The organism is Roseateles sp. (genome assembly GCF_036404855.1).
Taxonomy (GTDB): domain Bacteria; phylum Pseudomonadota; class Gammaproteobacteria; order Burkholderiales; family Burkholderiaceae_C; genus Pelomonas.
Genome location: NZ_DASWYS010000287.1, coordinates 1 through 44,552 on the forward strand (window position 1 = coordinate 1; position 44,552 = coordinate 44,552).

44 protein-coding genes and 1 pseudogene are annotated in these 44,552 nt (G+C 70.1%); 15 read left to right on the top strand and 30 right to left on the bottom strand.

Features of this window, described 5'->3' with window-relative positions; genetic code table 11:
* The coding region (locus tag VGF12_RS18875) for an ABC transporter ATP-binding protein (protein WP_331177591.1) at nt 1–671 on the top strand (671 nt) is incomplete at its 5' end.
* On the opposite strand, the gene VGF12_RS18880 is transcribed toward VGF12_RS18875, so the two are convergent.
* Nucleotides 668–1,111: an OsmC family protein gene (locus VGF12_RS18880; RefSeq protein ID WP_331177592.1), complete on the bottom strand. Its 444-nt coding sequence runs from the start codon at nt 1,109–1,111 to the stop codon at nt 668–670. The two genes, VGF12_RS18875 and VGF12_RS18880, sit on opposite strands and share 4 nt — an antisense overlap.
* Nucleotides 1,112–1,187: 76 nt before the next feature.
* On the opposite strand from VGF12_RS18880, the gene VGF12_RS18885 reads away from it, so the two are divergent.
* Together VGF12_RS18885 and VGF12_RS18890 are read left to right on the top strand one after the other, a co-directional pair.
* Entirely contained in the window at nt 1,188–1,745 is a 558-nt protein-coding gene (locus tag VGF12_RS18885; protein ID WP_331177593.1) for a DUF2242 domain-containing protein, read from the top strand.
* Between the two features lie 34 nt (nt 1,746–1,779).
* Complete coding sequence (locus VGF12_RS18890) at nt 1,780–2,451, top strand: hypothetical protein (RefSeq protein ID WP_331177594.1); 672 nt, start codon at nt 1,780–1,782, stop codon at nt 2,449–2,451.
* 24 nt (nt 2,452–2,475) lie between these two features.
* Here VGF12_RS18890 and VGF12_RS18895 read toward each other — a convergent pair whose 3' ends face one another.
* The 9 genes from VGF12_RS18895 to VGF12_RS18935 form a co-directional block, all read right to left on the bottom strand.
* Complete coding sequence (locus VGF12_RS18895) at nt 2,476–2,862, bottom strand: SgcJ/EcaC family oxidoreductase (RefSeq protein ID WP_331177595.1); 387 nt, start codon at nt 2,860–2,862, stop codon at nt 2,476–2,478.
* A 25-nt stretch (nt 2,863–2,887) separates the two neighbouring features.
* Nucleotides 2,888–4,147 (bottom strand): RNA polymerase sigma factor, encoded by a 1,260-nt coding sequence (locus VGF12_RS18900; RefSeq protein ID WP_331177596.1) that lies wholly within the window; start codon nt 4,145–4,147, stop codon nt 2,888–2,890.
* A gap of 4 nt (nt 4,148–4,151) precedes the next feature.
* Complete coding sequence (locus tag VGF12_RS18905; RefSeq protein ID WP_331177597.1) at nt 4,152–4,637, bottom strand: VOC family protein; 486 nt, start codon at nt 4,635–4,637, stop codon at nt 4,152–4,154.
* Nucleotides 4,634–5,047 carry a VOC family protein gene (locus VGF12_RS18910; protein WP_331177598.1) on the bottom strand — a complete coding sequence of 138 codons (414 nt, stop codon included), beginning with the start codon at nt 5,045–5,047 and terminating at the stop codon, nt 4,634–4,636. The genes VGF12_RS18905 and VGF12_RS18910 overlap by 4 nt, the downstream gene beginning before the upstream one ends.
* A 9-nt stretch (nt 5,048–5,056) precedes the next feature.
* Nucleotides 5,057–5,446 (bottom strand): VOC family protein, encoded by a 390-nt coding sequence (locus VGF12_RS18915; RefSeq protein ID WP_331177599.1) that lies wholly within the window; start codon nt 5,444–5,446, stop codon nt 5,057–5,059.
* An 11-nt stretch (nt 5,447–5,457) separates the two neighbouring features.
* Nucleotides 5,458–5,901, bottom strand: coding sequence for an SRPBCC domain-containing protein (locus VGF12_RS18920; RefSeq protein WP_331177600.1), 444 nt, complete (start codon nt 5,899–5,901; stop codon nt 5,458–5,460).
* The gene (locus tag VGF12_RS18925; protein ID WP_331177601.1) at nt 5,898–6,437 is read right to left on the bottom strand and encodes an SRPBCC family protein; all 540 of its coding nucleotides are present in this window, start codon (nt 6,435–6,437) and stop codon (nt 5,898–5,900) included. Before VGF12_RS18925 ends, VGF12_RS18920 begins: the two co-directional genes overlap by 4 nt.
* A 12-nt stretch (nt 6,438–6,449) precedes the next feature.
* The gene (locus VGF12_RS18930; RefSeq protein ID WP_331177602.1) at nt 6,450–6,851 is read right to left on the bottom strand and encodes a YciI family protein; all 402 of its coding nucleotides are present in this window, start codon (nt 6,849–6,851) and stop codon (nt 6,450–6,452) included.
* Nucleotides 6,852–6,978: 127 nt separating this feature from the next.
* Nucleotides 6,979–7,326 carry a YciI family protein gene (locus VGF12_RS18935; RefSeq protein WP_331177603.1) on the bottom strand — a complete coding sequence of 116 codons (348 nt, stop codon included), beginning with the start codon at nt 7,324–7,326 and terminating at the stop codon, nt 6,979–6,981.
* A 137-nt stretch (nt 7,327–7,463) separates the two neighbouring features.
* On the opposite strand from VGF12_RS18935, the gene VGF12_RS18940 reads away from it, so the two are divergent.
* On the top strand, nt 7,464–9,173 hold the full coding sequence (locus tag VGF12_RS18940) for a GAF domain-containing sensor histidine kinase (protein WP_331177604.1): 1,710 nt from the start codon (nt 7,464–7,466) through the stop codon (nt 9,171–9,173).
* 67 nt (nt 9,174–9,240) lie between these two features.
* Here VGF12_RS18940 and VGF12_RS18945 read toward each other — a convergent pair whose 3' ends face one another.
* Entirely contained in the window at nt 9,241–10,716 is a 1,476-nt protein-coding gene (locus VGF12_RS18945; RefSeq protein ID WP_331177605.1) for a hypothetical protein, read from the bottom strand.
* Nucleotides 10,717–10,719: 3 nt separating this feature from the next.
* Nucleotides 10,720–12,015, bottom strand: coding sequence for an SPFH domain-containing protein (locus tag VGF12_RS18950; RefSeq protein WP_331177606.1), 1,296 nt, complete (start codon nt 12,013–12,015; stop codon nt 10,720–10,722).
* A 418-nt stretch (nt 12,016–12,433) separates the two neighbouring features.
* Here VGF12_RS18950 and sodC point away from each other — a divergent pair, with 418 nt between their 5' ends.
* The 4 genes from sodC to VGF12_RS18970 all read left to right on the top strand — a co-directional run bounded on the left by sodC (nt 12,434) and on the right by VGF12_RS18970 (nt 16,090).
* Nucleotides 12,434–12,955, top strand: coding sequence for a superoxide dismutase [Cu-Zn] SodC (sodC, locus tag VGF12_RS18955; protein ID WP_331177607.1), 522 nt, complete (start codon nt 12,434–12,436; stop codon nt 12,953–12,955).
* A gap of 57 nt (nt 12,956–13,012) precedes the next feature.
* Entirely contained in the window at nt 13,013–13,714 is a 702-nt protein-coding gene (locus VGF12_RS18960) for a response regulator transcription factor (RefSeq protein WP_331177608.1), read from the top strand.
* 63 nt (nt 13,715–13,777) lie between these two features.
* Nucleotides 13,778–13,975: a hypothetical protein gene (locus VGF12_RS18965; RefSeq protein ID WP_331177609.1), complete on the top strand. Its 198-nt coding sequence runs from the start codon at nt 13,778–13,780 to the stop codon at nt 13,973–13,975.
* Between the two features lie 48 nt (nt 13,976–14,023).
* On the top strand, nt 14,024–16,090 hold the full coding sequence (locus tag VGF12_RS18970; protein ID WP_331177610.1) for a HAMP domain-containing sensor histidine kinase: 2,067 nt from the start codon (nt 14,024–14,026) through the stop codon (nt 16,088–16,090).
* Here the strand turns inward: VGF12_RS18970 and VGF12_RS18975 are convergent.
* Nucleotides 16,087–16,410 (bottom strand): hypothetical protein, encoded by a 324-nt coding sequence (locus VGF12_RS18975; protein WP_331177611.1) that lies wholly within the window; start codon nt 16,408–16,410, stop codon nt 16,087–16,089. The two genes, VGF12_RS18970 and VGF12_RS18975, sit on opposite strands and share 4 nt — an antisense overlap.
* A gap of 272 nt (nt 16,411–16,682) precedes the next feature.
* Here VGF12_RS18975 and VGF12_RS18980 point away from each other — a divergent pair, with 272 nt between their 5' ends.
* Nucleotides 16,683–17,822, top strand: coding sequence for an MBL fold metallo-hydrolase (locus tag VGF12_RS18980; protein WP_331177612.1), 1,140 nt, complete (start codon nt 16,683–16,685; stop codon nt 17,820–17,822).
* 6 nt (nt 17,823–17,828) lie between these two features.
* On the opposite strand, the gene VGF12_RS18985 is transcribed toward VGF12_RS18980, so the two are convergent.
* The 5 genes and pseudogenes from VGF12_RS18985 to VGF12_RS19005 all read right to left on the bottom strand — a co-directional run bounded on the left by VGF12_RS18985 (nt 17,829) and on the right by VGF12_RS19005 (nt 19,931).
* Nucleotides 17,829–18,380 (bottom strand): dihydrofolate reductase family protein, encoded by a 552-nt coding sequence (locus VGF12_RS18985; protein WP_331177634.1) that lies wholly within the window; start codon nt 18,378–18,380, stop codon nt 17,829–17,831.
* A pseudogene (gene arsC, locus VGF12_RS18990) lies at nt 18,357–18,773 on the bottom strand (arsenate reductase (glutaredoxin)); the annotation flags it as partial. The pseudogene arsC and the gene VGF12_RS18985, both read right to left, overlap by 24 nt.
* On the bottom strand, nt 18,770–19,042 hold the full coding sequence (locus VGF12_RS18995; RefSeq protein WP_331177613.1) for a hypothetical protein: 273 nt from the start codon (nt 19,040–19,042) through the stop codon (nt 18,770–18,772). The gene VGF12_RS18995 and the pseudogene arsC, both read right to left, overlap by 4 nt.
* A gap of 88 nt (nt 19,043–19,130) precedes the next feature.
* A complete protein-coding gene (locus tag VGF12_RS19000) occupies nt 19,131–19,601 on the bottom strand; it encodes an ArsI/CadI family heavy metal resistance metalloenzyme (RefSeq protein ID WP_331177614.1) in 471 nt (156 codons plus the stop codon).
* Nucleotides 19,602–19,613: 12 nt separating this feature from the next.
* Nucleotides 19,614–19,931, bottom strand: coding sequence for a helix-turn-helix domain-containing protein (locus VGF12_RS19005; RefSeq protein ID WP_331177615.1), 318 nt, complete (start codon nt 19,929–19,931; stop codon nt 19,614–19,616).
* Nucleotides 19,932–20,058: 127 nt separating this feature from the next.
* On the opposite strand from VGF12_RS19005, the gene VGF12_RS19010 reads away from it, so the two are divergent.
* Together VGF12_RS19010 and VGF12_RS19015 are read left to right on the top strand one after the other, a co-directional pair.
* Nucleotides 20,059–22,281, top strand: coding sequence for a helicase-related protein (locus VGF12_RS19010; RefSeq protein WP_331177616.1), 2,223 nt, complete (start codon nt 20,059–20,061; stop codon nt 22,279–22,281).
* Nucleotides 22,278–22,901 (top strand): hypothetical protein, encoded by a 624-nt coding sequence (locus VGF12_RS19015; protein ID WP_331177617.1) that lies wholly within the window; start codon nt 22,278–22,280, stop codon nt 22,899–22,901. Before VGF12_RS19010 ends, VGF12_RS19015 begins: the two co-directional genes overlap by 4 nt.
* Nucleotides 22,902–22,918: 17 nt before the next feature.
* Here the strand turns inward: VGF12_RS19015 and VGF12_RS19020 are convergent, their stop codons facing one another.
* Nucleotides 22,919–23,953, bottom strand: a complete 1,035-nt coding sequence (locus VGF12_RS19020) for an NAD-dependent epimerase/dehydratase family protein (RefSeq protein WP_331177618.1) — start codon at nt 23,951–23,953, stop codon at nt 22,919–22,921.
* A gap of 117 nt (nt 23,954–24,070) precedes the next feature.
* Complete coding sequence (locus tag VGF12_RS19025; RefSeq protein WP_331177619.1) at nt 24,071–25,171, bottom strand: serine hydrolase domain-containing protein; 1,101 nt, start codon at nt 25,169–25,171, stop codon at nt 24,071–24,073.
* 142 nt (nt 25,172–25,313) lie between these two features.
* On the opposite strand from VGF12_RS19025, the gene VGF12_RS19030 reads away from it, so the two are divergent.
* Together VGF12_RS19030 and VGF12_RS19035 are read left to right on the top strand one after the other, a co-directional pair.
* Nucleotides 25,314–26,732, top strand: a complete 1,419-nt coding sequence (locus VGF12_RS19030) for a peptide MFS transporter (protein WP_331177620.1) — start codon at nt 25,314–25,316, stop codon at nt 26,730–26,732.
* The gene (locus tag VGF12_RS19035) at nt 26,729–27,397 is read left to right on the top strand and encodes a glutathione S-transferase (RefSeq protein WP_331177621.1); all 669 of its coding nucleotides are present in this window, start codon (nt 26,729–26,731) and stop codon (nt 27,395–27,397) included. The genes VGF12_RS19030 and VGF12_RS19035 overlap by 4 nt, the downstream gene beginning before the upstream one ends.
* Nucleotides 27,398–27,489: 92 nt before the next feature.
* Here VGF12_RS19035 and VGF12_RS19040 read toward each other — a convergent pair whose 3' ends face one another.
* From VGF12_RS19040 to VGF12_RS19085, 10 genes are read right to left on the bottom strand one after another with little or no spacing between them, the layout of a single operon-like run.
* A complete protein-coding gene (locus VGF12_RS19040; protein ID WP_331177622.1) occupies nt 27,490–28,095 on the bottom strand; it encodes a cold shock domain-containing protein in 606 nt (201 codons plus the stop codon).
* A 17-nt stretch (nt 28,096–28,112) separates the two neighbouring features.
* Nucleotides 28,113–29,117, bottom strand: a complete 1,005-nt coding sequence (locus VGF12_RS19045; protein ID WP_331177623.1) for a hypothetical protein — start codon at nt 29,115–29,117, stop codon at nt 28,113–28,115.
* The gene (locus VGF12_RS19050; protein ID WP_331177624.1) at nt 29,114–29,638 is read right to left on the bottom strand and encodes a (2Fe-2S)-binding protein; all 525 of its coding nucleotides are present in this window, start codon (nt 29,636–29,638) and stop codon (nt 29,114–29,116) included. The genes VGF12_RS19045 and VGF12_RS19050 overlap by 4 nt, the downstream gene beginning before the upstream one ends.
* The gene (locus VGF12_RS19055) at nt 29,635–32,454 is read right to left on the bottom strand and encodes a xanthine dehydrogenase family protein molybdopterin-binding subunit (RefSeq protein ID WP_331177625.1); all 2,820 of its coding nucleotides are present in this window, start codon (nt 32,452–32,454) and stop codon (nt 29,635–29,637) included. Before VGF12_RS19055 ends, VGF12_RS19050 begins: the two co-directional genes overlap by 4 nt.
* 51 nt (nt 32,455–32,505) lie before the next feature.
* Nucleotides 32,506–34,512, bottom strand: a complete 2,007-nt coding sequence (locus tag VGF12_RS19060) for a U32 family peptidase (protein ID WP_331177626.1) — start codon at nt 34,510–34,512, stop codon at nt 32,506–32,508.
* A gap of 34 nt (nt 34,513–34,546) precedes the next feature.
* On the bottom strand, nt 34,547–37,630 hold the full coding sequence (locus VGF12_RS19065; RefSeq protein WP_331177627.1) for a ligand-binding sensor domain-containing diguanylate cyclase: 3,084 nt from the start codon (nt 37,628–37,630) through the stop codon (nt 34,547–34,549).
* A gap of 60 nt (nt 37,631–37,690) precedes the next feature.
* Nucleotides 37,691–38,437, bottom strand: a complete 747-nt coding sequence (locus VGF12_RS19070) for an AAA family ATPase (protein ID WP_331177628.1) — start codon at nt 38,435–38,437, stop codon at nt 37,691–37,693.
* A gap of 29 nt (nt 38,438–38,466) precedes the next feature.
* A complete protein-coding gene (locus tag VGF12_RS19075) occupies nt 38,467–39,150 on the bottom strand; it encodes an ABC transporter ATP-binding protein (RefSeq protein ID WP_331177629.1) in 684 nt (227 codons plus the stop codon).
* 3 nt (nt 39,151–39,153) lie between these two features.
* Nucleotides 39,154–40,416, bottom strand: coding sequence for an efflux RND transporter periplasmic adaptor subunit (locus VGF12_RS19080; protein WP_331177630.1), 1,263 nt, complete (start codon nt 40,414–40,416; stop codon nt 39,154–39,156).
* Nucleotides 40,416–42,890: an FtsX-like permease family protein gene (locus VGF12_RS19085; protein ID WP_331177631.1), complete on the bottom strand. Its 2,475-nt coding sequence runs from the start codon at nt 42,888–42,890 to the stop codon at nt 40,416–40,418. Before VGF12_RS19085 ends, VGF12_RS19080 begins: the two co-directional genes overlap by 1 nt.
* Before the next feature lie 154 nt (nt 42,891–43,044).
* On the opposite strand from VGF12_RS19085, the gene VGF12_RS19090 reads away from it, so the two are divergent.
* Nucleotides 43,045–44,361, top strand: coding sequence for a sigma-54 dependent transcriptional regulator (locus VGF12_RS19090; RefSeq protein WP_331177632.1), 1,317 nt, complete (start codon nt 43,045–43,047; stop codon nt 44,359–44,361).
* A partial coding sequence (locus VGF12_RS19095; protein ID WP_331177633.1) for a hypothetical protein occupies nt 44,351–44,552 on the top strand: 202 nt, incomplete at its 3' end. The genes VGF12_RS19090 and VGF12_RS19095, both read left to right, overlap by 11 nt.

Below are 44,552 nucleotides of genomic sequence, written 5' to 3' on the forward strand. Positions count from 1 at the left end.
ACTTCGACGTGGCCGAGGGCGAGTTCGTCGCCATCGTCGGCCCCTCGGGCTGCGGCAAGTCCACGCTGATGAACATCCTCGCCGGCTTCGAGCAGCCCGGTGCCGGCAGCGTGCGCATCGACGGCCGGCCACACCCCGGCCCGAGCCCGCAAGGCATCGTCATCTCGCAATACGGTTCGGTATTCCCGTGGCTGACCGTCCAGCAGAACCTGATGTTCGGCCTCGGCGAACAGCACGGTGCCGACCAGACCGGGCTGGCCGACCACTATGCGGCCATGGTGGGGCTCAAGGGTTTCGAGAACGCCTACCCCCACGAGCTGTCGGGCGGCATGCTCAAGCGCGTCGAGCTGGCGCGGGCCTTCATCGTCAAGCCCGAGATCCTCTACCTCGACGAACCCTTCTCGGCGCTGGACGCGCTGATGAACCTGCGCATGCGCAACGAGCTGCTCCGCATCCTGGCCGAGGAACGCCACACGGTGCTGCTGATCACCCACGACGTCGACGAAGCCCTCTACATGGCCGACCGCATCCTGGTGCTGTCGCCCCGGCCCGCGTGCATCCAGGCCCGCTTCGAGCTGGACATGCCACATCCAAGGCGGCTCATCAGCCCGGAGATGGACGCCTTGCGCGAGACGATCCTCAAGGAGCTGGGGCTGGAGATGCCAGCCTAGCCCTTCAGCACCGCCCCGGTGCTGTCCAGCACCCGCAGCGTGACGGGGATGGCTGGCGCCACGCTCTGCGTGACGGTGCAGAAGTCCTCGAAGGTGTCCAGCACCCGCTGGATGTGGCCCAGCTCGGCGGCCGGCTTGCCCAGGTGCAGCTCCACGGCCAGGCCCTGCACGCGGTTGCGTCCCCGCTCGTTGCGGCCCACCGTCGCCTTCACCTCGGTACGCAGCGGCGAGGGGTCGTCCCTGTACTTCTGACTGGCGAACCACAGCGAGGCACTCAGGCAGTTGCCAACGGCCGAGGCCAGCAGCTCGACCGGGTCCGGTCCCTGGCCGGTGCCCGCCGGCGGCGGCTCGTCGGACAGCAGCACCGGCAGGCCCGGTGCGTAGTGGTGTTCGAACTGGTAGCCCTGACGCTGGATCAGGGTAACGCTGGGGGTGTCCATGCGGGCCTCTCGAAGTTGTGCAGGGGATTCTCGTCACTTGACGCGAATCGGGACCCGACAGCGGAATAATCCCGACATGCATTGCCCCCGCTTCCTGCTTCTGACCCCGCTGATCGGCGTGCTGCTGGCTGGCTGCGGTGCCCTGCCCTCGCTGCCGGACAGGCCCAGGAAGGCCGTCTACCAGGGCGAGAGCTTCGCCGCCGAAGAGACCTTCTCGCGCCTGTTCGACGCCGATGTCGACACCACCTGCGAGGCTGCGCGCCGCGCCCTGCTGAGCCAGGGCTACGTCATCAACAAGGCCGATGGCGGCCTGGTGCGGGGCAACAAGCACTTCCAGCCCGAGGGCGAGGTGCATGTGGAGATCTCGTTCAACATCGTCTGCGTCGGCGACGGTCCCAAGCAGCAGATCGCGACCGCCTACGTCAGCGCCCAGCAGGACCAGTACGCGCTCAAGAAGAACCCGCAGGCCGCGAGCCTGGGCGTCAGCGCGCTGGGCTCGATCTCGGTGCCGCTGTCGTCGACGCAGGACTCCCTCGTCAAGGTCGCCTCCGAGACCATCCCCGCCGGCGAGTTCTACGACCGCTTCTTCACGCTGATGCAGCGCATGTTGCGCGAGAACACGGCCGAACGCTGAGGCTGTCCGACCCACGTCCACGTCCTCTTCTGCGATGAATCGACTCCAGTCCGAGAAGCAGCGCCTGTACCTGATGGCGTCGCCCGTCCCGGGTCAGACGCGCGTGATGGTGCTGGAGCTGGCTCGCCCGGCCGACTGGGAAGCGCTGTCGCAGGTGTGGCGCGGCGTGCAGCTGGACCTGCAGCTGCCGGCGCCGGGCATCGCGGTGTCCGGCACGGACGGGCTGCAGCTGTGGTTCTCGCTGCAGGCGCAGGTGAGCGTCTCGCAGGCAGAGGCCTTCCTGGCGATGCTGCGATCCCGCTATCTGGCGAGCATCGCACCGGCCCGGCTGCGCTGCATGCCGTCGTCCTCCGCCGCGTGGCAGGCGCCGCCCGTGCCCGCGCAGCAGGCGGACACGGAGAATTGGTCGGCCTTCGTCGCCCCCGACCTGGCGCCGGTGTTCGCCGACACGCCCTGGCTGGACATCCCGCCCAGCGCCGACGGCCAGGCGGACCTGCTGGCCCGGCTGCAGCCGATCAAGCCGGCCGTCTTCGACGCGGCGATGCAGGCCACCACGCCCGACAACATCGCCAACGCGGTGCCGGCCTCGGACCAGGCCCCGGGCGGCTTGGACCCGCGGGACTTCCTGCAGCGCGTGCTGAACGACGAGGCGGCCCCGCTGGCGCTGCGCGTCGAGGCTGCCAAGGCGCTGCTGCCGCGCCACTGACCTTCGGTCCGCGCGGCCGCGGTCCTACACGGATGTCAGCGTGTGTGCATCGCGCGCCAGCAACCAGCGGCCATCGGGGCCGCGGCGGTAGACGCTCAGGCGGTGGCCGGCCAGTTCAATGGCATCACCACCCGCTCGCGGCACGAGGTGCAGCGTGTCGCGGCACACGGTGTAGGCCAGGTCCCCCGCGACCGTGATCTCCAGCGGCTCGCTGGCGCAGCGCAGCACGAAGCGCTCGTGCCCGCCCGTGAACTTGTCGGGGAAGGCGGCCTTGCCCAGCGGCGGCCCGCCCGGGTTCAGCAGCACGGCATCGTCCGCCATCATCGTCATCAGCCGCGCCAGGTCGCCGGCGTTGACGGCCGCCATCCAGGCCTCGTGCGTCTCGCGGACGGCTTGTTCTTCGGTTGCCATGTCAGTCTCCTGCAGCAATTGATGATCAGCTCGCAAGACGCTTTGCGCGCCCCTGCAGCAGCGCGCGCTGCACCTCGTTGTCGGTGAGCTCGGCAGCGTGCACGTAGGCGGCGCGTGCCTCCGCGACGCGGCCGAGCCGTTCCAGCACGTCCGCCCGCGCGCCGGCCAGGAAGGGGTAGCGCTTGAGCTGCGGCTCTGCGGCCAGCGCGTCCAGCAGCGGCAACGCCGCACCCGGACCGTGCGCGAAACTGACCGCCACCGCGCGATTCAGCGCGATGACGGGCGAGGGGTTGAGCGCGAGCAAGCGGTCGTAGCCCGCCACGATGGCGTGCCAGTCGGTGTCTTCGGCCCGCGCTGCGCGCGCATGGCAGGCTGCGATTGATCCCTGCAAGGCGTAGGGGCCGGGCTCGCCCAGGGACAACGCGCGATCCAGCGCGGCCAGGCCGCGGCGGATCAGCAGCGTGTCCCAGCGGCGGCGGTCCTGGTCAGGCAGCAGCACCGGACGGCCGTCGGCATCCAGCCGCGCGGGCAGCCGCGAAGCCTGGATCTCCAGCAGCGCGGCCAGGCCGTGCACCTCGGCGTCCTGCGGCAGCAGGTGCTGCAGCTGGCGCGCCAGACGCAGCGCCTCGTCGCACAGGGCCGGGCGCAGCAAACTGGCGCCGCTGCCGGCGCTGTGACCTTCGTTGAAGATCAGGTAGACGACGGCCAGCACGGCCGACAGGCGCTGCGCGCGCTCGGCCGGCCCGGGCAGCTCGTAGGCCTGGCCGTTCAGTGCCTTCTTGGCACGCACGATGCGCTGGGCCACCGTCGCCTCGGGCTGCAGAAAGGCCCGGGCGATCTCCGCAGTCTCCAACCCGCCCAGAAGCCGCAGCGTCAGCGCGACCTGGGCCTCGCGAGGCAGCACCGGGTGGCAGGCAATGAAGATCAAGCGCAGCAACTCGTCGCCAATCTCGGCCTGGTCGCGCGCGGCGTCCAGATGGTCGACGAAGTCGGGCACGACATGGACGCCGGCAGCCTCGTCGTCGGCCGCGAGGTGTTCATGCTCGCGCTCCAACATCGCGCGGCGGCGCAGCCGATCCAGGGCCTTGTTGCGGGTGGCGGTCATCAGCCAGGCGGCGGGGTTGGCGGGCTGGCCGTCGCGCGGCCAGTGCTCCATGGCGGCGATGAGGGCGTCCTGTGCGCAGTCCTCGGCCTCGTCGAGGTCGCGCAGCAGCTTGGCCGCTGCGCCGACGAGGCGGCTGCGCTCGATGCGCCAGACGCCTGCAGCGAGGTCCGCATGGCTCACGGGCTCAGGCGCCGTCGTAGGCGCGCTGCAAGGCGGCCAGATCGATCTTCTCCATGGCCCAGATGGCCTGGAAGACGCGCTGCACGCGGGCCGGGTCGGGGTCGCGGATCATGTCGAACCACGCCGCCGGGATCACCTGCCAGGACAGGCCCCAGGCATCCTCGACCCAGCCGCAGGCCTTGGGCTTGCCGCCGTTGGCCTGGAGCTGCACCCAGAGGTGGTCGACTTCGGCCTGGTCCTCGCAGGCGACCATCAGCGAGAACGCCTCGGTGAGCTTGAAATGCGGCCCGCCGTTGAAGGCGGTCATCTGCTGGCCGAGCAGTTCGAACTGCACCACCATGACCGTACCCGGCTCGCCCGGCGAGTTCTCGCCCCAACGCTGCGTGTGCGTGACCTGGCCGCTGCCGAACACTTTCAGGTAGTGCGCCACCGCATCCTCGGCCCCGCGCTCGTACCAGATGAAGGGCGTGATCTTTTGCTGGATCTTCATGGGGCTGACTCCTGCGGCGGCATGCCGGTCATATGAACGAGTTCCCAGTGGTGGCCGTCCGGGTCCTCGAAGCCATGGCCGTACATGAAGCCATGGTCCTGCGCCTCGCTCGGAATGTGGCCGCCGGCGGCCCTGGCCTTGGCGACGAGGGCGTCGACCTCCTCGCGGCTTTCACAGCTCAGGCACACCCAGCCGGTCGTCGCGGTCTTGGGGTCCGGGAATGCCTTGGGCGTGAAGGTCCGGGCGAAGTCCTCGGCCAGCAGCATGACGTAGAGGTTCTCGCCCAGTTCCATGCCGGCGCCCTTGTCGTTGGTGAAGTGCGGATTGAAGCTGTAGCCCACGGCCTCGAAGAAGGCCTTGCTGGCAGCCAGGTCCTTGACGGGCAGGTTGACGTAGATCTGCTTGTGCATGGCGTCGCCTCAGAGGGGTTGCACGAGGTGGAGGAGGTTGCCGCAACCATCTTCGAACATGACGGCCTTGATCGGGCCCATGTCCACCGGCTCGCCGCGCACGACGACGCCGCGGTCACGCAGCTTGCGCGCTTCGGCCTGGACATCGGTCGTGACGAAGGCGTTGATCGGCATGTTGGCGTCGTACAAGGCCTTCTGGTAGACCTTGGATGCCTCCAGGTTCATCGGGTCCAGGGACAGCTCGACGCCTTCGATGCCGTCGGGCGACACCACCGTCAGCCAACGGAAGGTGGGACCCATCTGGATGTCGGCCATCTTCCTGAAGCCGAGCTTGTGCGTGTAGAAGGCCAGGGCCTTCTCCTGGTCGTCGACCATGACGCTGGTGACCTTGATCTGCATGTCGTGCTCCTTCAATGCGTGGACTCGGACAACGCCTTGAGGCGCTGCAGGGCCTTGGGCCAGAGGCCGGCCATCAGGTCGGCGAAACCATCGTCCCAGCCGCGCAGCTGGACCGCGAGATGGGTGCCGCCGTCGGCGGTCGCGCTGAACTCGTAGACCTCCTGCGCGGGATGGCTGGCGATGGTGCTGCCCGGCGTCGGCCGGCCCTCCGTAAGGTCGCCCACCAGCTTCAGGGCGAGGCGCTGGTGCAGGCGGTTCTCCTCGACCACGGCGTCCATGCCGTTGCGGTCCGGGTCCAGGAAACGCATGCGGCTGCCCTGGGCCCAGGACCCCTCGAAGTAGGAGCCCTCGCAGAAGGCGGTGGTCCAGTCGCGGTAGGCGAGGGGGTCCAACATGCAGTCCCAGACGCGGGCGACCGGTGCGGCAATGTCGATCTCGAAGCTCAGGTCCTTCATGACTGGGCCTCTGCGATCTGGCGCAGGTTCTGCAGGCCGTCCTCGAAGTCGCGGCCCACCATCTTGTCCATGTCGATGAAGATGCCCATCAGCTTGCTCAGGAAGTTGGCGGGTCCGTTCATCGTCCAGCGCACCTCGGTGGCGCCGTCGGCCGTGGGCTGCAGCGCAAACTCGGCCTGGTTGTGGGCCTCGAAGGGCTTCACGAAGTCCAGCTTCAGCTGCACCGCGCGGCCGGGCTGCTGGCCGGTGATCTCGAGGCTGCCGCTGCCGACCTTGTCGCTCTCCCACGCATAGCGCGAGCCAATGCCGCTGGGTGCACCGTCGTACTGGCTCTTCAGCAGCGGGTCCTTGCGCTCGTAGGGATTCCAGCGATTGAAGGACCGCAGCTCGGAGATGAGCGGCCAGACCCGGTCGGCCGGCGCGGCGATGCGCGTGCGGCGCTCAACGCGGAACTCGCCAGGCCGGGTTGACGCGTAGCCCAGCAGCAGCAGCACGGCCAGGCCGGCACAGAGGAGGACGATGGACAGGTTGCTCATGACGCACGCCCCTCAGCTGCCGATGGCCATGTCGCCGCCAGGGGCGAAGTCGGCGTCCTCATACAGCCGCCTGACCTCGATCTCGCAGTCCATGCCCACGAAGGGCTTGGGAAAGCGGCTGGCCCAGGCCCGGGCCTCCTCGACGGAGCGAACCTGGATCAGCGTGTAGCCGGCGATCAGCTCCTTGGTCTCGGCGAAGGGGCCATCGATGCGCTCGATGCGGCCGTCCGCGCCGTAGCGCTGGCGCCAACCGTCGCGGCTGGGACGCAGGCCGGCGCCGTCCAGCAGTACGCCGGCGCGGGCCATCTCCTCGTGGAAGGCGCCCATCTCCTCGAACAGCTTGGCGTACTCCGGGCCGGGCGGGTCGCCGCGCTCGCTCACCGCGTTAGCGCGGACTTGGATCATGAATCGCATGGCACGTCTCCTGGGTGGGTGGGGCAGCGCGCTGGGCTGCCTTCATGCCCACGACGATCCATGCGACGCGACTTCGACGAACCCCGGGAAACTACCTAAATTCCCCCCATCCGCGTATCGGACGTGTTCAGGTGTAGCAGGGCCCCACGCCGCGGATCTCCACCGTCGCCCACTCGGCCGCCGGACAGCGCTCGGCCCAGGCCAGGGCGACGGCGGCGTCCTCCGTGTCGAGCAGGAAGTAACCGCCCACCATTTCCTTGGCCTCGGCAAACGGGCCGTCCCAGACCTGGGCGCCGCCGTCACGTTTGCTCAGCCGGCGAGCCCCGGACCCCAGCGAGTTGACCCCCAGCAGCAAGCCTTCGGCCTTCAGCTCGGCGGCGAAGTCCAGCATGCGCTGGTAGACGGCCTCGCCGGCCACGCGGCCACGTTCGGCACGCTGGCCGATGGGTTCGACGATGAGCAGCATTTGGGGCATGTCGGGGCCTGCAGGGGTGAGCGATGGGCGGCATTCTGGCGCCTGTCGCCTACCGAACTTGGCAGTTGGGTCCGGCGACGAGATGCGGCACAGTTGGGAGCCTAGCAATCTCAGGTCAAAAAACAGCGGAGGCCGAGATGGACGACATGACCCGTGTCGCGATACTGCTCGTGAAGGCCACGCCCGAGCTGCCCATCGTCGGCACGGCCTCGGGGCACGCCAAGCTGCTCGGTTACGACCCGCAGGCCCTGCGTGGCATGCCGCTGTCGCTGCTGTGCCCGCTGCGCCAGCCTGACGGCCGCACCTCGGCCGAGACGCTGGAGGGCATGCTGGCCGAACTGCAGCAGGTCGGCTCGCTGAGCCAGCACTGGAGCCTGCTGACCCGCGCCGGCGAGACGCGGCCGCACGAGCTGCACCTGACGCTGACAGAGCGCGACGGCGAACCTCAGGTGGCAGTCTGCCTGGTGGACATCAGCCGCATGGAGTTCGCCGAGGTACTGAACCGGACCAAGAACGAGTTGCTGGAAATGGTGGCCACCGGCCAGCCCCTGCAGATCGTGCTGACCCGCCTAACGACGCTCATCGAGTCCCAGTTCGAGGGCCTGTACAGCACCGTGCTGTTGCTGGACCTGGACGGCCGCCACGTGCATGTGGGCGTCGGGCCACGCATGCCGGCCGAGTACATGCAGGCGCTGGACGGCGTCGAGATCGGCCCGACAGTAGGCTCGTGCGGCACGGCCATGTTCGATGACCGCCTCGTCATCGTCGATGACATCGCCACCCATCCGCTGTGGACGCATTACCGCGGCCTGGCCCTGCCCTACGGTTTCCGGGCCTGCTGGTCCTCGCCCATTCACGGCCCGGACCGGCGCGTCATCGGCAGCTTCGCGATGTACTACCGCGAGGTGCGCCGCCCCTCGCCCGAGGAGCTGGCCGCGCTCAACACCGTCAGCCACCTCGCCGGCATCGCCATCGACCAAGAGCGACGCGCCGAGGAACGGCGCCGCGCCGCACAGTGGCTGGAGGAGCAGGTCCAGCAGCGCACCGCCGAGCTGCTGGCTACGCAGGACGAGCTGGTCAACAGCCGCAAGCTGGCGGCACTGGGCCAGCTGCTCGCCGGCATCGCCCACGAGATGAACACGCCACTGGGCAACGCACTGCTCAGCGCCAGCGCGCTGCGCGCGGGCAGCGTCGGCTTCGCGCAGCGCATGGCTCACGGCGCACCGCTCAAGCGCCAGGAGCTGACTGACTGGGTGGCGCAGACGACGGCCGGCACCGAACTCGTCGAGCAAAACGTGGACCGCGCGCTGCGCCTGGTCAACCGCTTCAAGCAGCTGACTGAAGGCAGCGGCCGCGCGGTGCGCTCGCGCTTCGACCTGCGCGAAGCCGTGTTGCAGGCCTGGGCACGGGTGCGGAGCCACCTCAGCGTCGAGCATGTGCGGCTGGCCTGCGAACTGCCGGACGGTTTCATGTTGCACGGGTACGCCGAAGTGCTGCAGCAGGTGCTGGAACAGTTGCTGGAGAACGCCTGCCTGCATGCCTTCCGCAACGGCCGCAGCGGCCAGATCCGCATCGGCGCGCACCGCAGCGCCGACGACCGGCTGACGCTGGAAGTGCGCGACGACGGCGCCGGCATGCCGGCGGCCGACCTCGCCCGCGCCTTCGAGCCCTTCTTCTCCACCACCTTCGGCCAGGGCGGCAACGGCCTGGGCCTGTTCGTCGCCCACAGCCTGGCCAGTGGCATGCTGGGCGGCAGCCTGGAGCTGGAGAGCCGGCCTGGCGAGGGCACGGTGGCGCGGCTGGAGCTGCCGCTGCGGGCCGACGCGGCGCTGTCCCTGGCCGCGTGAAGCAAAACGCCTTGTCCAAGGCGCGCCTTGGACCGTCTCCCGACGGGCGGCGCTCGGCCCGCGCGCTTCAGCGACGCATCGGCGACGCGGAGCGCCAGGCCGGATCGGACCAGCGCTGGAAGGCACCCAGCAGTGCGGGCTCGCCGGACTGACGCTCGGTGGCCAGGTTGTCCAGCGACACGACCTCGAAGCTGCGGCGGTAGCGGCCTTCGGCGCGGAACTCGCGCGCCAGCAGCATCTGCGCGCCGCCTGGTACCCAGCCCGCGAACTCGGCCACACCCAGGCCCGGTCGGGCTGGCGCAGGCGGCAGAACTTCCACCCGCCAGCCCTCCCGGCCCTTCAGAAACAGCCACAACTCGCGCCAGCCGTCCAGCGGCTGCACGGCCAGCGCCAGCGCGCGACCCTCCCGGTTCAGAGAAGCGGAGGCCAGCGCCACCTGGCCAAAGCCGCAGCGGCGTGCCGCCAACCGACCGCCTTCCTTCAGCTCCACGCAGCGCTCGCCGTCGGCACCGGGCTGCCATGCGAGTTGCACGGCGCCGAAGTCGCGGCTGCCAGCACCCGTGCCCAGCCAGCGCGCCGCATTCACGCGCATGGCCGTGTCGGCATAGGCGGACTGGTCGTCCTCGGTCAGCTCGCTGGGCACGATGGCTGCGAACTCGGCCAGGGCCGGCGCTGCATCACCCACCGCGCCACGGCGGGTTGGCGCGAACGCGAGGCTGGCGGCAACCCCCGCGCGGCGCATCTGCAGCCGGTTCTTCCAGGGCGGCGTCAGCGTGGTCACATCAACCTGGACCAGCACCTGCCGACGCCATTGGTCGCGCGCCTCCGCCTCGCGCGGCGTCGCCAGCGGGTTCAGGCAGTCGGGGCGCGTGAGCGCCAGCGCCGCGCGGGCGCGCTGCTCAGGCGTGGCGGCCGTGACAAGGACTCGGCGAAAGGCCTCACCCTCGTAGCAGACCTGGACGCGGCCCTCCTCGGCGCTCTCGAACTGCTCGAACTTCAGGCCGTAGCGCGCGGCGACGTCGAGCTGCGCCGCGAGCTGACCCTCGTTGGGCCTGGCCGCCGCGGTCGAGGCACGGTCCGCGATGCGCTCGGCGAACTGGCCCATGGCCTCCAGCGCTTCGGCACCACCGGGGCCTGCCAGCTCGGCCGGCGTTGCGGCCTGCACATAGGCCGCGGCCAGGCCCAGCCCCAGGCCCTCGGTGCCGAACTGCTGGCGGGCCAGGCGCAGCTGCGACAGCAGTTCGGCCGCGGCGCCGTCTCCCCGCGGCAGTACCAGCACCTGGCTCTTGCGCAGCCAGCCGCCGCGCTCGCGGCGATAGTCCCAGACCTGCCAGTGGTCGCCCCGCTCGGCGCGGATCTCCAGCGCCTCACCGCGGCCCATCTGGGCCTGCAGCGAGGCGGTATCGCGCGGCGCGCCGCGCAGCGGCGAGTCCTGCGACACCAGGCCTGCGCGCGGGAAGGCCTGCAACTCGGCAGCATCGGCCTGGGTGATGACCACGGCTGCAGCCGCGGCCGCCACGACGATCAGAGCAAAGCGTCGCATGGCTTACTCCCGTTCCGATTTCGCGCCTTCGGTCGGTGCCATGCCGGCAAGCAGCGCGTTGCCAATGAAGCCGCCCGAGCCCGGCGGCGCGATGATGACCTGCACCTTGTCCGAGAGCTTGTCAGCCATGGCCTTCTGCACCAGCAGCGGATGCCGGGTCAGCAGCGCTCCCTCGGCCGCCATCTGGCCGGCGCTGGCCTTGCCGATCTGGGTCACGCGGTAGGCCTCGGCATCAGCCAGCTTCTGGCGCGCCTCGGACTCTGCGGCGATCTCGATACGGCGCGCCTGGGCGGCGCCCTCGGCCTGCTTGATGCGCGCGGCGCTGTCGGCCTGGGCTTCCAGCGCGCGCTGCTCGATCTGCTTTTGCTTGAAGGGCAGCACATGCTTCATGGCCTCCTCCTGCGCCCGCGCCGCGATGATCTGCTCGCGCCCGGCGGCCTCGGCGGCGGTCTCGCGGCGCACCTTGTCGGCGGCGGCCTGCAACTCGGTCTGCTTGACCTGCTTCTCGCTGATCTCCAGCGTGTAGCGCATGCGATCGCTGGCCAGGCTGTCGGCCAGCAGGCGATCCATGCCGCGGCGGTAGTCGGGTGGCAGATCCACCGAGCCGATCTGCACCCCCCTGAGCACGATGCCGTCGCCGGCCAGCCGGGCACGCAGCTCGGCCTCCAGCGCCGCGGCAATCTCGGCGCGCTGGCTGGAGAAGATCTCACGCACGGTGTGCATGGCGATCTGCTTGTAGACGACGGCCTGCACCGCCGGTGCGATGACGTCGGCCTCGATGTCGTCCGGCAACCGACGCGACAGCTCGGCCAGGCGTGTGACGTCGACCGTCCAACGAAGGTTCATGTCCAGGCCCAGCGACAGGCCCTCGACCGACTGCAGCGGCGCCGGGCCGTCGGCCTTGGCGATGGCGGCGGGGTGGTAGCTCTGGTCGCGCAGCGGGAACAGGCGCACCTCGTGCAGACCGGGGATGCGCAGGAAGCTGCCCGTGCGGAACTCGTTCGTGCCGCCGCTGAACTGGTTCGTACGCAGTGCTGCCTGGCCGGGAGGAACCGCCTGCAAGGGCGGGTGGGTGGCCAGCGCATAGCCGGTCGCAGTCACGGCCGTGAGCATCAGCAGCGGTGGCAGGGTGCGGCGCAGCGACCGCGCGGCGGTAGGTACGGCGCCAAGGCCGCGGCTGGCGCCGCGACCGAAGGCAGTACGCAGGGAGGCGGCGAGGGTCTTGAGGCGTTGCAGCATGGCTTGCTCCTGGGCGGTGGTGGCATCGCGTGGTCGGTGGTAGCGATGCATGGCCGCCATGGTTGCCAGTCCGGCGGGAAGGGACGAGAGGCACGCGAGGCGGATGTCTTCCAGGAACGCGGAAGGAATCTTCCGGAGCGCCAGCATCCCGCCATGCCCCCACCGGCCGCCGCCGACACCTCCCAGGCCGGGGACCGTTTCATGGCGGCTCCGAACCATCCCTTCAAGGCCGAGCGCCACGTGGTGCGTCGGGCCGTGCCGGCGGCCTGCCGAAATGGCTGGCCCGGACCGCGCCCGGTCCAGTTCCACTCGGCCGCCGATCTCGCCGCCAAACTGCCTGCGCCGCGAACCCTCCTATAGATGTGGATTCGCCACCTCTGATCCCGGGGGGCCTGTACCACCAAGTCGGTACGTGCCGCGGCGTCCCGCAGGGCCTCCCGTTGCTACGCTTTCGCGCATTGCATCCAAGGAGACATCCATGAAGAACGTGCTGATCGCCATTGCCTGCCTGCTCGCCGGCACCACGGCCCTGGCGGCCGACCTGGCCGTGACCGTCAACGCCGCCGAGAAGCAGGGCGACGGCGCGGCGCTCGGCAGCGTGCGCATCGTCGAAACGCCATACGGCCTGGCCTTCTACCCGGAGCTCAAGGGCCTGGCGCCCGGCCTTCACGGCTTCCACATCCACGAGAAGCCCTCTTGCGCCCCCGGCGAGAGCAACGGCGCCATGGTGCCGGCGCTGGGCGCTGGCGGCCACCTCGACCCGCTGGGCAGCAAGAAGCACGGTGAGCCCTGGGGTGTCGGCCACTTGGGCGACCTGCCGCCCCTCTATGTCGCGGCCGACGGCACTGCCACCTCCCCGGTGCTGGGCCCGCGCCTCAAGCTGGCCGACGTGAAGAACCGCGCGCTGATGATCCATGCCGGCGGCGACAATCACTCCGACCACCCCGCCCCGCTGGGCGGTGGCGGCGCACGCGTGGCCTGCGGCGTGATCGGCGGCTGAACCCCTCGGAAGACTCCTTCCGCCAGCCGCGCTGGGCGGGCTCCACATAATCCCGCCATGCCCCGCATCGCCATCATCGAGGACGACCCCACCACCAGCGCACAACTGGCCGGCTGGATACGCGCCGCCCGCCCCGAGCTGGTGGTCGACCAATGGTTCGACCGCGATGCCGCCGAGGCCGCCCTGCTGCGCGAGCGCTACGACCTCGTCGTGCTGGACATCGAGCTGGGCCGCGAGCGCAATGCCGGCGTGGCGCTGATCAACGAGATCAACAAGCAGGGCCTGGGCACACCCGTGCTGGTGGTGTCGGCCATGCCGGCTGCCATCTACCGCAGCATCATGAAGGCGCTGGACGCCTGGGACTACCTTCAGAAGACCACCTTCGACGAGGCCGAGTTCGTCGAGACCTTCCTGGACATCCTGCGCACCGCACGGCTGCGAGAACCGACGCCCCGGGCGGCCACCCGGGCCGGCGACGACAACCTCCAGCTCGACCCTCTGAAGCAGCGCACGCCCATGTGGCGCGGCCAGCGCATCAATCTGCCGCTGACGGCTCAGCGCATCCTCGCCACGCTGCACGCCCGGGCGGGCGAGGTGGTCAGCTATGAGGAGCTGTTCGATGTCGTGAAGAGCGGCCGCAACCGCGACAACGTGCGCAAGCACGTGGCCACCATCCGCGATGCCTTCCGCGACGTGGACCCCGGCTTCGACGGCGTCGAGAACATCCCGATGCGTGGCTTTCGGTGGATCGGGCAGTAGGCTTCAGCGCATGAATCCCCTTGTCGTCCATGCGCGCCTGTCGATGCAGGCGGTCGAAATCTGATGCCTGGCGATCCGGCGCTCGTCCTGTCGACGGCCGCGTGCGTCACCGAGCGGCGCATCGAAAACCAGATCCTTCTTGAAGGACTCGCCCCTGCGTTGCGGCAGGGGCTGCAGATCGATGCGTCCGGCCTTGCCCGCTTCTTCTCCCGAGAAGCCGGCGACGACGCTTGCCTTTCCGATGGGGGTCGCGTTGCATAGCCGCCCCGTGCGCCAGACGGGTCGCTCGCGACCGCGCGACCACAAGAAATGAAGCTCGGCCGCGTCGAGCTGCCTTTGCCCGATGTCCCGCGCCTGGGCGTCGCGGCCTTCCGCAACCGCATCGTCTTTCACCTCGTCTTCATTGCACTGGCCCTGGCCACGCTGGCTTTGGCCGTCGCACTGCTGAACGAGGAGCGGCAGCGCAACGCGCAGCGCTATGAGCAGACCTTCGCCAAATCGCTGGCCGAGATCGTGGCCCAGCTGCGCCACCCGTCGGGCCAGCTCGCGCTGATGAACCCTGAGCCGGCGCAGGTGGACGCGGGCTGGGTCGCACCACAGCTGCTGCCCTTCGCTGCCATCGACTTCGACGACGCCACCAAGGCCCAACGCGCCGTCGAGATGGCGGGATGCGGGCTGCAGTACCCGGGCGGCGCCAGCCTGTGCGTGGCGGTCGGCAGCAATGCCTATGCGGGCGGATTCGTCTATCTCGTGGCCGGCATGGACGCCCCGCCGCTGGTGAGCCGCGAGCGCGGTGCGCTGGACCTGGCCGACGTGCACCGCGTCCAGGTCAGCCTCCGACAGGGGGACACCGAGCAGCACTGGCTGGCCCCCGTCGAGATGCTGGACGCGCAACGCGGGCAGTTGCCCGGCTTCACGGTGGACAGCGCGGACAACACGACGCTGCTGCGGGCCAAGGCCAGGCCACAGCGCGACTTCCGCGGCTGGGTCTGGCGCGAAGGGCCCTGCCTGGGTGCCGCCGAGCCCTGTGCGCGCCGCACCACCGTCTCCATCCGCCTCCCGGTGGAAGCCTTCCGTGAGGCGCTGTTCCGCCCCGGCGGGCCGCAATGGCCACCAGCCGACCTGGCCCGCACCGGCCTGCGCCTGGCCCTGCTGGGCCCGGAGGGGGACACGGGGTTCGACAGCGCCACCCCGGGGGCACAGCCCCCGCTGACCCTCGGCAAGCTGACCGCGGCCCTGGCGCCGGGAGAAACGCTGCGCATCACGCGTGGCAACCACGTCGTCGCGCTGTTGCAGGGCGCCGACGTGACTGGCGCACCACCCTCGCCCTGGTTGATGGCGCTGATTCAAAACCTGCCCGCGCCAGCTGCTCCACGCACGCTGTCCGCGAGGGACAGCATCACCACGCCTGCGGGGCGCTTTGACATCACGCTGACCGGCGACTTGCAAGGCCTGGACCGCACGCTGAGCGCCAGCGCCGCACGACTGGCCTGGCCGGTCGCCGCCATGCTGGCCGCCATCGCGCTGGCCTGGCTCATCATCGAAATCGGCCTGATCCGCCGCGTCGCGGCGCTGACGAAACGCGCGGCCACGCTGTCGCACCAGTTGCAGGCGCCGGAACGCTTCGAGCTGGGCCGGCTGGACCTGGCCGACCTGCGCGGCCGCGACGAACTGGGCATCCTGGCCGGCAGCCTGTCGGATCTGCTGCAGCACGCCCGCGACAGCCTGCGCCGCGAGCAATTGCGCGCCGAGCGCGAGCATGACCAGTGGCATGCGGTGGGCCACGAGATCATGTCACCGCTGCAATCGCTGATGCTGCTGCATGCGGCCGACGCCGACCCGAGCCGGCGCCACGTGCAGCGCATGCAGCAGGCCGTGAAGGTGCTGTACGGCCAGGCCTCGCCCAGCGAGGCGCTGGCCGCCGCGACGCTGGCCGTGGGCCGCCTGGATCTGGACGCCTTCCTGCGCCAGGTGGCGGCCAACGCCGCCTATGCCGGCATTGCCGGCGTCGTCTACGCGCCGGCACCCGACCCCGCCTGGGTGCAGGCCGACGAGTACCCGCTGGAGGACGCCATCACCCATGTGCTGACGAACGCCGACCGCTACCGCCTGCCCGGCACGCCCATCACGCTGGCGCTGCGCGTCGAGGGCGGGCTCGCGCAGGTGGACATCCACAACCAGGGACCGCAGATCGCCGAAGACCAGCTTGCACGCATCTTCGACTACGGTGTCAGCGATGCCCAGCCCCAGGACGGCGCGCGCCGTGGCCAAGGGCTGTTCGTGGCCAAGACCTACCTGGCCAAGATGGGCGGCAGCATTGCGGCGCGCAACGTCGCCGACGGCGTCGTGTTCGAGATCGGCCTGCGCCGAAGTTAGCCCTTACGAACCCGGTCCAGCAGATCGCGCGTCGCCAGTTCGGAGCCCAGCGACAGCTCCAGCGGTGCGCGGCACAGCCCGGCATGGGCGTACTGCAGGTTCTCATAGACCTCGCCGGCCGCGGGGAAATGGTCCAGCAGCCCGGGCAACGCGGCGTGACCCTGGTGCTCGCGCAGCTCGGCACCGAGCTTCTCGACGAGCAACCGGTACTGGTGCGGGTCGGCCGCGTGACCCTGCCCCTCCAGGGCCTGCAGCAGTTGCGCCAGGCGGATCAGGGACAGCAGTTCGTTGGGGACGGAGAGCTTGATGACGGAGGGCATACGGCACCCGGTGTGAGCGATTTCTGCAGCTCACATGCCGCCGGCCCCCTGCATTTCAAGATGGCCGGCCGCGATATCCATCACGCCGGGCCGCGCACAATCGCGCGACGACACCGGAGGTGCGACATGAAACTCCTGCCAGAAGCAGTCAGCGCGGCGACGGACGCCGGCGGGGACGGCAAGTCACCCTGGAGCCGGCATGACCCCGGCGCGGCCTTGAAAGCACGCGCCCGGCTACCACCTCGAAACGCTCCCGTCTGCTCCGTTTCGCGATGAAATCCCTCGGCAAACGCGCCTCCGGCCTCCGCCTCGAACGTGTGCGGGCCTCGCCCCGCTACCGCGTGACCGACGGCGGCGAAGGCTTCCACAACGTGCACCCCATCCAGCCGGGGCTGCGTGACAGCACCGAGCGGCCCTCGCTTTCGGACTTCCTCTGCGCCGAAGGCCGCCGCACGCCGGCTGGGCCGCTGCCGGCGGTGAATCCGCTGGATGCCTGGCTCAAGCCCGCCGACACGGGCCTGCGTTCGACCTGGCTGGGTCATTCCACGGTGCTCATCGAGATAGACGGCCTGCGCGTGCTGACCGATCCGGTCTGGGGCAAGCGCGCCTCGCCGTCCCAGTTGGCCGGCCCCAAGCGCTTCCAGCCCGTGCCACTGGCGCTGAAGGCCCTGCCCAGGCTGGATGCCGTCGTCATCTCGCATGACCACTACGACCACCTCGACCTCCCCACCATCCGCGAGCTCATCAAGCTGCAGGACGTGCCTTTCATCACCTCTCTGGGCGTGGGTGCCCACCTTGAAGCCTGGGGTGTGCCGGCGGCGCGTATCGTCGAGCTGGACTGGTGGGAGCACTGGCAGGCACCGGGCGCCGAGCTGCGCGTCCACGCGGCGCCGTCGCAGCATTTCTCGGGGCGCTCGCTGCGCGACCGCAACGCGACGCTGTGGTCGTCCCTCGTCATCGAAACGCCCAAGCACCGCGTGTTCTTCAGTGGCGACACCGGACTGACCAGCGAGTACGCCGCCATCCGCGAGCGCCTCGGCCCCTTCGACCTCGTCATGCTGGAGGTGGGCGCCTTCCACCCATCCTGGGGCGACATCCACCTGGGCCCGGAGAATGCACTGAAGGCGCTGCAGCTGCTGGGCGGGGGCGCCTTCCTGCCGGTGCACTGGGGCACGTTCAGCCTCGCGCTTCATGACTGGGACCAGCCGGCCGAGACGTTGCTGGAGCTGGCCCCCAAGCAAGGCGCCCAGCTGCTGATGCCGCGGCTGGGCGAAGCCGTCGAGCCCGCCAAGGGCGAGCCTGCGGCACCATGGTGGCGCGAAGCCGACGCGCCGCGGCGCGGCCCGCCCCGGGCAGCGCCGCCGGACGAGGCCGCACGGATGCCGGCGGCCATGCCCTGGCCAGTCGACTGAGCGGCGTCAGCGCACGACGTCGTAGGCCAGCATCTGGATGCCGCTGGCCAGGCTCTGCGACGAGACCAGCGCCAGTTTCTGAGTCGCGCCGGGCGGCAGCAGCGGGATGCCGCGCGTCAACAGCACGGGCATCACGGCCGCCTCGACGCGGTCCACCAGGCCGGCGGCGAACAGGCTCCCGGCCAACTCGCTGCCACCAAACAGCCAAATGTCGAGCGCCGAGGCCTCGGCCTTCAGCGCCGCCACCGCAGTTTCGATACCGTCGCGCACGACGGTCACGCCTTCGCTGGCCGCCAACGTGCGCGACGCGACGATGACGCGCTTGCCGCGCAACGGGTTCGCCTCGCCCTGGGCCTGCATGACGGCCCAGGTCTTGCGGCCCATGACGAAGGTGTCGAATCCGGCATAGAGCGCATCGAAGTCGATGCTCTGGTCGTCCACGATCCAGTCGTAACCCCCCTCGGGGTCGGCGATGAAACCATCCAGGCTGCAAGCGACGTTGTAGCGCAGCTGGCGCCGGGCAGCGCCTGCCGCGCGGCGGCGCCCGCTGTCCTGCACGACCTCGCCGTCGGACTTGGTGAACGGCGGCAGCGGGCCCACCGGCAGCAATTCCAGCACCGCCTCAGAAGGTCGGCACAGCGCCGTGCCCAGCGGCGTGACGACGATGGGACGGTTCAGCAGGATGGGGTGGCGTTCGAGGGCGTCCAGCAGCGCGTCGTCGCCCAGGGTCGGGTCACCCAGGCCCAGCTCGGCGAAGGGGGTTCCCTTCTCGCGCAGCAGTGCCCGCAACGGCTGGCCCGTGGCGGCCGCGAGTGCGCGCACCTCGTCCCGGGAAGGAGGCGTCTTCAGGTACTCGACGACGCGCGGCTCGAAGCCGGCATGGCGGATCAACGCCAGCACATTGCGCGAGGTGCCGCAGGCGGGGTTGTGGAAGATGGTGATGTCGGTCATGGTGGGGAGGCGGAAATGGCACCCAAGGCGCGGTGCAAAGGCAGCGCCGGCAGCGCGCCGACCAACTGGGCGGCAACGAAGGCCGGCACGCTGGCCGGTGCGATGCCGGCAAAACAGTCGCTGATCATGCGGCCCACAGTCGCTGCCGGGTTGGCAAAGGAAGCGGACGCGGTGAACCAGCAGGTTGCACCAATGTACGCCGCCACCGCGCCCGCTGCGCGGCTTGCGGGCGGGCGCAGCACCACGAGCATCAGGCCCAGGCTGGCCACGCCCTGCGCCAGGCATTGGACCGCGCCGCCACGCTCCGCGTGGCCCACTTCAGCCCTTCGGCCAACAGCGCAGGTCGCAGCGCGGCGCTCAGCAGCAGCTGCCCGCCGACTTCACGGCGATGGGCACGGACTTGCCGCGCGGGGCGTCGCCCGGGCAGCATGCCGCCGCGGCCGGCTGGGCCTCGCCACCGAAGGTCGGGATGTCACGCAGCGTGTGGAACTGCTCCCAGGCGATGCCCTGAGGGTCGACGATCCAGTACTTGTCGCTTCGCGCATAGCAGCAACTGGCCTCACCGGTGTCCTGCAGACTCAGGTCCGCCGCCTCGGCTTGGCGCTTCAGCGCCGCCAGCTCTTCCTCGCTGTCGGTCTGTAGACCCAGATGGTCCACACCCGGCTTGCCTCCCCGCATGGAGATCGCGAAGTTGATGCGCGGGTCGTCGAGCATCCATTTCGCGTAGTCGCGCTCCTGCCGCGTCGGCGAGGCGCCGAACAGCTTGGCATAGAAGGCGATGCTCTGGGCCAGGTCTTCGACATGGACATGAACGTGGAAACGCTTCATCAAGGGGCTCCTTCAACAGCAGTGGGGGGCCGGCACGGCGCAGGCGACGCCCTGGCAGCAGTTCTTGGTCAGATAGCCCAGCAGCGCATCCATGCGCAGATAGGCGGCGCGATAGATGAGATTGCGGCTGGCACGTTCCTGCGTCACCAGGCCGGCGTTGACCAGCTCCTTCAGGTGAAAGGACAGTGTGTTGGCCGGGATGTCCAGGCCCTCGGCCATGGTGCCGGGCGTCAGACCCGCATCACCGGTGACGACCAGCGCGCGAAAGACTTTCAGCCGCACGGGGTGGGCCAACGCGGCCAGGGACTTGATCACTTCATCTTCATCCATTTTTCCAGAATAATCGAATTATCGGAACCGTGCAAGCCACGCCCGCCATGACAAGGCAAATTCCTCATGGCCGACTTGAGGAGCATGGTGCTTCCCCCGCTCCACGGAGCTGTGTTCCACTTCTGTCGTGAAGTCCTCGCTCCCCGATTCCAGGCCGCCTGCACCGGCCTTCCCCCTTCCCCATCCCCGCCACGCCGCCCGCCTGCCTGCGAGCCTCGCGCCCGAGGATTGGGCGCGCATTCGCCAGGCCGCCTACGCCCTGCCCCAGGTGCTGGTTCCGGCCGACCTCGACGACGGCAGCGACGAGGCGCTCGACCGCCTGGGCTGCATCCAGATCTCCAAGGCTGCCGGCGGTGGCAGGCCGAGCCGATGGCTTTTGCCGGCCCACATTCCCGTCGCGCTGGCCCAGCTGGACGCGACGCCGCTGACCAACACACTGCGTTCGCAGATGCAGCAGCGCCTGCATCTGCTGGAAAGCTTGGGCCTGCGCCGCGAGGGCCTGGTGTTCACGCGGCTGTGCGTGCATCCCATCACGCTGGCCCACCAGGGGTGGCGCATCGACCTGTCGCACCGCGTGCCGGTTCCCGAGGAGCCGGTCTGGGCCTTCTTCCGCGATGGCGACACGGCCGCGCTGCGGCACGGCCTGGGCCAGGCGCCCGAGTATTCATACAAGGCTGAGCTGGCCCTGCATCTGAACCACCTCGTCGCCCGCAGCGAGGCCTTGGTCAACGAGGCCCAGCTGGCCTCGCTGCTGCCGCGCCTGCAGGCCGAGTGCGGCGTGCCGATGCCCTATGACGACTTGAAGGCCGCGCTGACCCGCGCCCAGGACCGCTGGGAGCAACAGGTCGAAGAGCAGGACACGCTGGCCAGCCTGGGCCGCGAGCTGGCCTTCCAGGGCTACCCAGACAGCTTCGATGCGGCACGCAAGCTGGGCCGCAAGGTGACGCTCTATCTCGGCCCGCCCAATAGCGGCAAGACGCATGCGGCCTTCGAGCGCCTGGCGCAAGCGCTGGATGGTGCCTATCTCGCGCCTCTGCGCCTGCTGGCACTTGAAGGCCGTGACCGCCTCGTAGGCCGCGGCGTGCCCTGCTCGCTCCTGACCGGTGAGGAGAACGTGCCAGCAGCGGATTCGCGCGTCGTGAGCAGCACGATCGAGATGGTCAACACGCGCGATATCGTCGACGTGGCCGTCATCGACGAAGCGCAGATGATCTTCGACGACTCGCGTGGATGGGCCTGGACCCAGGCCATCGTCGGCGTGCCGGCGCGCGAACTCATCATCATCGGCTCGGCCTATGCCGCGCCGGCCATCGAACGCCTGCTGCAGCTCTGCGGCGAGAAGCCGGAGCGTCGCACCTTTGAGCGCAAGCAGCATGTGCAGCTGATGCCGGCGCCTGTGCCAATGACGCATCTGCAGGCGGGCGACGCCGTCGTCGCCTTCAGCCGCCGTGACGTGCTGATGCTGCGCGACCAGATCTCGCAGAACGGCCATGCCGTCAGCGTCATCTACGGTGCCTTGCCGCCCGAGGTGCGCCGCCGCGAGGCCGAGCGCTTTGCCGTCGGGGCGAGTGACGTTCTCGTCGCGACGGATGCCATCGGCATGGGTCTGAATCTGCCGATCCGCCGCGTGCTGTTCTCGACACTGACCAAGTTCGACGGCGTGGGTGACCGCGAGCTCAGCGTCAGCGAGGTGCACCAGATCGCCGGCCGCGCGGGCCGCTACGGCATGCACGACGAAGGCTTCGTTAGCGTGCTGAAGGAGGCTGAGGCCGATGCGATGAAAACGCTGCGTGCCCTGCTGCCCAAGGAACCGCGCGCACCGCGAGACTTCAAGGCCCCAGTGGCGCCGAACTGGCGTCATGTGCAGACCATCTCGCAGCGCATGGGCGTCAACAAGCTCTATGCGGTGCTGAGCATCTTCATGCAGCAGCTGCGCCTGGACGACGCCCACTTCGCCGTGGCCGAGCTGGAGCAGATGCTGGAGCTGGCCGAGGCGCTGGACCGCAACGCCGGTACGCTGCCGCTGCAGGAGCGCTTCCGCTACGCGCAGGCGCCGGTGGACGCGCGACTACCCATGCTGGTGGAGCAGTTCCACGGCTGGGCCACCAACCACGCGCGCAGCGGCCAGGCGGGCGAGCCGCTTTTCCTCGACGAGTACGACCAGCATGGCCGCCTGGACCGCATGGAGCAGGCGCTGCGCATCTGCACGCTGTGGCTGTGGCTCGACCTGCGCTTCCCCGGCGTCTATGGCTACGTGGAAGAAGTCATCGACCTGCGCGGGCGGCTCAATGACGGCATCGAGCGGCAGCTCAAGGGGAAGAAGGCGTTGTGGCAGAGGAGAGGGCGATGATGCGGATCTTTCGCTCTGCCGCGCTGGGCGCGCTGGTTCTTCAGCTTGCGATGTCCGCGCCGGCCCTGGCGCAAGGCGCTTCCAGCCCCGATGCTGCGCAGAACCTGTCGACAGCAGGTGCCAAGTTGAAGCTGCTGTTCGAAGAGGACCAGGTCGATCGAGTGCCCGCTCCGGGGAAGGACTGGGCGGCCGTGACACTGAGGGACGAGGCGCGCCAGCAGCGCGTCAAGACGTTGATCGCAAACGGCAGCTTGTCGAGCGGTGTGGACTACTACCACGCCGCCATGGTCATGCAGCACGCCACCGATCCGGATGACTATCTGATGGCCCACGACCTTTGCGTCGTGGCCATCAGCAAGGGCGAGCACCGCGCCAAGTGGCTGGCCGCCGCCAGCCTGGACCGCTTCCTCGTCAGCATTGGACGCCCCCAACGCTTCGGCACCCAGTTCAGCAGCAACCACCCCTCTCGCCCAATGAAGCTGCGGCCTGTAGATCCGAGCGTGCCTGATCAGCTTCGCGTTGAGCTGAACGTACCCACGCTGGCACAAGCCAAGGCACGAGAGCTCAGCATGGCCAGAGGCTCGGCGGGCGCAAAGCCCGTGGACGACGCCGCGAAGTAGCGGCGCCACTCGGGCGCTCAGGGTCGCACCAGGCCCAGCCCCACCAGATCCCGTGCCGTCGCCACGATGGCCTCGCGCGGCGGCCTCGGCACCCAGCCCAGGACCTCCCGCGCATGACTGGCATCCTGGTGCCGCACCGTGCCCAGTTCGCCGGCCGCCGCCCGCACGGTGGGGCTGGCCTTGGCCAGAAGCCGAACCGCCCAGTCGGGCAGGTCCAGCATCGGCACACGCCGGGCCTGTTCGCCCAGCTCGGCACGCAGCACAGCCGCGATCTCCCGCAGCCACAGGAAGCCACCGCAGGCGATGAAGCGTTCATCGGCCATGCCGGGCGCGGTCAGCGCGCGCCAGTGCAGCTCGGCCACGTCGCGCACGTCGACGACGCCGAAGCCGATACGCGGCAAGGCCGGGATGCGGCCCTGCAACAGGCTTTGCACGATGACCACGCTGGCCGAGTAGTCGGCGCTGGCCACCGGTCCCAACACGACGGAAGGGTTGACTGTGCAGAACTCCAACCCGCGGCCCTCACGCGCCACCCAGTCGCGCGCCGCGCGCTCGGCGATGGTCTTGGACTGCACGTAGGGCGGGATGCCGGGTGCCTCCAGCCGCGTCCAGTCGTCCTCGGTGAAACGGTGCTCGCCCGGACCGTGGCCGTACGAAATCGCGGCGACAGACGACGTCATGACGACCCGGCGCACCCCGGCGTCGCGCGCGGCTTGCAGCGCACGCAGCGCACCTTCGCGGGCCGGGGAGATCAGTTCGTTGGCATCGCGCGGCACGCCCACCGGCAGCGGCGAGGCGAGGTGGGCCAGATGGGTGCAGCCGGCCGCGGCCTCGGCCCAGCCGGCGTCTGCCATCAAGTCGGTGGCAAAGCAGCGCAGCTGCTCTCGCGCCTCACCTGTATCCGCACCGAGCAGCCGGCGCAGGGCCGGCTCCCGCCTCGGGTCACGCAATGTCGTGTGAACCTCACAGCCGGCAGCCAGCAGTTGGCGGATCAGCACGCCCGCGATGAAGCCGGTGCCGCCCGTGACAAGGACGCGGGATGGGCCGCTCAAACCGCCCCCCCATGGATCTGACCGGATGGAAACAGGCCCGGGCCCGAAGTGTTTGCGATGTCCGTGCTCATGGTCTTACCCCCTGGTCGAGCGGCCCCCAAGACATGGCAGCAGAACTCAGGGCGCGCTGGCGCCGGCCCGCCGCCCCGACGTCTGCCCCGCCAGCAGCGACTCGATCAGCGCCCGGCCCTGGACGCCGTTGGTCAACATGACGACACCCTCGCCGCTGGCCGGGTCGAAGCCAGCATATGCACGGTATTCGCCGTTGCTGCCGTTGTGGCTGACACGGGTCGTGCCGTCGCGGTCGGTGATGACCCAGCCCAGTCCGCGCGACGCACTGTAGGGCGAATCCCCCTGCGGCATCGGCCCCTGAGGCCGCAGCATGTCGTCGTAGGCCGCACGAGACAGGCCTTCGCGCTTGCAGACCAGGGACAGGAAGCGCGCATAGTCCTGGGCCGTCGTCACCAGTGAGGCCGCAGACATCGCGAAGTCGGTCAGGTTGGTCATGTCGCGACCGCCGCTGGCCTGCTTCGCGCTGCGGTAACCGCGCGATGCCGTCGTGCCCGGCGGCAGGGGGCGGGTGAAGGTTGAGTGGGGCATCCAGCGCCCCAGCCGCGCCTGGAACAACGCCTGCAGCGTGAGACCGGTCTTGCGCTCGACGAAGGCCTGCAGCAGCTGGAAGGCTTCGCCGGAGTAGCTGTAGGCCGTGCCCGGCGGGTGATGGAAAGGGATGGGCGCGACGCGTTCGGGGAAATCGGTGTCGCCATCGACCCAATTGGGCAGCCCGGTACGGTGGATCAGCACCATGCGCGGCGTCAGCTGCGAGTAGGCGGCCTTGTCAGGGATGCGCGCGTAGTCGAAGGTCTCGGCCATCGGCCGGTCCAGGTCGATGAGCTTCTCGTCGACAAGCTGCATGACCAGCCACGCAAAGACGGGCTTGGACAGCGACGCCGCCTCGAACACCGTGGTCGACGCGACCGCGCGCGGCGGCCCCAGCGACGCCCGGCCCGCCACGGTGGCCTCGTCTGGCTCGCAGCGCTTCAACGTGGCGATCGCGATGCCCGGGACGTCGAAGGCCGCCAGTTGGCCCTCGAGCGCCTGTGGGGTCGGCAGCGGCCGGGGTGCCAGCTCGCCCGCCGTCGCTGGCAGCGGCGCGAACGCCAGGAACAGCGCCACCGGCGCGAACCGCCCAAGTACCCGTCTCGCCCATCTCTTCACGCGATCCTCCTAAATTGCAGGCACAGCGGCCCCATCATTCCACGCGCGGGTGACATGCCGTCCGTCATGCCCGGGGCACTGCCCATTGCCAGGGCCCGGCCGTGCGAGGACAGTCGCGGCTTTCCCATCCCCGAGATCCCTCTTGACCTCCGCCACCCTGACCGCGGGCGCCGATAGCGCGAGCGACGCACGCACCCGCCACGACCGAGCCTTCCTGGGCCATCCAGCCGGCCTCGGCTGGCTGTCCTTCTGCGAACTGTGGGAGCGCTTCTCCTACTACGGCATGCAGGCGCTGCTGGTGCTCTACCTGAGCAATTACCTCTTCCTGCCGCACAACATCGGCCAGGTGGCCGGCATGGACGCACTGCGCCACGCCATAGAGAACGTGACCGGACCCCGCACGACGCAGCAGCTGGCATCGGCCGTGTTCGGCCTGTACGTGGGCCTCGTCTACCTGACGCCCATCTTCGGCGGGTTGATCGCCGACCGCTGGCTCGGTCGCACCAAGACCGTCGTCATCGGCGCGCTGCTGATGGCGACCGGACATTTCCTGATGGCCTTCGAGGCGGCGCTGCTGCCGGCCCTGGCCTGCCTGCTGCTGGGCGTGGGCGCCTTCAAGGGCAATATCGCCGCACAGGTGGGCGACCTCTATGCGCCAGGCGACAAGCGCCGCGCCAGCGCCTTCCAGATCTTCATGCTGGCGGTGCAGATCGCCGTCATCGCCGCGCCCATCGTCTGCGGCACGCTGGGCGAGAAAGTAGGCTGGCACTGGGGCTTCGGCTCGGCCGGGGTGGGCATGCTGATCGGCCTGTTCGTCTACCTGGCCGGCCGGCGCTGGCTGCCGCCGGAACCCAAGCGGGGCACCGCCAAGGCGGACGCCGAGGCCAAGCCGCCACTGGGTCGGCGCGGCGCCATGCGCGTGGCGCTGCTGGTGCTGATCTTGCCCATCCTGATGCTGTCCATCGTCGGCAATCAGCAGTACAACAACGGCTTCCCGCTGTGGTCGCAGCAGCACATGGACATGCACGTCGCAGGCTTCACCGTGCCGGTGACGTGGCTGCAGGCCGTGGACGCATTGCTGAGCACCACCACCATGCTGGCCTCGCTGGCCTTCTGGCGCTGGTGGGCCACGCGCAAGCGCGAGCCGGACGAGATCACCAAGATGGCCTTGGGCTGCTTCATCGCGGCCGGCGCTCCGGCGCTATTGATGATTCCGGCCCTGGCCATCGAGGGCGGCGGCGCGCGCATCAGCATCCTCTGGTCGTTCGCCTATGCGCTGGTCAACAACATTGGCTTCGCCAACATCATGCCGGTGGGCCTGGCGCTGTACTCGCGTGCGGCCCCGCGTGGCCTGCAGGGCCTGATGCTGGGCATCTATTACCTGCACCTGTTCTTCGGCAACAGCTTCGTGGGCTGGCTGGCCGGCCTGCTGGAGGTGATGCCGGGCTCCAAGTTCTGGGCACTGCACGCGGTGCTGGTGGCCTGCGCGGGCGCGGGGCTGCTGATCGTGAAGCTGGTGTTCGGCAGGCTGCTGGCACCGGACGAGGAGCCAGCCACATGATCACCGTCCACCATCTGAACAACTCTCGCTCGCAGCGCGTCCTGTGGCTGCTGGAAGAGCTGGGCCTGCCCTATGAGATCCAGCACTACCAGCGCGACGCCAAGACCTCGCTGGCGCCGGCGGAGCTGCGCAAGGTGCACCCTTTGGGCAAGTCACCGGTCATCACGGACAGCGGCCTGACGGTCGCCGAGAGCGGCGCCATCCTTGAATACCTGGTGGACCGCTACGGGCAGGGACGACTCAAGCCCACGGGTGAACAGGACCTCCTGCACTACCGCTACTTCATGCACTTCGCCGAAGGCTCGGCGATGCCGCCGCTGCTGATGAAGCTGGTGTTCAACAAGGTCAAGCGCGCTCCCATGCCTTTCTTCGTCAAGCCCATCGCCAAGGGCATCGCGGACAAGGTGCTGAAGGGTTTCGTGCAGCCCAACATCGACGCGCAGCTGAAGTTCCTGGAGGACGAGCTCAGCAGCCGGCCGTGGTTCGCCGGCGAGGAGTTTTCGGCAGCGGATGTGCAGATGAGCTTCCCGATCGAAGCCGCTGCAGCGCGCGGAGGGGCCATGGACAGCCATCCCCAGCTGCGCCAGTTCCTGGACCGCATCCACGCGCGCCCGGCGTACCAGAAGGCGCTCGAGCGAGGTGGGCCCTACGACCTGATGAGTTGAACGCCTTCAGCCTTGGGGCCGCGATGGCGGGGCATGGCGGTGGTTGAAGCCCCTGGAGGACGATCTGCAGATCGCGTTCTTGCTGCGCGGCGCTAGCGGACATCCGCGGCGGTACACCACTGCTGCTCGCAAGGCACGCCGTCGTGGTTGCCGTCCATCTGCGTGCCGGGGCAATGCTTGATGAACCAGGTCGCCTCGGCGCAGGACGTCATCTGTGAGCACTTCGTCCGACCATCGCATCGGTAGACGGGTGAGCTGCCGAACCGCGCCTCGCGCGCCTCGCGCGCCCCGGTCTGCAACGATTGCGGCACCGGCGTCTCTGCGGGCGGTATGTCCACGTGACGCCCTTGGGCACGCTCGCGATAGGCACTGAAGCCCCAACTGGCCGCCGCGACAACAACGACCAGCAGCAGGCCCCTCAAGAGCCATGGCGGCGCGCCTGCGCCCTGGCGACGTCGCCCACGCGCAGGCCTGGCGTCAGCACCCACCACCGAGCGAATCACATTGACCGCCTGTGGCCTGCCGTCCTTGCCGCGGCCCAGCTCGAAACTGAGGGTTTCGCCGACCACGGGCCGGGAGCCATCGCGCGGCAGCGCGCTGACATGCACGAACAGTTCTGCGCCGCCCCGTGTCGGCGCAATGAAGCCGAAGCCTCGCTCGTCATGCCAGGAGCGCAGGATGCCGGTGGATCTGATCACGCCCCTGCGCATCAGCTTCAGCGCGTTGCGCCCTTGGCCCCGTACTCCACGCGCGTGCACCCCGCCCCCTGGGGGTTCTCACAGCACGCCGCCAACTGCTTCAGGCTCTCGCTGAACTGCTCGTCCCACTGCGCCTTGCTGTGCAGGTTGCCGGGGCTCATCCAGTGCGACTGCGGGAACTTCTTCGACCACCCGTCGCCGCCCTCCTGGTGTCCCCGGCCCGTGGATTGGTCCATGGCGACCTGGCAGGAGTTCATGTTGCCCATGCGGTGGCAGGCCGTGCAGGTGTTGCCGCGCGTCGTGATGCCGAAGGCGTTCAGCCGGGCCCAGGCTTTCTTGAAGTCCGCACCGATGGCCTTGGGCTCATAGAAGCCGAAGGGGTCGCCGGGCAGTTGGGTGGTCTGCGCGATGTAGGGGCTGTACATGAAGGGGCCGCTGTCGTGGCAGTTCACGCAGGCGGGCTGGCTCCAGGCGACCTGGCGGGGCGTCTGCCAGACCTTGTCGGCCGGCAGCGCCCTGACGCCTTCGGGGCTGGCGGCCTGGGCCCGATGGGTGAGCGTGCTGGGCGACGGCACCCAGCGGCCATCTATGCCCGCGCCGACGCTCAGCGGCGCCTTGGCCTTGGCCGTGAACCAGCAGGTCTTGCCTTTCTTCAGGCTGTGGGAGATGACGTTGATCTCGTCGAAGAGGGGGCTGTTCGCGGGCCGCGCGACCTGCTTTCGGCAGATGGCGCTGATCTGCGCCACCTTGTCGTCGCGCAGCACCAGCGCACGGCTGCCGGGCACGCACTGGCCTTGGCTGCCGGCGTCGCGCTGGGGCAGCAGGGACGGGCGGTCGCACTGCGCGGGCGCGGTGGTGGCCGGCACCGGCCGGCCGTCAACAGTAATGGGGATCTCTTCGCCAGCCATGCAGCTGAAGGCCGGGATCTCGGCGACCTGCTCGGCGCATTGGCGGCCGTACTCGAACAGCGTCTCGGCCTGGCCGGCGCCTGACAGCAGCAGCAACAGGAGCACGGGCTTCATGCGACCACCAGCCCTTTCTCCGCCAGCACGACGGTGCGGATGGCCTGGTGGTAGCGGGCGTAGCCGGTACAGCGGCAGATGTGCTGGCCCACGGCATCCTCGATGGCCGCATCGAGCTGCTCGCGTCGCACAGGCTGGACCCGCAGCCGTCCGAGCAGCATCTCGGTCGCCATGACAAAGCCTGGCGTGCAGTAGCCGCACTGGAACGCGAAGTGGTCGAGAAAGGCCTGCTGCACGCGGCTGGGATGGTCGATGCTGCCCGTGCCTTCAACCGTGGTGATGCTCTGGCCCTGCAGCAGCGCGACGGGGGTAGAGCACGCGAGCATGGGCTGGGCCTGGCTTGTGGGTGCGCGGCGCGCCGCCACCGTGCAGGCCTTGCACACGCCGATGCCGCAGCACAGCCGCGTGCCGGACAGCCCAAGCTCCTCGCGCAAGAAGTCGACGAGGGGCAAATCGGTGGGTACGTCGGCGCGCACAGGCCGCCCGTTGACGTGGAACTGGACGGGGACGAGATCGCTCATGACAAGGCCTTCTCGATGTCTGCGGCGGTGATGGGCAGGGCGCGCAATCGCTTGCCAGTGGCATGCGCGACCGCGTTGCCTATGGCCGGCGCGATGGGGCAGAGCACGGCCTCGGCAATGCCCTTGGCCGTGGGCCCGTCGGCGGGCAGCGTCGTGACGTTGAGCCGACCCAGCGGCACGTCGGCGCTCAGCGCCACGTGATACCGGTCCAGGTTCCAGCGCCCGTCGCCCGCGCCGCCAGCCTCCAGCGGCAGGTTCTCCAGCAGCGCGTAGCCAATGCCCATGGCCACGCCGCCCTGGGCCTGGCCCAGCAGCAGGTCCGGCTGCAGCACCTTGCCCGCATCCAGCAGCAGCTCGACGGCGACGACCCGCGGCTCGAAGCGCTTCGGCGCCAACTCGACGGCCACCAGTACGCCCGACGGCGCGTACAGGCTGCGACCGTAGAGGGCCGCCTCGGGGTTGGGCGGGATGACGTTCTGGCGCAGCACGGCCGTCCAGGTCGGCTGGCCGGCAGCGCGCAGCGACAGCCCGTCGATCGGCAGCTGCAGCGGCGGCCCGGCAGGCACGGCGTAAGTGCCGGCGACCCAGGCGCCTTCGTACAGGCCGTGCACCATGGCAGCCGACGTCAGTCCGAGCTGCTGGACCCGGGCGGCCAGCGCGTCCATAGGCAGCGGCGCCAGGCCCGGCGCCGTGAGTCGGCCCGCGTCCCAGCGGGCCTGGCTCTGCAACTGTGCCAGCGGCACGCCCCAGATCGCAGCCGCCGCCGGCATCAGCCCGGCCTGGAACAACACGCGGCTGGCCTGCTCGGTGACATGGACCTGGTGGAAGGCCGTCAGGCAGGCGCTGCTGGACATCGCAAAGCCCGCCGTCCAGTTGGGTTGGCTCCAGTCGCCGCCCTTGTAATTGCTGACGTCCAGCGCGTTGAAGCTGCCGACGTCCCCCATGACGACGTCATGGGCGTTGTGGCCCAGCCAGCCGGCGGTGGAGAGGGCCAGCGTCGTCGCCGAGCCATTGCCCATGTCCACGCAGTTGGTGCGCACGGTCAGGCGGCCGGTGGCGTCCATCGCCACTTCTGCCATGACGCCATCCTTGCCCGTGCCGTACGCCTGGTTGGCCAGCGCAAAGCCCACACCGTAGCGGACACCCTCGCGGGCCTTGCGCGCCTTGACGGTTTCGCGCTCTCGCCACAGCGGGTGCTCGCGGGCGCGGCGGCAGATCTCGCGCAACGTCATCGCCTGCGTGAGGGGTGCACCGGTGATGGTGCGATCACCCTCGCGCAGTGCGTTGATCTCGCGCAGCTCGATGGGGTCGCGCCCGAGCGCCACGGCCACCTCGTCCACCAGCGTCTCCACAGCGAAGCTGGCTTGCGGGCCGCCGAAGCCGCGCATGGACCCGGCCACGACGCCCGCGCTGGGCTGGGCGATGGCGTCCACGTAAGCCTGCCTGATGTCGTAGCCGCTGAGGCCGCAGTAGGCGGCCAGCATGGCGACGAATTGGCTGTAGTTGTTCTGCCCGCCGGCGGGCAGCACCTGTTCGCTGCTGAAGGCGAGGAACTTGCCGGTCTTCGCATCGACCGCGATGCGCTGGCTGATGTTGCTGGCCAGCTGCTTGAGCCCACCCTGGAACTGCTCGTAGCGGTCCTGCGCGATGCGCACCGGCCCGTCGGCCAGTGCGGCGGTGACCGCCAGGAGCGACGGAAAGGTAGACACATCGCGCCCACCGAAGCCACCCCCGGGATAACAGGAGTTCAGCACCACGGTAGAGACCTTGACGGGGCAGTCCTTGCCGAACAGGGCCAGGCTGTCGCCGCTGTCGCCGTTGGTGGCCTGCGTGCCCAGCACGAGGTTCAGCGTGCCGCTGCCCGCTCGGTCCAGCCAGGCGAGGCCGGCCTCGGGTTCCATGAACATCGGGTCCAGCACCTGAGTGCGGTAGCTGCCGCCCAGTTGCAGCACGCCGGGGCTGGCCGTCTGCAGCGTGGCAGCGATGCGCTGGCGCAGCGCCTTGGCCGTCGTGTTGTAGGGTGCGGTCGAGGTGTCGGGCTGGAAGGGGTCGGACGCATAGCCCACCTGCACCTGCGAGAAGGGCGGCACGCCCCCGGCCTCATAACGCGTCAGAAAGTTGACCGGACCGTACGCCGTGAGACGGGGAGGGGCGGGTGGGGCGGATCCCGTCTTCACGACGCCGGGTTCGAACTGCAGCGCACGCTTGGCGCGGCGGTAGGTGTTGGCGTCGGCAAAAACAAGGATGGCCACCGGCTGGCCGTAGAACTGCGGCGCTGTGCCGACCGGTACCAGCAGCTGGTAGACACCATCGGCGCCCTGCGTGGAAAAGGGCAGTTGCAGGTTCAGCGCGGCGAGGTCGCGCTGCGGCCAGGGGAAGTCGGGCAGCGGCTGTTGCGTGATCGTCAGCAGCGGCCTGGCAGCGGCGTCCAGGCGCGACAGGTCCAGACCCGCGAAGGCGAGGCCGGGCTGCGTCGAACGCAGGATCAGAGCCATGCGCTCGGAATGCGGCCAGCCAGGCATGTCGACGGCGCGGAAGTCGCGGGCATAGATCTTCTGGCCCGTCACTTTGGCCAGCCCGTCGATGCGAAATCGCGCCCTGCCGGGGCCGCCCGACCAGCTGGGTGCACCGGGCGACGTGCGGATCTGGGTCGGCGTGCCGTCGGGCTGCGGCCGGGCGGCGGGGTTCTTCAGCGCTGCCGGCTTGGGCAGGGCCAGTTCATGCACCAACAGCGTCATCGCGCCGGCGCCCGCGCCGATGACGCGACGGCGGGTCAGCCTGAACAGTGCATTCGGATTTGTCGTCGCTTCGGACACGCCTGCCTCCCATCTTCACGATGGGGCAGAGTGTGTCGCCGCAAGCAGGCCTCAGCGCGTCGTATCGGCCCCCGCAGATCTGCCGGGTGACGGGGCGGGCCGGCTGCGGTAGAAGGTCATGGGCTCCGCCTTCAATGCCTTGAGCACGTTCTTGCGCATCGCCCCGACGACGTGCATCTCGCAAGGCTTGCAGTCAAAGCGCAGCGTCAGCGTGTCGTCGCCATGGGTCAGCGTCAGCGGCTCGGCGCGCACCGTGCCCTGTACACCGGTCACGCCCTTGGCCTGCTTGGGGCACAGGCTCAGGCTCCAGCGCACGCAGTGCTTGGTGATCATCAGCGGCACCTCGCCCAGCTCCTCGTGGCTCTCGTAGGCGGCACCGATGATCTTCACGCCGTGGCGTGCGTAGAACTCGGCCGCGCGGCTGTTGTAGACGTTGGCGAGGTAGCTCAGCGTGTCCTCGGGGTACGGCGCGGGGGGCTCCACGGGCAGGGCGCGCGGCAGGCGCTGGAAGGCAGCGTCGCGCGCCGCCTCCAGCGCTGCGACGGCATCTCGGCGCAGCGCATTGAGCTTGCTGGCGGGCAGAAAGAGGGTCTCGCCGCGCATCGCCAGGCGCACGCGGCGCGCCTCGAAGAGGGTGTCACCGAGCTTGGTCAGGCCTTCCTTCAGTTGCACCTCGGCCTGCTTGGCCTCACGGGCCGGCTCGTGGACGTACGGCAGACGCACCGAAGCCTTGGCGCCGGTTTCGTCCTTCAGGCTCAGCTCGAAGCCATCATGGACCTGGGCCAATGTCACATCCACGGCGATGCGACGTTCGCTGCTGGGCCTGGCGAGCATGCGCTCCCAGGCCATGTCGCGGTTGCGGCTGACGGCGGTGCCGGGGAAGAGGTCCCTGAGGTCGCCGAAGGCCTGGCCCTTGGACAGGTTGGGCTCGATCTTCCAGCGCGTGCCTCCCAGCGGCGTCGCGACATTGACCGGCACGCCCTGCAGCTCGCCTTGGCGGTCCCACCAGGTCAACGCGTCGCCGTTGTTGACCACCTTGACCGCATCGCGCGTGTCGATATCGAAATCATCCCCACCGACGCGCACGATCTCACCCAGCGGCAGGCCGGCGTGCTTGGGCGTGTCGAAAGCGCCGATGTCGATCTTGCGACCATTCACGAAGTAGTCGGTGCCGCCGCGGTTGAAGGCCTGCTCGGGCTCGGGCGTGAACGTGAAGGTGCAGCGGCCATGGCTGGTGGATGCCAGCTCGGGACGCGCTTGCATGATCGCGTCCAGCAGCGTGCGGTAGTGGGCCGTCACGTTCTTGACGGTGGCCATGTCCTTGTAGCGTCCCTCGATCTTGAAGCTGCGGATACCGGCGTCGATGAGCGCTTCTAGATTGGCGCTCTGGTCGTTGTCCTTCAGGCTCAGCACATGCTTGTCATGGGCGACGACGCGGCCCTGGGCGTCGGTCACCGTGTACGGCAGGCGGCATTCCTGGCTGCAGCTGCCGCGGTTGGCGCTGCGGCCCGTGTGGGCATGGCTGATGAAGCACTGGCCGCTGTAGGCCACGCACAGCGCGCCGTGCACGAAGAACTCCAGCGTGGCCTCCTGCACCTGCTGGCGGATGGCAAGGATCTGCGTCAGGTCCAGCTCGCGGGCCAGCACCATCTGTGAAAAGCCCACGTCCTGCAGGAACCGCGCCTTCTCGGGCGTGCGGATGTCGGTCTGCGTGCTGGCGTGCAGCTGAAGGGGCGGCAGGTCCAGCTCCAGCAGGCCCATGTCCTGCACGATGAGCGCGTCCACGCCCGCGTCGTAAAGCTGCCAGGCCTGCCGGCGGGCCCCCTCCAGCTCGTCGTCGCGCAGGATGGTGTTCATCGTGACGAAGATGCGCGCATTGAAGCGGTGGGCATGCTTGACCAGCCGCGCGATGTCTTCGAGGGTGTTGGGCGCCTTGTCGCGCGCGCCGAAACCGGGTCCGCCGATGTAGACGGCATCGGCGCCATGGTTGATGGCTTCGATGCCAATGTCGGCGTCGCGGGCAGGGGCGAGAAGTTCGAGCGGTATTCGGGCAGGCATGCCCGAATTTTCGCCGCAGCCGGGAGGCGGCGCGTCAGGCCGGATCCAGCAACGCGGCGCTGCTCACCGACTGCAGCCGCTTCTCGGCGTGCCAGGCCGCCAGCCCGTCGGGCGCCTCGCGCGGCGACAGGCCGTTGGCGCGGATGGCGCCCACATAGCCGTCGCGGCCCTGGGCCTTGGCCGCATACAGCGCGGAATCGGCCAGCGCAAGGCAGGCCCGCCAGTCCCACAGTCGCGGATGCCGCGGGTCCAGAGGGAAAGCGCAGAAGCCGATGGACACGGTCACGTGCACGGTTTCGCCAGGCGCGATCTCGAAGGGGTGGTCGCGCACCGCGGCGCAGACGCGCGCGGCCAGCTCGGCAGCATCGCGCCGGTCGGTTTCGCGGGCCAGGACGAGCACCTCCTCGCCGCCCCAGCGCACCAGCGAATCGGTCTCTCGGAAGACCTGGCGCAGGCGTTGGGCCAGCTGCACCAGCACCGCGTCGCCGGCCGCGTGGCCGTGCACGTCGTTGATGCGCTTGAAGAGGTCCAGGTCCAGCAACATCAGCAGCAGGTCGTCGTCCGGTCCGGGGCTTTCGCCCACGTCCTGGTCCGGCGCCTCGAAACGGCGCAGGCACAGGCGCAGGTCGTCGTCCAGGCGCAGCTCCAAGTAGCGGCGGTTGCGCAGGCCGGTCAGCGCGTCCGTCAGGCTGAGCTCGCGCAGCTCGGCCGTGCGCTCGTCCACCAGGGCCTTGAGCTCGACCTCGCGCCTGCGCAGCGAGCGCGTGCGCCAACGCATCCAGGCCCACAGGGCCCCCAGTGTCAGCAGCACACCGACCACGCGCGCCGTGGTGGTCTCCCACCAGGCGGGCTCCAGCGTGATGGGCAGCTGCAGCTGTTCGTTGCCCCACAGGCTGTGATGGGCGGTGGCACGCACCTGCAGCAGGTACCGGCCGGGCTTGAGCGGCCCGAAGCTGGGATTCCGGCCCGCCGCGTCGACACGCGTCCAGTCGCTGTCCAGGCCTTCCAGGCGGTACTCGTAGCGCAGCCGCATGGGGTCGGCATAGTCCAACGCCGCGAATTCGATGGAGAGGCTGCGCTTGCCCGGCGGCAGCCGCAGGCCCTCGCGCAGCGTGTGCGGCTGCTCGTGCGGTTGGCCGTTCACGCGCAGGCCGCTGATGACCAGCGGCGGGCTGGCCGGCAGGGCGCGCCAAGCTTCAGGCTGTACACGCAGCAGGCCGCGGCTGCCGCCGAACAGGAGGCCGCCGCCCGGCAGCTCGGTGCTGGCGAAGAACCAGAAGCTGCCAAAGTTGGCACCCTCTGCGCTGCCGAAGCTGTCCAGCCGGTCGGCCGCAGGTTCGTAGACGTAGAGCTGGCTCCAGATGCGGCCCTGGCCATCCTCGTGCAGGTTGCCGCCAAACACGCCGTCCATGCCGTGCCGCTCGCTGATGCGCTCGAAGCGGGCGCGGCCGTCGCTGTCCCACCCCTTCAGGCGGTGCAGTCCGCTGACGACCGTGTCCACCCACAGTCGTCCGTCGCGGCCCCAAAGCAGGCCCATGACGACGGGGGCGCCCAGCGCCTCGGTCGGTGACTGGGGCACCAGCTCCAGTCCCCCCGCGCCGGCCGCCTTCTCGCGGAACAGGCCCTGCTGCCCCCCAACCCAGAGCCGGCCATCCGGTGCCACGCGCAATGCATAGACGCCGCCCTGCAGCAGCGGACCTGCCGGTGGATGCACGCGTTCCGGCGCCGTCATGCCGCTGGCAAGGCGGTAGAGCCCTTCCTGCATGCCCAGCCAGACGCTGCCGTCCGGGCGCAGCAGTAGCTGCTGGGCGCGGCCGCCGTCCAGCGGCCAGTCGCGCAGCAGGTGACCGTCGGCGGCCCGGTGCTCCAGCCGCCCCGCGGCCGCCATCCACAGGCTGCCGTCGGCAGCCTCCGCCAGGGTCTCGACGACGCTCTGCCGCTCGCGCGGGAGGGGCCCCAGCGTGGCCAGCTCGCGGCCCGGGCGGCCGTCCAGGCGCACCACGTGGCCGCTCTGCGTGGAGGCCAGCACCTGACCGTTCCTCAACGCCACCATGGCGCGCACGTCGGCCTCCGCCAGCAGGCCGGAGGGATCGGTGTCGGGGCCTCGCACGGCCAGGGCCGGGTGGAACAGATGGCGCTGCACGCCCAGGCCATAGCCGCTGACCCACATGGCGCCGCTGCGGTCGCGCAGCAGGCCGCTGACGTCGTTGCCGGCCAGGCCCATGACCCGGCGCGGGTCCTGGCGCAGCCGGACCTCGACGGCGCCGCTGGCCGGATTGACCCAGAACAGGCCCACCTTGCCCCCCACCCACAGTCGCCCGTCGGCGGCTTCGGCCAGCGCGTTGATGGGCATGCCCAGTGACTGAACCCAGCGCACCTGGCCCTGTTCGATGACGCCCAGATGCCCGTCCTGCGTGCCCAGCCAGACCCGGCCGGCGCGGTCCTCCGCGAGGGCCTGCACGGGCACGCCGTCGGGCAGGCCGGGCAGGGCAACGTTCTCCCAGGCGCCCTTGGCAAAACGGGCCAGGCCGCGCCAGTGGCCGGCCCAGACGGCACCATCGCCACCGACGCGAAGCGCCAGCACACGCGTCTCCGCCGCGCCGCGCCACTGCAGTTCATGCGTCGCGTAGCGGCGCGTCGCCGGGTCGTAGCGGTAGAGACCGCGTCCCAGCGTGCCGACCCAGACGGCGCCGTCCGGCGCAGTCGCCAGCGCACGGATGGGTGCCTGCGGCCCGTCGCCGCCCTGGGCGCCGCCATGGCGCTCGACCCGGTCCTGCTCAGGGTCGTAGGCCATCAGGCCCTGAAATTCGGTGCCTATCCACATGCGGCCATCGGCCGCAGGCGCCATCGCGCGTACCCAGCCCAGGCTGCGCTTGGCCGTCGTGTCGCCGACCAGCTCGATGGGTCGCAGCCGGTAGCCGTCGTAGCGCGTCAGGCCCTTGCTCGTGGCGATCCAGACGAAGCCGGTGCGGTCCTGGGAAATCGCCGGCACCGTGTTCTGCGGCACCGGCACGCTGCGGAACTGCACCTCCAGCGCCCCCACGCCGGCATCGGCGCGGGCCAGGCCCAGCCCGCAGCAGATCAGCAGGCCGGCCAGGCCACGAACCAGGAGTTGCATAGGCACGGCATCCTAAAGGCGCGGGTTGCCGGCGCGGTCGCGACGGGTGTAACGGCGGCCTCAGTCGATCAACAAGTCACGCAGCCGGCGTTGCGGATCCGCCATGAAGTCGCGCATGACCTGGAAGTGGGCGGTGTCCGCGCAGCCCACGCGGTGGATGCCGTCGGCATCGAAAAGATAGACCCAGGCGTCCGGGTAGGCCATCAGGATGGGTGAATGCGTCGCGATGACGAACTGCGAATCCTGGCGCACCAGGGCGTGCAGTCGCTCCAGCGCATCGAGCTGGCGCTGCGGCGACAGCGCCGCCTCCGGCTCGTCGAGGAGGAAGAGGCTGCGGCCGCCGAAGCGCTCGTTGAGCAGCTTGAGGAAGGACTCGCCGTGCGACTGCTCATGCAAGGAGCGGCCGCCGTAGGCGTCGATGACAGGCGGGCCACCCGGCCCCTCGTCCAGCCGCTCGATCTCGGTGGCGACGTTGAAGAAGCTCTCGGCGCGCAGGAACCAGCCGTCCCGGGGCCGTTTCACGCCCTTGGCCACGCGCAGGTACTCATGGAGCACCGAATGCGAGACCCGCGTGCCGAAGTTGAAGTTCTTGCTGCCGCCCTCGGCATTGAAGCCCATGGACACGGCGAGCGCCTCCAGCAGCGTGGACTTGCCCGAACCGTTCTCGCCGACCAAAAAGGTCACCTTGGGGTGCAGCACCAACCGGTCCAGCGTCTGCACCGCGGCCAGGTTGAAGGGGTAGCGGTCGAAGGACTCGACCTTGTCGCGCTGCAGTTCGAGGTGGAAGACGAATTGGGAAGCGAGCATGCGCCCGACTATGCCAAGGCCCGCAGACCTCAGGCCATCGCACTCATCGCGTCCACCACCACCCGACCGTCCAGCAGCCGCAGCGTGCGCGAGGCCTGGGCCGCATGTTCCAGCGAGTGCGTCACCATGACCAGCGTCGTGCCCTCGGCGTTGAGCTCGCGCAAGATGCGCATGACCTCCGCGCCATGCGCGCTGTCGAGATTGCCGGTGGGCTCGTCCGCCAGCAGCAGGGCCGGCCGCGCGGCGATGGCGCGGGCGATGGCAACGCGTTGCTGCTGGCCGCCACTGAGCTGGCTGGGCCGGTGGCCGGCGCGGTGGGCGATGCCCAGACGCTCCATGACCTCGGTGACACGTTCGCGGCGCGCGCGGGCCGGCAGCTCGCCGTACTCCAGCGCCAGCGCGATGTTGTCAGCCACCGTCAGGTCATCGATGAGGTTGAAGCTCTGGAACACGAAGCCTATGCGGCCTCGGCGCAGCGTGTTGAGCCGGCGCTCGTTCCAGCCCGCGACGTTCTGGCCGTCGAACCAGTACTCGCCGCCCGAAGGCGCGTCCAGCAGGCCCAGGATGCCCAGCAAGGTCGACTTGCCACAGCCCGAGGGCCCGGTGATGGCGAGGTACTCGCCGGCCTCGATATTGAGGTCAATGCGATCCAGCGCGGTGGTCTCGACATCGGTCGTGCGGAAGGTCTTGGTGAGGTGGCGGAGCTTGAACATGGCTCAATCCAGTTGGAGGACGGAAGCGCCGACGAAGGCGCGGTAAGGAGAGACGACGACCTGCTCGCCGGACTGCACGCCGCCCAGCACTTCGACGACACCGTCGGCGCGGCGGCCGAGCTGCAGCGGGCGGCGCTGGGCGTGCCGGCCGTCGGCATCGAGCACGAAGGCCCAGGCCCCACCGGTGTCGGCAAAGAAGCCGCCGTCGGGCAGGAGCAGGGCTGTCGTGGGCTGGCCCAGCGTCAGCCGCACATCCAGGCCCTGACCCACCTGCAGTGCGGGAGGCTCGGCATCGAACACCAGTTCGACGCTGAAGCGGCCGTCCTTGACCTGCGGGTCGATGCGGGCCACGTGCAGCGCGTGCTCGCGGCCACCGTGGGCCAGCGTGCCTGGCAGGTCCTCGCGCACGCGGCCCAGGTGGTACTCGTCCAGCCGCAGGTCCAGCTTGAAGCGCCCCAGGCTGTCCAGCCGCGCGATGCGCGTACCGCTGCGCACGCTCTCGCCCACCTGCAGCGCCAGGCCGGTGAGCCGGCCGGACACCGGCGCACGCACGGCCAGGCCTTCGCTGGCGGCCCGCATCGTGTCCAGGCGGCGGTTCAGGTCGGCGACGGCGCGCTGCATGGCCTGCACGGACTGCTCACGGACCGCCAGCTCCTCGCGGCCATCCGCCTGCTGCTGAGCGACAAGGCGCTCGGCCAGTGCAAGCCTGTCGGCCGAGTCTTCCAGCGCCGACGGCGACAAGAACCCGGTGGCCGCCAGCTCGAGGTTGCGCTGGTGCAGCCGGCGCACACGCTCCAGCTCGAACTGCGCCTCCGTCAGCGTGCGACGCTGCACCGCCTGCGCCTGCATCCATGCGGCTCGCAGCGTCGAGAAGTTGGCGAGCTGCTGAGCCGCCTCGCTGGACCGCGCCATCAACTCCTGCGCACGCTGCGTGCTGCTCAACACCACAAGCAATTGGCCCGCCTCGACGCGCGCCCCATCCGTCACCAGCACCTGCTCGACGCGGCCGTCTTCGGTTGCGTCGAGCAGCACGGACTGGAGCGGCTGCGCGGTTGCGCGGCCGGCCACGACATCGCGGAAGGCCCCGGTCCTCACTTCGGCGATCTCCAGGCTGGTCCGCGCGACGACGGTGCCGCGCGGCCAGTGGTGTGCCAGTAGCGCGACCGCCGCCACCACGGCGACGGCACCCAGCGCGACCCAGGCATGGCGACGCGGCACCGCGACGCGGCGGTCCATCGCGGCGCCGGAGGTCAGCACGGCACTCATCAGCCGCGCAGGACCTGCAGCGGCCGCAACGCCAGCGCGGCACGCAGGTGCCTGGCCACGGCCAGCGCCGTCACCGCCGCCAGCAGCGCCACGGCGGCCAGCAGCACCCACAGCGAGGCCGGCCCCACCGGCGCGCGCTCGACGAAGTCCGCCAGATACCGCTGGCTCAGCCAGGCTGCCAGCGGCAGCGCCAGCGCGCAGGCCACCACCAGCACGCCGGCGAACTCGCGCACCAGCAGGCCCGCCACCGCACCGGCACCGGCACCGTGCAGCTTGCGCAGCACGATCTCACGCTCGCGCCGGCGCAGCGTGTAGGCCGCCAGCGCGTAGATCCCCACAGCCGCCAGTGCCAATGCCAGCAGGCCGGCCAGCCCGATCAGCCGCCCCAGACGCGTGTCGTCGGCCACCTTCTGCAGCAGCATGTCACGCACGGGAAGCGCATCGGCCCGGACGTCGGGGAACCGCTCGCGCACCAGCGCCGCCAGCTTCGCGCGGGTGGCCTGGGGGTCGCGGCTGTGCGCAGCGATGACACCCGCGCCGCGCTCCACCACCGGCCGGATGGCGTGCGGCTGCGGCGGGCTGCGCAGGCCTTCAAGGCGGATGTCGTCGATGACCGCAACGACGGTGGCGGGGTGTCCCTCATCGATGTTGGGCGGCGTGCCCAGCTGGCGGCCCACGGCCGCTTCCGGGCTGGCAAAGCCCAGTGCGCGCGCGGCACTGCGGTCCAACACGATGCCGCGCTGCGCGGCTTCTGCCGCATGATCGGCCGACAGCCGGCCGGCGATGACGCGCATGCCGTACACCTGCAGATAGCCGGGCGTGAAGTCCACGCCGGTGCGCAGGCTCACCGAGCGTCCATCCGGACCACGGAACTCGCCGTACCAGCTGGAGAAGTCGCGCCCCGGCACGTCGTCCGCCGAAGCAGCGGCGAGGACCTCCGGCCACCGACGCACCTGCTCGATCATCGAGGCCGTCTGCGCCGGCTGGGCCCACCACGGCAAGTCCACGGCCACGCGGTCCTCGATGTCGAAGCCGCGCGGGATGCTGCCGGCGTGCCGGGCCTGCCACAGCACCGTCAGCGCCAGCGCGGCGAACAGCGCCGCGGCCGCAAACTGCAGCGTCGTCATCAGCCGGCGCAGCCAGCGACTGGCCGTGCCCTCGCTGTGGCTGCGGCCGGCCAGCGACTCGGCCGGTCGCACGCGCAGCGCGATGGCGGTCAACGGCAGCGCGCTGACGGCGGCGATGGACACGCACAAGGCGACCGTCATCGCCACCATCCCGGCACCAAGCACCGGCGCATGGAAGGGGCGCTGGAGCAGCATCTGGGCCAGGGGCGTGGCCCACCAGGCCAGCAGCAGCCCGAACGCGCCGGCCAGCCCCGCGACGGCGCCGGCCTCGGCGAAGAACTGCGCGGCCAGTTGCCGCCCGCCCGCGCCCAGCGACTTGCGCAGCCCGATTTCACGCTGGCGGCGCAGCGTGCGCACACTCCACAGGTTGATGAAGTTGATGACGGCCAGCGCCAGCACGGCGGTTGCAGCCGCCACCAGGCCGCCCAGCTGCAGTCGCCGCTGCGGACTGCCCGCGCCGTGCAGGCCGACGTCGGCCACCGGCAGCGCCCGCAAGTAGGCCGCGGGGCCACCACCCTTCAGGAAATCCATCGGAAAGCCCGGGGGCAGCGGCTGCTGGTCGGCCAGGCGCTGCGCCAGCACGGTCAGCTGCGCCGGCGCAGCGCCGGGCTGCAGGCGGGCGAACAGCCGGCCGGTGGTCTGGTACCAGTTGTCCGACAGCTTCAGGTAGGCCTTGGCGGCCGGTGCGTTGAAGCCGGCGAGCGCGTCGAAGACCAGCGTCCCGTTCGGATTGGGTGTCGGCAGCACCGCCTTCACCGTCAACGCGAACTGGCCACCCGGCGAGCCGTCGGGAAGGGGTGGCAGAGAGATGGCGAACGTGCGGCCCAGCGCCTGCGCCGTACCGAAAAGCTGTTCGGCGGCCTGCGCCGTCAGTGCGACGCCCTCCGGCGTGGCCAGCGCCGCGGTCAGGTCGCCAGCCAGGGGCCGCAGGCCGAACAACGCCTGCAGGTCGGCGTCGGCCAGCGCGATGGACAGACGCGCGCTGCGCCGCTGGCCCGTCGCATCGCCGGCCTGGGCCGGCAGCTGGGTGAACAGCAGCCGGCTCATCTCGGCCACCGGCGCGCCGGTGTCGCGCAGGCCCGCATACAGCGGCACGGTGGGCACGCGATCGAACCACTCCGTCGTGATGCCGCCAGGCCCGCGAGCGCGAAACTCGAAGGTGACCAGACGGTCGCCGTGCGGCAGCTCGCCATCGGGCCACAAGGTGTCCTGCAGAAAACTGGCCGCCAGCAGCGCCAGCGCCAGGCCCAGGGCCAGCCCCGCAATGACAAGCGCTGCGGGGCCGGGTTCGGCGCGCAGCTGGTGCCAGGCGCTGCGCCAGATGGTGGAGGTGGGGAGCTGGGTCATGGGTCGACCTTTGCAAGAGCCGGGCCAGTGCCCGCGCCCTGGGAGAGCCCCGTGGCGCCAACCCGGCACCGTCCGCTTGCGGACACCTTGACTGTCCGGTTCCGGACACCGTCTTGCCCGAGCGCACACCCGGCGCTTAGAGTCCCGCCCTTCCATGAGCGGCCTGCTGATCCTCGACGACGACCCCGACGTGGCCCTGGCCGCGCGCCTGGCGCTGCGCAAGCTGGCGCCGGTGGCGGTGCGGCATGCGCCAGCAGAACTGGCGGCAGCGCTGGACGAAATCGCGCCGGACGTGCTGCTGCTGGACATGAACTTCACGCCGGGCGCCAGCGACGGTGCGGCGGGGCTGGCGCTGCTCCGTGAGATCGTCGCGCGCCAGGGCGGGTTGCCCACGCCGGCCGTCATCGTCATGACGGCCTATGCGGAAGTCGAACTGGCCGTGCAGGCGCTGAAGGCCGGGGCAGTGGACTTCATCACCAAGCCCTGGACCAACGAACGCCTGGTGGCCTGTGTGCAGGCAGCGCTGGCACGGCGCGCACCCGGCCCGGCGTCCACGGCCGCCGGCGAACTGCTGGGCGAATCGGCCGCGATGCGGTCGCTGCGCGCGCAGATCGCCCAGGTCGGGGGCAGTGAGGCCAGCGTGCTCATCCTCGGCGAGAACGGCGTCGGCAAGGAACTGGTGGCGCGCGCGCTTCACCGCGCATCACGGCGCGCCGAAGGTCCGCTGCTCGCCGTGGACATGGGCGCGCTGCCCGAGGCACTGGTGGAGAGTGAACTTTTTGGCCACCGGCGCGGCAGTTTCACGGATGCGCGAGAGTCGCGACCCGGTCGATTCATCGCAGCGGCGGGCGGCACGCTGTTTCTCGACGAGATCGCCAACCTGCCGCTGGCCAGCCAGGCCAAGCTGCTGGCGGCGCTGGAGCGACGCGAGGTGACGCCGCTGGGCAGCGACAGGCCCGTAGGGGTGGACGTTCGCGTGCTGGCCGCCACCAACGCCTCCGAGGCCGAGCTGTTCGACGCGCGGCGCTTCCGCCCCGACCTGCTGTACCGCCTGAACACCGTGGTGCTGCGCGTGCCTGCGCTGCGCGAACGCGGCGCGGGCGATGTGACGCTGCTGCTTCGCCACTACCTCGCCCACTTCGCGCAAGGCAGGCCGGCACGCGACATCCACGCTGACGCACTCGCCAGACTGTGCGCCTACCGCTGGCCAGGCAATGTGCGCGAGCTGCGCCAGGCTTGCGAGCGTGCGACGCTGCTGGCTCGCGGGCCAGTGTTGACCTTCGCGGACTTCGGCCTGGCCGACGTCGCCGTACCCACGGCTGTCGAACAGGGGCTGGACCTGGCCCAGCGCGAACGCGAGGCCGTGCAGGCGGCGCTCACGCAGGCAGACGGCAACATCAGCCATGCGGCCAAGTTGCTGGGCCTCAGCCGCGCGGCGCTGTACCGGCGGCTGGAAAAGCATGGCCTCTGAGACCGGCCCCGGGACCCACCCCGACAGCGTGTCCGATACCGGACGAAGTGCCGGCGCCCCACATGACCAGGCCCGCACGTCCTTCGCGGCCCTGGCGCTGGCGGCCAGTTCGGCCGGCGTCGTCGCGACCCTCGATTCGCCGCGTTGGGCGGTGGCCTGCGCGCTGGCGGGCCTGGTCGCCGCCGCACTGG

Bases quoted from the DNA above. Each gene is read 5' to 3' on its own strand.
- VGF12_RS18880 (WP_331177592.1), bottom strand. From the start codon at position 1,111: ATGGACACCCCCAGCGTTACCCTGATCCAGCGTCAGGGCTACCAGTTC.
- VGF12_RS18885 (WP_331177593.1), top strand. From the start codon at position 1,188: ATGCATTGCCCCCGCTTCCTGCTTCTGACCCCGCTGATCGGCGTGCTG.
- VGF12_RS18890 (WP_331177594.1), top strand. From the start codon at position 1,780: ATGAATCGACTCCAGTCCGAGAAGCAGCGCCTGTACCTGATGGCGTCG.
- VGF12_RS18895 (WP_331177595.1), bottom strand. From the start codon at position 2,862: ATGGCAACCGAAGAACAAGCCGTCCGCGAGACGCACGAGGCCTGGATG.
- VGF12_RS18905 (WP_331177597.1), bottom strand. From the start codon at position 4,637: ATGAAGATCCAGCAAAAGATCACGCCCTTCATCTGGTACGAGCGCGGG.
- VGF12_RS18910 (WP_331177598.1), bottom strand. From the start codon at position 5,047: ATGCACAAGCAGATCTACGTCAACCTGCCCGTCAAGGACCTGGCTGCC.
- VGF12_RS18915 (WP_331177599.1), bottom strand. From the start codon at position 5,446: ATGCAGATCAAGGTCACCAGCGTCATGGTCGACGACCAGGAGAAGGCC.
- VGF12_RS18920 (WP_331177600.1), bottom strand. From the start codon at position 5,901: ATGAAGGACCTGAGCTTCGAGATCGACATTGCCGCACCGGTCGCCCGC.
- VGF12_RS18925 (WP_331177601.1), bottom strand. From the start codon at position 6,437: ATGAGCAACCTGTCCATCGTCCTCCTCTGTGCCGGCCTGGCCGTGCTG.
- VGF12_RS18930 (WP_331177602.1), bottom strand. From the start codon at position 6,851: ATGCGATTCATGATCCAAGTCCGCGCTAACGCGGTGAGCGAGCGCGGC.
- VGF12_RS18935 (WP_331177603.1), bottom strand. From the start codon at position 7,326: ATGCCCCAAATGCTGCTCATCGTCGAACCCATCGGCCAGCGTGCCGAA.
- VGF12_RS18940 (WP_331177604.1), top strand. From the start codon at position 7,464: ATGGACGACATGACCCGTGTCGCGATACTGCTCGTGAAGGCCACGCCC.
- VGF12_RS18945 (WP_331177605.1), bottom strand. From the start codon at position 10,716: ATGCGACGCTTTGCTCTGATCGTCGTGGCGGCCGCGGCTGCAGCCGTG.
- VGF12_RS18950 (WP_331177606.1), bottom strand. From the start codon at position 12,015: ATGGCGGCCATGCATCGCTACCACCGACCACGCGATGCCACCACCGCC.
- sodC (WP_331177607.1), top strand. From the start codon at position 12,434: ATGAAGAACGTGCTGATCGCCATTGCCTGCCTGCTCGCCGGCACCACG.
- VGF12_RS18960 (WP_331177608.1), top strand. From the start codon at position 13,013: ATGCCCCGCATCGCCATCATCGAGGACGACCCCACCACCAGCGCACAA.
- VGF12_RS18965 (WP_331177609.1), top strand. From the start codon at position 13,778: ATGCCTGGCGATCCGGCGCTCGTCCTGTCGACGGCCGCGTGCGTCACC.
- VGF12_RS18970 (WP_331177610.1), top strand. From the start codon at position 14,024: ATGAAGCTCGGCCGCGTCGAGCTGCCTTTGCCCGATGTCCCGCGCCTG.
- VGF12_RS18975 (WP_331177611.1), bottom strand. From the start codon at position 16,410: ATGCCCTCCGTCATCAAGCTCTCCGTCCCCAACGAACTGCTGTCCCTG.
- VGF12_RS18980 (WP_331177612.1), top strand. From the start codon at position 16,683: ATGAAATCCCTCGGCAAACGCGCCTCCGGCCTCCGCCTCGAACGTGTG.
- VGF12_RS19000 (WP_331177614.1), bottom strand. From the start codon at position 19,601: ATGAAGCGTTTCCACGTTCATGTCCATGTCGAAGACCTGGCCCAGAGC.
- VGF12_RS19005 (WP_331177615.1), bottom strand. From the start codon at position 19,931: ATGGATGAAGATGAAGTGATCAAGTCCCTGGCCGCGTTGGCCCACCCC.
- VGF12_RS19015 (WP_331177617.1), top strand. From the start codon at position 22,278: ATGATGCGGATCTTTCGCTCTGCCGCGCTGGGCGCGCTGGTTCTTCAG.
- VGF12_RS19035 (WP_331177621.1), top strand. From the start codon at position 26,729: ATGATCACCGTCCACCATCTGAACAACTCTCGCTCGCAGCGCGTCCTG.
- VGF12_RS19045 (WP_331177623.1), bottom strand. From the start codon at position 29,117: ATGAAGCCCGTGCTCCTGTTGCTGCTGCTGTCAGGCGCCGGCCAGGCC.
- VGF12_RS19050 (WP_331177624.1), bottom strand. From the start codon at position 29,638: ATGAGCGATCTCGTCCCCGTCCAGTTCCACGTCAACGGGCGGCCTGTG.
- VGF12_RS19060 (WP_331177626.1), bottom strand. From the start codon at position 34,512: ATGCCTGCCCGAATACCGCTCGAACTTCTCGCCCCTGCCCGCGACGCC.
- VGF12_RS19065 (WP_331177627.1), bottom strand. From the start codon at position 37,630: ATGCAACTCCTGGTTCGTGGCCTGGCCGGCCTGCTGATCTGCTGCGGG.
- VGF12_RS19070 (WP_331177628.1), bottom strand. From the start codon at position 38,437: ATGCTCGCTTCCCAATTCGTCTTCCACCTCGAACTGCAGCGCGACAAG.
- VGF12_RS19075 (WP_331177629.1), bottom strand. From the start codon at position 39,150: ATGTTCAAGCTCCGCCACCTCACCAAGACCTTCCGCACGACCGATGTC.
- VGF12_RS19080 (WP_331177630.1), bottom strand. From the start codon at position 40,416: ATGAGTGCCGTGCTGACCTCCGGCGCCGCGATGGACCGCCGCGTCGCG.
- VGF12_RS19085 (WP_331177631.1), bottom strand. From the start codon at position 42,890: ATGACCCAGCTCCCCACCTCCACCATCTGGCGCAGCGCCTGGCACCAG.
- VGF12_RS19090 (WP_331177632.1), top strand. From the start codon at position 43,045: ATGAGCGGCCTGCTGATCCTCGACGACGACCCCGACGTGGCCCTGGCC.